Origin of the sequence: Hwanghaeella sp. 1Z406 (assembly GCF_048892425.1) — a bacterium.
In the GTDB taxonomy this organism is placed as follows: Bacteria; Pseudomonadota; Alphaproteobacteria; order UBA8366; family Aestuariispiraceae; genus Pacificispira.
The window spans coordinates 346,028-402,187 of the sequence record NZ_JBLZHU010000004.1; the positions used below are offsets into that span (position 1 = coordinate 346,028).

Consider the following 56,160-nt stretch of genomic DNA (forward strand, 5'->3'; position numbering starts at 1 on the left):
TATAGCGTTATAGCCCCTCAACTCTATGACCGATCCGCCCCCGATATAGAATTGGGTTACACTCAGGGGGATGTCCAAAAGGGCCGCGACATTCGGGTTGAGATCGGGTTCGATAAACCGCTGTTGGATTTACAGGCTGCTGTTTCCTTGTTGAAATCAGAAGGGCTGGCTGTCGGTACCGTAGGATATTGTTATGGCGGTGCCCTGGCCTGGCGCAGTGCGGCCAAGCTGGATGGCCTGTCTGCGGCCATTGGATACTATGGCGGCGCCGCCACGTTTAAAGATGAAGCCCCTGAATGCCCTGTCCTTCTGCATTATGGCGAGAAGGACGCCATGATCCCCAGCACCGACGGCGCGATGCTGGCGGACCTGTATCCCAAGATGGTGGAGGCCTTTGTTTATCCAGCAGATCATGGGTTCAATTGCGACCAACGGGCCAGCTATGACGGGCCCAGCGCGGCCCTGGCCCTGGAACGCAGCCTATCCTTTTTTCAGGATTACATCGGTTAGGGTAATTTCAACTGAACTGAAGGTGTCCAAATCCTCTCTTCCCTTTAAGGTTAAACATGCGCATTGACATATAGCTATTTAACTATTTAATAATAGCGTATGATAGATCGACTGGAACAAACAAAAGCACTGGCAAGCGATACGCGGTTGTCCATTCTTGAATGGCTGGCTAGCCCGGATCGATATTTTTCGCATCAAGAGACAGGCAGGCCGTCTGAAATCGGGGTCTGTGTCACACTGCTGACCGAACGATTGGAGATGGCTCAGCCCACAGTCAGCCGACATCTGGAGTTACTGCGCCGCGCGCGCTTCCTGACCGTTAACAGAATTGGCCGATGGTCATTCTTTCAACGGGATGAAGCCGCAATAAACGATTATAAGGACTGGCTGAATGAGCATCTTTGAGGAGGCTGACGCAGCATTATTACCTGGTTTTCAGCGTCAATTCGTTGATATTGACGGGGCGCAGGTCCTCGCGCTAACAGGCGGCACTGGACCGGCTCTACTGATGTTGCATGGGGATCCACAGACCCATTTGTGCTGGCATCACATCGCGCCGCGCCTGGCTGAACGATTCAGTGTCGTTCTGACCGATCTGCGGGGGCGGGGCGAAACCCATAAGCCCGGTCACGCAGAAGGGCATGACGCCTACACAAAGCGTCAAATGGCCCGTGAACAGATCGCGGTAATGCGGGCATTGGGGCATGGTACCTTCGCGCTTGTCGGACATGACAGGGGCGCACGCGTCGCCCGGCGATTGGCCCTGGACCATCCGCAGACTGTCACGCACCTTGCCATCATGGACATCATCCCGGCCTTGGATTTCTATGAGGGTCTTAATGCCCAAATTGCGCAGGATTATTTCTACTTTTCTTTCCTGACTCAGGATTACCCGATTCCAGACACGCTGATTGGCAAGAATGCTGAGGCATTCATACGCCTGATTCTGTTCGGGTTGGTTGAGGAGGCCGATTGCTATGATCCGCTGGCGTTAAAAGCCTATCTGACGGCGCATATACAGTCAGCCTCCGTCACCGCAATGTGTGAGTGTTTCAGGGCTGGCTATCATATCGATCAGAAGCACGACGCCGCAGACCGTACATCGGGGAAAAAAATACAGTGCCCTACCCTCGTCCTCTGGGGGCAACATGGGGTTGTTGGGCGGCATTTTGACGTTAAAAGTATTTGGCGAGGCTGGTGCGAACACCCCCAATTCACCCCGATGCCAAGCGGGCACTTCATCCCGGAAGAAGCGCCCGAAGTGGCCTTCAACGCCCTAAATAACTTTTTAAGGACACGCGACCTAGATCAAAAGAACCAGAGTCAGCGTTAAAATCATACCTGATGTTAAAGATAGGACCCAATCATGACCCGCGAAACAATCTACCTTCCCGACCGGGGCTTGGACCACCTTGTCCTGGCTGTGGCTGCCCTGGAAAGAGCGCAGGAAACCTATGCTCAATTGGGCTTCACCCTGACGCCCCGAGCGGAACATAGCTGGGGCACGGCCAATCAGTTGGTTCAGTTGCAAGGCAGCTTTCTGGAAGTTCTGGAAGTCGCCGCACCGGAAAAGCTGTTTCCCCATGGGGGTCGAACTTTCAGTTTCGGTGCGTTCCTGAATGACTATTCCAAACATCGGGAAGGCTGTGCGATGGTCGTGTTTGAAAGCCACGACGCCCGCGCGGACCGGGATCAGTTTGCACAGCGGGGCCTGCCCGATCTGGACCCCTTTGATTTTGAGCGCCAGGCAAAGCTGCCGGACGGTAGCTCGGTGCGGGTCGCCTTTTCGCTGGCCTTCGCGCCACCACCCGAAATGCCGGACGCCGCCTTCTTCACCTGCCAGCAACACGCGCCGGAATATTTCTGGAAGCCGGATTATCAGAAACATCCCAACGGCGCGAAAACCCTGGAAGAAGTTGCCATCATCGCCAAGGATCCAGACTCCCTGCGACCCATCCTGGAAAAACTGCAGGCACCAGAAGCCGTTCATTCAGACCCGGATGGCCTGACCTGTGAGACCATGCGGGGCCGCATTCGTGTCATGACCCTGGACAACTATCAATTATGGTATGGGGAAGGGGCGGCCAGTTCAGCCCCGGCTACCCCGCATTTTGCAGCCATGCGCATTGGTGTTGCCGATATTCAGGCAACACAGGCTTTGTTAGATCAACAGAATGTGCACTATCATTGGGCCAGGGCGGGCTTGATCGTACCCTCCCTTTCAGTGCACGGTTGCTGTCTGGCCTTTGCCCAGATTTAGATCGGACCCAAATGACGGCCTTAGGCTCTATGCTCACTACCCGCTCGATACGCCCAGGCTGGTTTGGCGTTGTTGTGCTGTGCCTGATCGCAGCGACCACCAGCGGCTGTCAGACGACGGGGACTGTACCGCCCAGCCCGGCCCCTGCGACCGTCTATAGCGGTTATTTCATTTGGGATTCTGAGCGTCCCCATGGCGATGCGGCTTTGCAATGCATTCAACTGGTCTTCACAGACAGGGAGACATTACAGGATGGCCGCCTGCGCTTGACTGGCGTATCGCGCTATATCACCGGGCCGGATAATGAGATCAATTTCGTCGACACGGAATTAATCTATGACCCCTTAAAACACAGTTTCGAGCTGTGGGAGCGCAATGCCACCAGCGATAATTTTGTCGCGGACGGTCGCTTCAAGGGTCAGTTTAAGCCTGATGCCCTGTTTTTGAATGGTGTATGGGCAAGTGACTCTGGCGGAGAATCCGGCAGGCTTACTCTGCGCAAAGGGGCGGATGCCCCCTGCACCATGGCCGCAGATGTTTGATTAAATCCTGGCTTCGGGTTATTGGCCGAACTGAGAAACCTGCGTTATGACAACGCTCGACACTATATCCGCCCCGAAGGCTTCTCTGATTTCCGTATCCAGCAAGGCCCGAACCGATTCAAATGTATAGGAGTCATGGGTTGCGAAGTAATCTGACAAAGCCCCAAAAACGATGGATTGAACCTTGGGCTTATTCGCGGTCAGATAGGCAGCATTGCTGGGATTGCTGTATTCCAGCTGATAGGAAACAGCCAGGTTTCTAATGCCACACTCGGTACCAGACATCTGAACCACAGCCTGCCCCATATCCAGATAACTGCCTCCTGCGGGTGCTTCACTGGCCTGAACAGAAGTTTTCACCGCCAAAAAACACAGCATTAGAATGGCTGTTATGCATGTCCAAACTTGATCATTCAGTCTCATTTCTAACCCCAATCGCCCAAGTCCCAAATCAACACCGATCTCGATGCGTGCATCACAATGACCACATTGATTCATATGGCATATTCAGTCATATCGATAAACGACGACTATTTGAATGTTTTGTGCATGGCGGCAGACAATTCGATTTCCCCCTGATCTCGCAGTCGGTCTGCGACACTTTGCGCAACGTCCTGTGGTTTGTTCTGCGACAGCTTGGCCTTACCGTCGATCTGGTCAACGGTCATGTGAAAGGCAACAATGCCCCGGCGCATACCGGCCATGAAGGCAGGATCGGTGAGATCAGGCGCCCATCCCCCATCCCCTTCGTATTTGTGGGACAGCGTATTCATCAACCACGTTATTTTTGCGTCATCATCCAACACTTTTGGGCGCCCAATGACACGGGCCAGCGTATAGTTCCAGGTTGGAACGGACTTTGACGGATCCGGGTACCAGGTTGGCGAAATATAAGCATGCGGCCCCATAAAAACCGCCTGGGCCACACGCTCCCCGTCAAACAGCCGCCAATGTGGGTTCGCCCGTGCCATATGGCCGTACAAAACCGCACCGTCGATTATCATTGGTAAAGGCGTCGTAAAGGGAATGTGTTCGGCGGAATCTCCGGCGCTGATCAAGAGCCCAAAACTATTTTTCGCAATATCCGATAATATCCTTTCAGACTCTGTTAAATTAAATACTTCCGGTAGAAACATCTTATCCTCCAGCGGGTGTAATTGGACCAGAATATGATCTTATTTTCCATCGCAGCACAGGGTCATTTTCCTTAATTTTCTGGGGCCAATAGCTGGGTTGGGCGGCAAGATTCACGGTTCCGTCACACATCTATCTGTGGTATAAGGCGGCTGCCTTTTTGGGGTCGGCATATGACAAACTATAATCGCGCGCTTTAAGGATCATATCCAGCATGACGAGTCCCTATCTGGAAAGGCCAAGGAGGGAGCTTGGCCAGGCATTAAAGGACTGTGGCATAAACCGCAGTGACTTCGGATTCCATCCGCAACATGCCAAATCTCACTCCCATCCGACGACCAGCCCTTGGACCCGAACAGGTATTACCGAAAAAACATGTTTACGATCCAGCAAATGGATCATTGCCGCTTTTGCCATCCTGATTGCATCTGCCGCCGTGCTGGTTGCGACCACAACACCAGGCCAACAGGTTGCGCAGGAACCAAACGCTGACGACGTCATCAATATTGCGCCAGCGGCAGGTGGGCCTCAGTAAGAATTCAACAGCGGCAGGCTTTTCTATGCATTGCCTTTTAAAGTCACAAAAAACGGAGCCTGAAGGCTCCGTTTCTTATTATACAAACCTGTTCGTCTACCCCATCACCCTTGCCGCGCGATCATCATCTTCTTGATTTCCGCAATTGCCTTGGCCGGGTTCAGACCTTTCGGGCAGGTCTTGGAACAATTCATAATGGTGTGACAGCGATACAGCCGGAAGGGATCTTCCAGATTATCCAGTCTTTCACCAGTCGCCTCATCCCGACTATCGACAAGCCAACGATAGGCCTGCAACAGAACAGCGGGGCCCAGATAACGCTCGCTGTTCCACCAATAGCTTGGGCAGGACGTGGCGCAGGAAAAGCACAGAATGCATTCGTACAGCCCGTCCAGCTTGCGCCGGTCTTCGGGTGTCTGCAGCCGCTCCTTGTCAGGCGGGGGCGGTGTTTTGGATTTCAGCCATGGCTCAACAGAAGCCAACTGGGCATAAGCATTATTCAGGTCTGGCACCAGATCCTTGACCACCTTCATATGGGGCAGTGGATAGATGTTCACCTCGTCCTTCACATCATCGATGAACTTGGTACAGGCCAGCGTGTTGGTGCCGTCAATATTCATCGCACAGGACCCGCAAATTCCCTCACGACAGGAGCGACGGAAAGTCAGGGTCTGGTCCACCTCATTCTTAATCTTGATCAGCGCATCCAGAACCATTGGGCCACATTCATCCAGATCCACCTCATAGGTGTCGACCTGGGGCGTCTTCCCATCATCCGGGTTCCAGCGATAGATATTGAACTTCCGGACATTCTTCCCACCGGATTTAACCGGCCAGGATGTTCCTTTGCCAATCTTTGAATTAGCAGGCAGTGCGAATTCAGCCATAACCTATAATCCTCGTTTCACGAATGCTCTTAATAGACGCGGGCCTTGGGCGGGATGGCCTGAACATCATTGGTCATCGGGCTCATTGTAACGGGGCGATAATCCAGTTTCACCGTTCCGTCCTCATTCAGCCAGGCCAGAGTGTGTTTCATCCATTCCTTGTCGTTCCGCTCGGAATAATCCTCCCGAGCTTGTGCGCCGCGGCTTTCCTTGCGGTTCTCAGCGCCGACAATCGTGACCATCGCCTGGCCGATCAGGTTTTCAAATTCCAGTGTTTCCACCAGATCCGAATTCCAGACCATGCCGCGATCAGAAACAGAGATATCGTCCTTATCGGCCCAAATCTTCTTCAATTCATCAATGCCTTCCTGCAGGACTTCGCCGGTGCGGAACACAGCACAGTTATTCTGCATAACATGCTGCATACGCCCGCGAAGTGCCGCAGTCGTGGTCGATCCTTTGGCATGACGCAGCCGATCAAAACGATCAATTGCCGCATCAGTCGCATCCTTAGTCAAAGGCCGCGTCTTTTCCGTCGGATCCACGGTTTCTGCGCATCGATTGGCGACAGAACGCCCAAACACGACCAGGTCCAGCAAGGAATTGGATCCCAAGCGGTTTGCCCCATGAACGGATACGCATGCCGCTTCCCCCGCCGCCATCAGACCCGGAACGGGAGAATTCGGATCCCCGTCCTTCAGAGTGACAACCTCACCATGATAATTGGTCTGAATGCCGCCCATATTATAATGGCAGGTCGGGATAACCGGAATCGGCTCCTTGGTCACATCGACACCGGCAAAAATTTTCGCGGTTTCTTCAATGCCAGGCAGGCGCTCATGGATGACCGCCGGGGACAGATGTTCCAGATGCAGGTGGATATGATCCTTTTTCGCACCAACGCCCCGGCCTTCCCGGATTTCCATGGTCATAGAGCGGGAGACAACATCCCGGCTGGCCAGATCCTTAGCAGACGGCGCATAGCGTTCCATAAAGCGCTCGCCCTCTGAATTGGTCAGATAGCCGCCTTCCCCGCGCACGCCTTCAGTGATTAGACACCCCGCCCCGTAAATGCCCGTCGGGTGGAACTGAACGAATTCGCAATCCTGCAGCGGCAGACCGGCGCGCAGCACCATGCCACCGCCATCGCCTGTGCAGGTATGGGCAGACGTCGCTGAGAAGAAGACGCGGCCGTAACCGCCGGTCGCCAGCACTGTCTGTTTTGCGTTAAAGCGATGCAGCGTCCCGTCATCCAGGTTCCAGGCGAGGACGCCCCGGCAAGAGCCATCGTCATCCATGATCAGGTCGATGGCGAAATATTCGATAAAGAATTCCGCGTCATGCTTCAGCGATTGTTGATACAGCGTATGCAACATCGCGTGTCCGGTCCGGTCGGCGGCGGCACAAGTGCGCTGTGCCGCCGGACCTTCTCCGAATTTCGTTGTCATGCCGCCAAAGGGTCGCTGATAGATCTTGCCGTCTTCGGTGCGGCTGAAAGGCACGCCATAATGTTCCAGTTCGACAATCGCGGGCGCGGCTTCGCGCACCATATATTCGATCGCGTCCTGGTCGCCTAACCAGTCAGACCCTTTGACAGTGTCATACATGTGCCAACGCCAGTCATCCGGGCCCATATTGCCCAGAGCTGCCGAAATCCCTCCCTGCGCTGCAACGGTATGAGAGCGGGTCGGGAACACCTTGGTGACACAGGCTGTCTTCAGACCTTTTTCTGCCAGTCCAAACGTGGCACGCAACCCGGCGCCGCCAGCCCCCACGACGACGACGTCATAGGAATGATCAATCACGGTATAGGCTTCAGTCATTCTCGGATCCCTCTTTCGGGTTAGTCCGTGTTTTCAACAAGCAGCGTTTTCCGCGCATCAGGCGGTAAAGGCCACCTTCAGCACCGCAAACACCGCAGCAACCGCCAGCGCGACAGAGGCCAGCTTGACCACCAGCATGACACCAACTTTTGCGGCTTCGCCATGGATGTAGTCCTCTACGACGACTTGCAAACCCAATTGCAGGTGATGGAATGTCGCACCGATCAGCAACACCATCATAATGGCGTTGAAGGGAGAGGCGAGCCAGTTAGCCATTTCGCCATGCTCTGCCCCGGCATGCCCCACCATTGAAAGGATAAACCACAGCGTCAGCGGCACCAGCGCCACCGCTGTCACACGCTGCATCCACCAATGATGCGTTCCACTGCGGGCCGATCCCAGTCCGCGCACCTGGCCAAGTGGTGTCTTCAAACTCATCTGTATATCCCCTGTTGTCTCTTACGCCACCAGCGTCAAATGGCGAAATACCCAATGATCCATGTTACCAATGTCAGGCACGCCGCCACGATGGGCACCGCATGTCCTGTCCTTTGGGCCACATCCAGATCAAATCCATGGCCTGTATCCCAGACCAGATGTCGAACACCATTTGCAAGATGATAAAACAAGGCAAAGGTCCAGCCGAACAAGAACAGTCGACCAAAGAAGCTGCCCATAACGGCTTGCGCACTCCCGAAGGCTTCAGGCCCTGTCGCCAGCGCCACCAGCCACCAGACCAAAAGCAACGTCCCAACCCCCAGCGCAATACCCGTCGCGCGATGAAGGATGGAATAGGCCATGGTCCACTGCCAACGATAAATCTGCAAATGCGGAGATAGCGGTCGATTTTCCGTCGTCATGCTTTGATACCTTTTTTGACTACTCGCCTCAGCGGCTGCGCACACAGTAAGGTCTCAGCCCGAACTGTCAAAATGTTTTGCATTGCAGCAGGATTACGGCACTTCAAATAGACCCGGCGCCATACAGAAAATCCAAACAAAACAGGCGGTTAAAAAACCGCATTAAACAATTGTGGATAAGTCTGTGAGTAAATTGTTATTAAATTGTTATTAAGTATAAATACACTCAACAACTTTTTTTACATTGTTATTACTTTTTTGTAGACTTCGTTGTAATGCGAACGCAAGATTTTATCAACGCGGTTGTTGTGACTTCAGTCTTTAATTTTTGTTCTTGTTACTGAACTTCTGGTTCAGTGAGAGCATAGATAAAGAGATGGAGGGGTGGCTCAAGGCCCTTTGGGATTTTGACCACAACAACGCCAGACGGTTCGAAACATCATTCTCGCGGATGGCGTTTCATGAAGGGCCGAATGGGGTGACTGTCGGCTGGACGGGCTTGCGATGTTTTGGGCAACCGGGACATTCTTGCATCCGGAAAGATCGGTGGTCTCTGTGACAGATACCCGCGCGGGCGACGCATCTCCCCCTTGGGAAACGCGACCGGCGTGGCGGCGAGTAGAATGACCCGAAGACCAGGTGCTTTGCCAGGGTGACCAGGACATCGGATCGGACCAAAAGCCGCACTGGATCGTCATTGATGTTCACGACACTGCGCTGACGCGTGGGAGGCCTCGCTCTCCGGAGGCTCCGTGAAGCCGCTACGGCTTTGGCTGTGGCAGCATCGTCACCGGGACGACGCCAGACGTCCTGACTGTCGATTCGGAGCCTCGCGCGCGTCCTTCAAGCCGCCGCATTCAGGTGAAAACCTCACCAGGATCGGCTAATCGAGGGTGAGACACACCACCCGGTGTGCTTCCCTCGACCAAGGGGCTTGAGAACAAATCGGGCGTTCGATCCACAGGGTCGAACGCCCGTTTTCTGTTCGCCGGATTCGCTGCTAACGATATTGTGAACACCAAATAATTGCGGCTTTCACAGTAGTTGTTATCGTTAACGAAGTTGATTAAAGTCTCTGTTCAAAAACATTACAAATGCGCGGTTTTTGCGCAAAAAACTGTGGGGGGTTTATGCCAGTCTGGCGCTTTAGCAGTATCATCGGCATTCTTTTTGCCCTTTCATTTGGTACTCAAGCTTCGGCCAACACACTGGAAACAGTTCAAGACAGGGGTCTGTTGCGCTGTGGCGTCGTCAACAGTGGGGTTGGGCTTTCAGAGATCGACCTGCAAGGGCACTGGCAAGGATTTTTCCCGGATTTCTGTCGATTCATGGCAGCTGCTATTCTGGGGAATGCCGATGCTGTCGAATATATTGAGGTTAACTACGTAACGCGGTTCGAGGCCCTTAATGCGGATGCGTTCGATGTCCTTATGGCCAATACGACCTGGACCGCCGGACGGGATATCGACCTGAAACTGGCCTTCACACATCCCCTGTTTTATGACGGCCAGGGCTTTCTTGCTCATCGATCCGTCGGCTTAGACTCTGTTGCGGATCTTATTGGCGATAAAACCTATTCCGTCTGTGTCAGCGATGGAACGACCACCATTGAAAATCTGCGTGATCTAGTTGCCACGAACAATTTGAACCTGAAAATCATCACATTCCAGTCCGTCGAAGGTGTTTATGACGCTTTTTTTGCACGGGTATGCGATCTGATGACACAAGACAGGGTGGCGCTGGTGTCACAGCGCTTGAACCGGGCTGCTGATCCCTCCAGTTTTGTCCTTTTCCATGACATCATTTCTAAAGAACCTCTGGGACCCGCCGTTCGGGAAAATGATCCACAATGGTATGACATCGTGCAATGGACGATTTATGCCACCATGATGGCGGAAGAAAATGGCATCACGCAGCAAAACGTCGATACTTTTCTGAATTCCGCGGAACCGGAAATTCAGCGCCTTCTGGGTGTTGTGCCTGATATCGGCGACTCACTGGGTCTGCCCCGGGATTGGGCCTATCAGGGATTGAAACAGGTTGGCTCTTACAGCGAGATTTATGATCGCACATTAGGCAAAAACTCTTCCATGGGGCTTGAAAGAGGTTTAAATGCCCTTTGGTCAGATGGTGGTCTTTTATACACGCCACCACTGCGCTAAAGTTGGACAAATTGGCTCCATACTGCGCATTATTGTACTTTGGCGCAGGGAACAAAGAAAGAGATTGAATGCTGTGCGGGGGGGCGTTGACACGCGGGGAACGCGCGAATTTGTTCAATGCTCAGTTTTCTGTGAACCCTTTACTGTTTTCTGACTTCCCTATTTCAATGGAAATGTATTCCAGCCTTCGCGCTTGTTTTGAAAGCCGATAGAAATGCGGTGGTCCCTGATTTCAGTTCGCCTGGTCATCGCCATATCCCTTTTTGGATTGGTGACATGCGGGGCTTTGCTGACGGCAGTGCTCAGTTTTGATGACATGCGGCGCGGCTATGACCACATCGCAACGACAACCGTCCCGGAACTGATTGCAGCGTCCCGTATTGGCCAGACAGCGCAGGCCATCGCATCCACGGCACCCGCGCTCAGTTCCGTTGAAACCCATCTGCGCAAAGAGGCGGTAAATCATCGCATCACCGACCAGATCAAACTTCTGGACGCCTATTTGAACGATTTACAGAATCTGGTTGGGGTATCAGAAACGGCCGCCAAGTTGATTGATCGTATCCGACAAAGCCGTGATGCGCTGGTGCAAAACCTGGAAACACTGGATAAAACAGTCAGTGAACGCATAACGGTTGAAGGCAGATTGATCGAAACCTATGCCACCGCGCGGTCCATCATGGACCGCCTGCAAGAGGCGCAGGATGACGCGATCTTAGCGATGGGTTCAATTGATCTGCATGCTGAATTGCCCGGGAACGGTACATTGCACCAGAAATGGTACCGACCAATGGAAGCAGCACTGATCAATGTCCTGGCCGTTCGCACCTTTGATTCTGATGTCCTTGTGGAACAGGCAAACGACAGGGCCGCCGGTTTTCTGGCAACCGCCCAAAACGCATCGGTGGTATTCGAACCTTATCTGACAAAGGATATGATTGAGAGACTGCGGGGCTTAGAAGGCGAGGCACGGTGGCTGATTGAAGGGGATAGGGGGATCTTTGGTCTGGTCCGCAAACGGCTGGAATTGTTAACCAATCTCAAAGGATTGCTGAATTCAAACATATTCCTTGCCAACCGGTTTGTCGGTTCTGTTGCAGACCTGACCTTAGTGTTGCGTGAAGATACGCTTAAAAGCTCTCTGGCATTCAAGGAAATCGCTTATTCAAAATGGCTGATTTTACTTGGCGTGATGGGGGGAAGCATTGCGGCTGTCCTTATCCTGTCGCTCTATGTGCGCAAACGTATTGTGCGGCGCCTGAACGCACTGCGAGATTCTCTGATCGCCCGGGTCAGCGGACAATCCGTGCCAATCCCTGTGGATGGTCAGGATGAAATCGCTGATATTGGACAGGCCGCCGCTTACTTCGCCGAAGCGGTCGCAGAGCGAGAGCAAAGCCTGTATCGATCAAAGGAAGAAGCAGAGCACCTCGCCCGGGAAGCGGAGGCCGCCAATCGCGCAAAATCCGTATTTCTGGCAAATATGAGCCACGAATTGCGCACCCCCCTGAATGCCATCATCGGGTTTTCAGAACTGATTGGCAGCGGCCAGATTAAACAGAACCGCAATCAGGAATATGCAATGGATATCAATGACAGCGGTCGCCACCTGCTGGAACTGATCAATCAATTGCTGGACTATTCCAAAATCGAAGCAGGCGAACGTGATCTAGCCATGCGGGCGATCAATGCGTCAGAAGAACTGACATCGCTGGAAAAACTGATTCACCAACCCTTGGAGCGCCGGAATCTGACAATTGCCAATATGCTGGATCCAGACCTGATGGTTTGGGCTGATCGCACTGCCTTCAGGCAGGTCCTGCTGAATCTATTGACCAATTCCTGTAAATTCGCCTACGAACATTCCACAATCACCGTTAGCGCCACCACGGAAAATGGCATGGTCGCCATTGAAATTGCTGATCGTGGAATTGGCATTGGTGAAACCCACCTAGCCAGGGTCATGCAACCTTTTCATCAAGAGACGGAAACCTATATTCGCCCGTCGGGCGGCACAGGTCTGGGTCTGGCAATCGTCGAATCTCTGGTTCAGATGCATGGTGGCGTCGTGACGTTGACCAGCGAGAAAGGGATTGGCACATCGGTTACGGTACAGTTCCAATTGGCGCAAACCGATATACCACCAGCCTAAAGCATCATGTGCTCGCAAACGCTCACACATAATGCTCTAACCATTTGTGTTTTCAGCAAATACGTCGTCGCACACAGATCCGTTCGCGCAGGTTTTTCTCTAACCAACTCTACCCATCTCCGCGCGGATTGCACACCACAGACCCACCAGGATTGGAACGCCGCCCAAAAGGGTCATTGCCGGGATTGCTTCGTTAAAATAGACCAATCCCAGAAAGCCGCCGATGATCGGCTCCCCCAACAGGCAAATCGCTACAAAAATGGGGGAAACCCGACCCAGGGAATGATTGTACGATGTGTGACCGATCACCTGGCTGACAAGGCCTAATGCCAAAATCGCCAACCATGCCTGTTGCCCCAGACCGGACACCGAAACGCCCATAACCAGGCCTGCGATGATCAGCGTGACAGCGGCACTGCCATAACACAGCGTCACGTACTGACTGGTTTCCAGATACTGACGGACATGTTTTCCAATCATCAGATAGCCCGCCATGGCCATGCCCCCCAGCGTGGCAAGGCACAGACCGACAGGATCCCCTTGTGGATTTCTAAGCCCGTCCCACCCGATCAGGGTCAATCCTACAAGGCATAACAGAATCCCGATCAGCACCCCGTTTGGCGGTCGCCCGCGACCAAGTGCTGTTTCAGCCACGACCACCCAAATCGGTGACAGGCTGACCAACAAAGCGCTTTCAGCAATAGTCAGGCGTTGGACAGATTCAATCCAGCTTGCGAAATGCACGGCCAGAAACAGGCCGGACACTAAAGAAAAACCGATCAACACCAAGCCTGATGGCCGCACGGCACGGACCGATCCACGCATTCCATACAAGGCAAAGGGCAGAAAAACCAATGTCGCAATTCCAACCCGCGCCGCGGCAATCAGCAAGGCCGGCGCATCCCCCGCCAATCGCACAAAGATAACACCGTGACTGACTGCCGCCAGTCCGATCAGCGCAACCAGCACCATCATGCCACGATGGGGCTGAAGCATCGGGCTGTTAACCGGGCCTGTCATTTGTCAGGGTCAACGTGTCGGGCGGGGAATATCTTCCGCATAATCATAGAAACCCCGCCCGGTTTTGACACCCAACCAGCCCGCCTCGACATATTTGACCAACAGGGGACAGGGGCGGTACTTCGCATCCGCCAGATCCGCATGCAACACGGACAGGATCGCAAAACACGTATCCAATCCGATGAAATCAGCAAGCTCCAATGGCCCAAGGGGATGGCGCGTCCCCAGCTTCATGGCGGTATCAATGGCGGTTACACTGCCTACCCCCTCATACAGCGTGTAAATCGCCTCATTGATCATCGGCAGTAAAATACGGTTGACGATAAAGCCTGGAAAATCCTCTGATACGGCAACAGTTTTGCCCAAGGCCTCTGCATAGGATTTAAACTTTTCAAAAGTTTCATCTTTTGTCGCCAGTCCCCGCACCAGTTCCACCAGCGGCACTGATGGAACTGGATTCATGAAATGACAGCCGCAGAAGCGATCCGGGCGGTCCGTAATTGCCGCCAACCGCGTGATGGAAATCGAAGACGTATTGGTCGCCAGATAGGCCTGATCACTCATTGCCGCCGTCGCGGATTTCAGGATATCGCGTTTGACCTCTTCATTCTCTGTGGCGGATTCAATCACCATTTCGCAATCAGACAGCATCCCATAGTCTGTGCCAGTCTGAATAAGCGCAAGGGCCGGGGCGATTTCCGCCGCATCAATCAGGCCACGCCGTGCCTGTTTGTCCATGGACTCCTTGATTTTCTCCAGTGCGATGGACAATGCATCCTGTGAAATGTCCAATAAGCGCACTTTTGCACCGGCTAAGGCAGAGACATGGGCGATCCCATGACCCATCTGACCTGCACCGATGACGCCGATGGTCTTAAACATCGCCGTCTCCTTTCCCGCATGGCTGGCCGCCCCTCGTTTCGGGGGCGGTCCTTATGTTGCAGTGCAACTTTGAGCCGGACAGCTGCATTATGCAAGTGTCATAGTGTAAACAACCGTCCCCATTGCGCCAATTGATCCTGAATACCGGCAAGCCTCAGGCTGTGCCAGGCAAGAACTTGATTGGATGATAGGACGGGTTTGCCCAATTCCGCTTCCAGCGACGCAATAGCATCGGCCAATCGAACGCTGGTGCAGGAGACAAAAACGCAATCGACATCGTCGCGCTTGCCTAAAGCCAAGACGGCCCGGCGCAGACTGTCTGTCGTGATGCAGGCTACGATATTGTCATCGGGTTCATTGAAGGACCCGAAGACAGGAACTGTGTAGCCCCGTGCCTCTATATATCCACGCACAAGCTCGTTTACGTCACGCGTATAGGGGGTCAATACAGCAATTCGGCAGACATCCAACGAGTCGAATGCCGCAAAGGCAGCCGTTATTGGAGTATTGGGTCGCGCTTCCGGACGACCCTTTTTGATTTGACCGAAGACCCGATCTTCACCCAACACGATGCTGGCCGACGTGCAGGCATAGGCCAGCACGTCCAAGTGCGCATCGGGCAAAATAAGTGCGGCCTGACTGGCGATGGTGTCTTCCATCGCAGCCAGGGTTGTCGGCGTTATGATGGCTGAACTAGCAATACGGGTGAAATGGACCGCCACGCCGGGCTGGGCAACCATCTCCCAGAATTCATGCTCTACGGTGTGATCGCTGGCCAGAACCACGGCGCCAATACGGGCGCGTGCAGCCAGACCGGCGCTCGCTTGAAAGGGAAAATCAATAAAGGACCTGTCTGGAGCATCCACCAGCGACTCATCCACCAGCGACTCGGGCACCCTACACCCCCTTCCCCACGGACTGGATCAACGATCCACTGCCGCTATTGTTTGACCCGCGACGGGCGACGGGTCATGCCTTCAGGCACTTCTTCCGACTTACTATCGATGAACACACGCTGCCAAACCATCGCCCCTTTGTCGGATTTCACCAGCATCCAAGTGCGCCCAAAGGCCGTATCGACCATTAATGTCCCAGGTTTGCCATCAATAGTCGTCGGCATGGTCAAATACCGACCAGGCGCGGTCAAAGACGCCCCGTCGTCCGATGATTGCGCCACAGCAATCCCTGAAAAGGTTAAGGACCCAACCAATAAACCTGTCACCAAGGCAGCAGTTTTCAAAAAGCGCATCATTGTGAACATCCCTCCAAACAAGATCATTTCGCACCAACAATCCGATGCGCTATCGGCACTGTACAGCGCAGAACGCTTGGGGGGAAGCATCTATGCGAAGGTCTTTATACAGGACGGCGGGCCAGGGCCAACCCGATGCCCGTCGCCAATAATAAAGTCCCCGTGATGCGGGCGCGCAGCACGGCCCGTTTCGCATCCATCAGATAGGGTCGAATACGCCCGGACATCAGGGCATAACTACCGTCCAACAAAATGGCCACGCCAATAAAGCTTGCCGTCATGATCACAACCTGTGGGGCTGGCGGCAATCCAGCGTCGATGAATTGCGGAAAGAAGGCGATGTAAAACACGATGGTTTTGGGATTGGTCAACCCGGTCAGGAAGCCATGTATGAACGTCCGCTTGAACGATTTCCGCCGGTTCGCCTTGGCATCCTGCAAAACCGCCGCTGAGGATCGCCATTCCTTGATACCCAGGTAAATCAGATAGGCAGCACCCACCCATCGCACAATATCGAACAGTTCCGACATCAGCGTCAGGGCGGCGGTAAGACCGATCGCGCCCGCTATCAGTAATATCGCGGTCCCGAAATTCGCCCCCAGGCTGGTGCTGATACCATAGCGGGTACCATGCTTCAGGCTATTGGCAATAACCAGGGTCACGACGGGCCCAGGCATCAGAACCAGAAGTGCCGAAGCAAGCAGAAACGCACTGAACAATTCGATATTTAGGACTTCCATGATCTATATTACCTCTGTTTCTTCCAGCGGCCGCCCTGCCGCAATGCGTTCATATCCAAAAACGGATAAATCGATGCTGCGATATGCTCCATGGGTTATCATTTCCGCAATTCCACGCCCGACCGCAGGGGATTGCTGCATGCCATGCCCGCTGAACCCATTAGCAAAATAGAAATTCGTAAGGTCTGGATGGGGCCCTAGAATGGAATTGGCATCCAGCAAGCACATCGCATAATGACAGCCCCAGGCAGAAACCTGCCGGATGGCCTCAAAGGCGGGCACCCGATGCGCCAATGTGGGCCACAGATATTCTTCAAACTGATCATAGGCGACATCAAAGTCGGTGTTCTCTGGATCCTCTTCCCCGGGATTTGGGGAGCGACCGCACAGGAACCCCTTCCCTTCTGCCCGAAAATACGTGCCCGAACTATCAATCACCAACAGGTCTTGCGGCACTGGATCGCGGCTTTCACAGTAGAAAACACAGCGCTTGCGGGGAGAGACCGGAAGGTCCGCAATCCCTGCCATGTCCGCCACCCATCGGGCTCGGCCTCCGGCTGCATTTACAAAGGCACCGGCGGGCACAACTTCCCCCATGTTTGTAACCGCCGCAGTCAGGCGTCCGCCTTCACGCTTAAACCCTGTGACTTCCGCCTCGCGATATACGACCCCCATTGAAATGGCCTTTTTCCGAAAGGCGCGGGTCAAGGCATAGCCGTCGAACCATCCCTCTCGCGACAAACCGACATGGGCAACGACCAGATCCTGAGCGTTCAACCAGGGAAACTTCTTTGCAATGGCATCGGGCCCGACAAATCGATCCACTTCAGCGCCACTGTCACGCTGAATGGTCAGAATTTTGTCAAAAGCCCCCTGCTGAGACTCATCGCCTAGAAACAAATACCGGCCTTCATGAAACTGGATGTCAGGGGCGTCGCCCTCAATCCCCAAATGATAGCCAACCTGGGTTAGGAAATCATAGCCATAGCGGGAGATGGCGATGTTCTCCGGTGTTGAAAATTGCTGACGGATCGATGCGACAGACCGGGCAGATGTGGAAAATTCATAGCTGGGATCCCGCTCGAACACCGTCACGGTGCCTTGAAAATCAGGGTCCAGTGCAAGAAAATACGCTATTGCACTGCCAATCACGCCCCCACCAACGATTACAACGTCCGGCATCACGCACCGCCGCGCAATTTTGTTATCGTCGTGCCAAAGGAGATCGCTTCAGGCGATGTCATCAATTCGATCAATGCCGGCCCCTTATATGCGCGCGCCGCTGCAAAGGCGGCTGGGAAATCAGCCGTCCGCTCAACCCTTGTGCCCCAGGCACCATAGGCTTCCGCCAATTTCGCAAAATTCGGATTGCTGAGATCGGTCCCAGACACACGCCGGGGATAATCCCGCTCCTGATGCATGCGAATGGTTCCATAGGTGCTATTGTTGGAAACGATGATCGTGATATCCAGATTGTGCTTCATTGCTGTCGCCAGTTCCTGGCCATGCATCATGAAACAGCCGTCCCCGGCAAAACAGATCACCTCCTGATCCGGTGCATCCAGCTTTGCCGCCACGGCCGCAGGCAGTCCATAGCCCATGGAACCGGATGTGGGTGCCAACTGCGTCCGGAAGGACCGGAACTGATAATAGCGATGCACCCAGCCTGCATAATTGCCCGCCCCATTGCAGATAATCGCGCGATCATCTGTGGACGCATCGACATGTTTGACGACCTCTTCCATCTTCACGTCCCCTGGCGTTTCGATGGGTGTCAGGCTGCTTAAATACGCTTCATGCAATTTGCCAACACGGTCTTGATCCCGTTTCATGGGTGCAACATCAACCTGTGACAGGGCTTCGGCAAAACCCTGTGCGGTCGATACGATGGCTAGTTCCGGGCGATAGACCCGCCCGATTTCCGACGCGCTGGGATGGATATGAACAAGGGTCTGCTTTGGATTCGGACTTTCAACCAGACTATAGCCGCTGGTCGTCATTTCCCCTAAACGCGCCCCAACAACAATCAGAAGATCCGCATCTTCAATCGCTGACTTCAGGCTGGGAATGGGGCCTATACCGCTGTGCCCAACATAACTGGGATGGCGATTGTCGATGTAATCCTGTGTGCGGAAAGAGCTGCAAACCGGCAGTGCCGCACGATCACAAAAAGCCTCTACCTGTTGGCGGACCTGATTGGACCAACCGGGGCCTCCCACCATCATGATCGGTCGCTCCGCCATTTTCAGCAGATGTGCCAATTGCGACATATCATCCTGACCTGGTCGCGCCTTGGCAGGATTTGCCCGCACAGCATCTTTCACAACCACCGATTCCCGCAGCATATCTTCCGGCAGGGCCAGAACGACAGGGCCCGGACGCCCAGATTGGGCGATATGATAGGCCTGACTGACATATTCGGGAATACGATCCACCCGATCAATCTGGGCCGCCCATTTTGCCAGGGGCGCAAACATCTGGCGATAATCCACTTCCTGGAAGGCTTCCCGATCCACCATGTCGCTGCCAACCTGACCGATAAACAGAATCATGGGCGTGGAATCCTGATAGGCGATATGCACCCCGGCAGAGGCGTTTGTCGCGCCGGGGCCACGGGTGACGAAACAGACGCCGGGCTCCCCCGTCAGTTTCCCATGGGCATCTGCCATCATGGCCGCACCGCCTTCCTGGCGGCACACAACCGGTTCAATCTCCGGCACATCATACAAGCCATCCAGGACCGCCAGATAGCTTTCCCCCGGCACCAGAAACACCCGCCGGCACCCCTGTGCACGCAATTGATCCGCCAGAATGCGCCCGCCATGACGCATCGTGCATTGTCCGGTAACACTCATCTGATGTGATCCTTGTACTGAAACGAAATGTGACAAACCCTATGCGCCTCGGGGGTGGGTCGGCAAGCTCTGTGCGATGTTTTTATCCAAGGCTTCGGTTTGATCTGGAAAAACCCTTTGTCAAACGGCACAGTCCCGATAATCACTTAAGATGAAAACAAATCAAAGGAAGCGCGTAAAATGAAAGACGGCGGTATTATCGGCTTTATCGGCACCGGCATTATGGGTGCGCCCATGGCGAAGAACCTGGCCCGTGCTGGCTTTAAGGTCAGGGCGTGGAATCGGTCTTCATCAAAAACTCAGGCCTTGCTGGAATTTGGCGTGGAGACCGCCCCAACCGCCGCAGAGGTTGCACAGGATTGCGATGCCGTAATCATCATGCTGAGCGACGGCCCAACATGCGATCATGTCCTGTATGAAACGGGGGATCATGGCGCGCCGGTGCTGCCTGCGATGAAGATTGGCGCCAATCTGGTGGTTATGTCATCCATTCCTGTCGAAACCGCGCGGGATCAGGCAGAAAAAGCCACAGCGTGCGGGATTGGATATCTGGATGCCCCGGTATCAGGGGGGGAAAAGGGGGCAACAGACGGCACTTTGGCCATCATGGCGGGCGGCGAACAAACTGCTTTTGATGCCCTTGTCCCAGCCTTCAAGGCAATGGGTCGCCCCACCCGCATCGGACCCGCGGGCACCGGACAATTGGCCAAACTGGCAAACCAGATCATCGTTGGGAATACATTGGCCACTGTTGCAGAGGCATTGATCTTCGCGAAAATGGGGGGGGCCGATCCTGCCGCTGTCCGTGCAGCTTTATTGGGCGGATTTGCGGATTCAACGATCCTGCAACAACATGGGGAGCGGATGTGTGTTGGCAACTGGAAGCCCGGCGGCCTTTCCCGCTATCAATTGAAGGACCTGCGCACCGCAATGGCCTTTGCAGAGACAATCAACGCGACCTTACCCGTCTCTGAACTGACGACTGGTCTGTATGAGGACACGGTCAGCCACGGCGATGGCGACAAGGATCAAAGTGCTGTCTATCTGGAGCTCGCGCGGCTGAACGGCCTGATATAGGATGCCGGGACAAGCGGCCTAGCCTTAACAGTCAGATCGCCCTTGCTAAAAACCACAATCCTGTGGACGATGGTATTTTAAGACAAAGGAATTGATCTGGGTTATGCCGCAGGATGAGTCTCAACCTGCCTCAACAGGCATTCGTCGATCTGTTCACAGCCGGTTTCTGGGCGCCTATATTCCTGCCGTAATTGTGACACTGGCTTTCTTCATCGCCGTATTCGAAATTTTCACCTATCGCACCGCCGTCAGCGACCTGAGCCAGAAAGCCCAGCGTATCGGCACCAACCTGTCTGTTGTCCTGGCCCACCCGCTGGCGCGATCGGACCTGTCCAGTGTCACAGCACTTCTGAACAATGTCATTCAGGATGAAGATGTAGCAGAAGTCGCAGTCAGCCGCCCGGACAAGACGACTCTGCACCGGGAAATGAGGCCTGATGCACACCCAAACCCGTCCCTTTCCGTCAACCGTCCCATTAAATTGGGCAGTGACTTAGGTACCACTACATTAGGCACGGTTCATATCATTATGTCAGACTCCCGTGTCACATCTGCAAGGCGGAGTCGTCTGTATTTCATTGCGTTCCTATCAGTCCTGCTGCTGGTTGCGATGGCGATTGTCGGGTCCGTGGTCTATCGGCGCACCATCGGCACCTCCTTGAACCAGCTGATCCAGGTCATCAATCAAACGGAACATGGCAGCGACGCAAAAGAGTTAACTGTGCAGCGTAACGACGAAATTGGTGAAGTTTTTCGTGCCTTCAACAGGATGCGCGACCGACAACGGCAACATGATCAAGACCTGGATAATGTTCGCGCCGGGCTGGAAAAGCGGGTGCGGGAACGCACGATGGAACTGAAATCCGCCCATGACGCCGCCTTATCAGCGAACCGCACCAAGAGCCAGTTTCTGGCTAATATGAGCCATGAATTCAGAACGCCCCTGAACTCCATCATCGGGTTTTCGGAAATTCTTGCCAGCGGCATCGTATCCGATCCAAAAATGCTGACGGAATATGCCAATGATATCCGCGAAAGCGGGCAGCACCTTCTAACCCTGACCAACGATCTGTTGGATCTGTCAAAGGCTGAGGCGGGTAAACTGGAGTTGCATGAATCTCTGATGGATGTCACCAGCACGATAGAAGCCTGCACGAACATGGTGCGAAACAGCGCCCAGGAGAAAGGCCTTACAGTATCGATCAGTGTTCCGGCCTCCTCGCCCACGATTTCCGGGGATGAGCGGAAGATACGTCAGATGATCCTGAATTTGCTGTCAAATGCAGTGAAATACACGCCCCAGGGTGGAACCATCACCCTGTCCAGTCGCCCATCACCGGATGGCGGGTTGATTTTGGCTGTGCAAGATACCGGGATTGGAATTGCGCAAAAGGATCAGGAGCGGGTGCTGCAACCTTTTGTCCAGGTCAACAGCGCCTATACCCGCAAACAAGCTGGAACCGGATTGGGGCTGCCGCTGGTGCGCATTCTGGCCGAATTACATGGCGGCTATCTGACCCTGTCCAGCACGCCTGGATCAGGCACCCTGGTCAGCATTCACCTGCCCGCAAGCCGCGTTCAATACGACAGCCGCATCACCCTGACCGGTTCCCCGGGCAAGGTCTCTCAACTGGAAACAAAATAGGAGCAGAAGCCCGGCCTACTTTTGGTCCGCCTGTATAGAGGCTTGCGCGGCTGCCAGGCGTGCAATCGGCACCCGGAACGGACTGCAAGACACGTAATCCAGCCCCAGTTCCTCGCAGAAGGCGATGGAGGCCGGATCTCCGCCATGTTCGCCGCAAATGCCAAGCTTGATTTCCGGGCGGGATTTACGCCCACGCTCCACAGCGATACCGATCAATTCACCAACGCCATCCCGGTCAATGGTCTGGAACGGGTCATGCTCTATGATGCCATAGCGCTGATAATCGTTCAGAAAGGTGGCGCTGTCATCGCGGCTGATGCCAAAGGTCGTCTGCGTCAGGTCATTCGTCCCGAAAGAGAAGAATTCCGCCGATTGTGCAATTTCTTCCGCCCGCAATGCGGCACGGGGCAATTCGATCATCGTCCCGATCGTGTACTTCGGGGCGATGCCGGTTTCTTTCTCAACCTCTGCTGCGACCCCTTCGATGCGGCTGCGCAGCAGGTCCAGTTCCTTTTTGATGGAAACCAGCGGGATCATCACTTCACACAGCACCGCCTCTCCTGATTTATTCTGAACCGCAACGGCAGCTTCGAAGATCGCGCGGGCCTGCATTTCACAGATTTCCGGGTAGCTGTTCAGCAACCGACACCCGCGGTGACCCAGCATCGGATTTGATTCATGCAATTGGGAGGCGCGTGCCTGTACCAGTTTCGCATCCACCGCCAGGCTTGCGGCAAGCTCCTGGAACTCTGCTTCTTCCCGGGGCAGAAATTCATGCAATGGCGGGTCCAGCAGGCGAATGGTGACCGGCAGACCCTTCATGATGTCAAAAATCGCCTCGAAATCGCCGCGCTGCATCGGCAGAATGCGGGCCAGCGCTTTGCGGCGACCGGCCTCGTCATTCGCCAAAATCATTTCGCGCACGGCCAAAATGCGGTCGCCTTCAAAGAACATATGTTCGGTCCGGCACAGGCCGATACCCTCTGCCCCAAAGCCGCGCGCGGTCGCAACATCTTCCGGCGTTTCGGCGTTGGCGCGGATGGCCATACGACGATGGCTGTCAGCCCATTCCATGATGCGCGCAAAATCACCAGACAGTTCCGGCTGAACGGTCGGCACGCGCCCTTTCATGATTTCCCCGGTCGACCCATCAATGGTGATCCAGTCCCCCGCCGCGACAATCACGTCGCGTACACTGAACCGTCCGGACTTATAGTCGATGCGGATATCACCAGCCCCCGCAACACAGGCACGCCCCATGCCGCGCGCAACCACGGCCGCGTGGCTGGTCATCCCGCCGCGCGTGGTCAGTATGCCTTCAGCGGCATGCATGCCATGAATATCTTCAGGCGAGGTTTCGATGCGAACCAGCATCACCTTTTCGCCCAACTGCGCCAGCTTTTCGGCTTCATCTGCTGAGAATACAACAATGCCCGACGCCGCACCGGGAGAAGCCGGCAGGCCTTTCGCGATGACATCGCGTTTTGCCTTAGGATCCAGGCGGGGATGCAGGATCTGATCCAGAGATTGCGGTTCGACCCGCATCACGGCCTCGCGGCTGTCGATCAATCCTTCGTCTGCCATTTCACAGGCAATGCGGATTGCCGCCGCGCTGGTGCGTTTCCCAGACCGGGTTTGCAACATATACAGCTTGCCCATCTGGACCGTGAATTCGATATCCTGCATGTCGCGATAATGGGTCTCCAGCAGAGTGCGAACCTCACACAGTTGCTGGAACACTTCGGGCATCACTTCTTCCATCGCGGGCAAATCGGACCCATGGGCCTTCTTGCCGGCAATAGTCAGATGCTGGGGTGTGCGAATGCCAGCAACGACATCTTCACCCTGTGCATTGACCAGATATTCACCATAGAACAGGTTTTCGCCGGTCGACGGGTTGCGGGTAAAGGCGACACCGGTAGCGCAGGTATTGCCCATATTGCCAAAAACCATGGCCTGGACATTGACCGCGGTGCCCCATTCTTCTGGAATATCATGCAGGCGTCGATAGGTGATCGCGCGGGGCGTCTGCCAGGAATTAAACACCGCCCCGATGGCGCCCCAAAGCTGTTCCTTCGGGTCCTGGGGGAAAGGTTTACCCAACTGATCCGCGACCAGTTTCTTATAACGCTCTATCAAGGTTGTCAGATGCTCGGCAGTCAGGTCCGTATCTGAAACCGCGCCGGTCTCGTCCTTGATATCTTCCAGCGCTTCTTCAAAATGATAATGTTCCACATCCAGCACGACATTGCCGTACATCTGGATAAAGCGACGATAGCTGTCCATGGCAAAGCGACGATCTCCGGATTGCTGGGCCAGGCCCTCCACCGTCTCGTCATTCAGGCCCAGATTCAAAACCGTATCCATCATGCCGGGCATTGAGGCCCGCGCCCCCGACCGGACAGAGACCAATAGCGGGTTTTTCACATCGCCGAACCTGGCCCCAACGATCTCTTCAACCGCAAGCAGGGCCTTTTCAGCCTCCGCTTCCAGATCAGCCGGATAGGTTTTGCCATTGGCATAGTAATGGGTGCAGACATCGGTCGAAATCGTAAAACCCGGTGGCACCGGCAAACCGATATTCGACATTTCTGCCAGATTGGCGCCTTTGCCCCCCAGAAGATTGCGCATATCCCGCGCGCCTTCCGCCTTACCATTCCCAAAACCATAGACCCATTTGGTCATTGTATCGTCCAACCCTTTTCGTTTGATGTATCCGTCGAAAGGAAACTCACGCAATCAACCTTCAATCTGTCCAAAGTCTGCCAGGGTACCCATCACGCTGCGAATACGCGCCAACAGCAGCAGGCGGTTTTTCCGCAGGTCGGCCTCATCGGCATTGACGATCACGGCCTCAAAAAACGCATCAACCGGCTGGCGCAACCCAGCCAGGGCCGTCATGGCACCACCGAAATCTTCCCCGTCGATGCAGGCCTTCACCTGATCCTCAGCAGCGTCCAGAGCCGCCGCCAGTGCCGTTTCTTCCGGCGTGGCAAACAGTGCTGAATCCGGCTTGCCGGAATAGGTCGTGCCGTCCTTCTTTTCCTCGGCGCGCAGGATGTTCGCGGCCCGACGATAGGCGGTCAGCAGATTGGCCCCGTCTTCGCTTTCCAGGAAGGCCTTCAGCGCATGAACCCGCGCGACAAGACGCACCAGATCATCCTCATCCCCCAGCGCAAACAGCGCCTGGATCAGGCTGTGAGAAACCCCCTCATCCTTCAAATGCACCCGCAAACGGTCGGCGAAGAAGGAAAGGAGCGGCTTAACATTCTCGATATCATCATAGGCGCTCGAGCTGAGGCCCATATTATAAAACTCATTGATAAACCCGGCATGTGGCGCCAGTACATTAAGCAAAGGAATTCTAAGTTTATTTTCTAAAATCAACCGGATAACACCCAAGGCAGCGCGCCGAAGAGCATATGGATCCTTAGAGCCTGTTGGCGTTTCATCGATCAACCAAAACGCCGCAAGAGTGTCCAGTTTTTCTGCTAAAGCAACGCACACAGCAACTGGAGCTGAGGGGCATCGATCATTAGGACCAACAGGAGAATAATGCAGCGCAATTGCTCCTGCAATGGACGGTTTTTCTTCCTCGTTTAATGCATAGTGGAAGCCCATAACACCCTGCAACTCAGGAAATTCGCCTACCATTTGCGTTGTCAAATCCGCTTTGGCCAGAAGCGCGGCATGCTTTGCGTCACTTTGATCACAATTTGGAATAAACTGAGAAAGTTCTCCTGCAAGTCGTTCCATTCGATAAACACGGTCAAGGACCGTACCCAGCTTGGCGTGGAACACCATTCTTTCCAAAGCAGGAAGGCGGGACTGTAGTTTAATTGCGCAGTCCTGATCCCAGAAGAATTTCGCATCCGCCAGTCGTGCGCGCAGCACACGTTCATTCCCAGCAACGATCTTTGCGCCGCCATCGACTGCCTTCATATTTGCAACCACGGCAAAGCGCGGCGCGAGACTTCCATCAAGGCCCACCAAAGAAAAATACTTTTGGTGGGATCGCATGGACGTTGACAAAACCTCATCTGGGACGCGCATGAATTCACTATCAATCTTACCAATCAGGACGTCTGGATATTCGACCAGATTGGTGACTTCCTCCAGCAGCGCCGGATCATCCTTGACCGTCAGCCCTTCGCGATCCGCAGCCGACCGCAGGCCGTCGGCAATCGCCTGTTTGCGCTCTTCAGGGTCCAGCACGACATGGGCGTCGCGCAACTTTGCGATATAGTCGCTGAAATTCAGAACCGTGAAGGGCTCTGGCGACAGGAAGCGATGGCCGGATGATGTGTTGGAAAAGGCAACAGTCGCCCCGCCCAGATCAAAATCCCCTGCCAGGGCCGCGCCATCGAATACGGCAAGAATACGATGCAGCGGGCGTACCCAGCGGAAGCTTTGCGCAGCAAACCGCATGCTTTTCGGCCAGGGTAAGGCACGGATCGCTGCCTCAATCAGGCTCGGCAGCACATCAGAGCTGGCCCCACCTTTTTTCTCCACAACCGCGATCCAGACCGGGCCTTTCGGGGTGTCCTGCTGTTCGCATTGATCCAGGCTGTCCAACCCGGCAGAGCGCAGAAAGCCCTGAACGGCTTGGTCGGGCGCGCCGACTTTCGGGCCCTTCTTTTCCTCCCGCAGATCAGGCTGGCGGGTTGGCAAGCCTTCGACGACCAGGGTTAAGCGGCGCGGGGTCCAGTAAATCCGGGTCTCGTCAAATGTCAGGTTGGCCTTTGTCAGACCATCCGTGATCAGGCGCTGTAAATCACCCGCGGCCTGACGCTGCATGCGGGCCGGAATTTCCTCACTGAAAAGCTCAATCAGAAGCTCAGCCATAATGGCGCCCCTTCACGGTGACACCATCGTCATTCCCGCGCAGGCCGGACTCCAGGGCCACACGCCCAACATTCTGCCGGTTGCCCTGGCCCCCGGACAACCGCTCCGCAGTTTCCGGGACAGTCTTGCTGCTGTCATTGGCCGCCCGGAACAAGGGCAGCGCACGATAGCCCAACCCCGATCCGCCACCGGTTAGTGGAAGCGAATGTTGAACAATCACTCTCTCCCTATTGGGGCGGGAGGATGGGTCTTTTACTCCCTCCCCCTTGAGGGGGGAGGACGGGTCTTTTGCTCCCTCCCCCTTGAGGGGGGAGGGTTGGGGTGGGGGTGACAAGGCCGCAAGGCCTTCATCAGAAACCTGCTGTAATGCGGAGGAGAGAGCACCCCCCTCCCAACCTCCCCCCCTCAAGGGGGGAGGGGTAAAATATGGGGCTCCCCCCCTCAAGGGGGGAGGGGTAAAAGATGGGGCTTCCTCCCTCAAAGGATGGGTGACAGCTGTCTTGTTTTTCATGTCATTGCTCATGCGGGTAACTCCCCTTGGCTTTTCAGCCAGGCTTCGGCACAGGCCTTTGCCAGGGCGCGGACGCGGCCGATATAGGCCTGGCGTTCGGTGACCGAAATCACGCCGCGCGCATCCAGCAGGTTGAACAGGTGGCTCGCCTTCAGGCATTGATCATAGGCAGGCAGCGCGACACCGCCCGCGATCAGACGGCCACATTCATCTTCTGCATCCTGAAAATGGCGCAGGATCATGTCGGTATCGGCCAATTCAAAATTATGCTTCGAATATTCGACTTCCGCCTGATGATAGACATCGCGATAGGTCATCGTATCGTTGAAGCGCAGGTCATAGATGTTTTCCACACCCTGGACATACATCGCCAACCGTTCCAGCCCATAGGTCAATTCGGTGGAAACCGGGTTACAGTCAAACCCGCCGACCTGTTGGAAATAGGTAAACTGGCTGACTTCCATCCCGTCGCACCAGACTTCCCAACCCAGGCCCCAGGCCCCCAAAGTTGGGCTTTCCCAGTCGTCTTCGACAAAGCGAATGTCATGTTCCAGCGGATCAATGCCAATCGCCTTCAGGGAGCCGAGATACAAATCCTGACTGTTCGCCGGGGACGGTTTCATGATCACCTGATACTGATAGTAATGCTGCAGCCGGTTTGGATTCTCACCATAGCGCCCATCGGTCGGGCGGCGCGACGGCTGCACATAGGCGGCCTTCCAGGGCTTGGACCCCAAGGAGCGCAAGGTGGTCGCCCAATGGAATGTGCCTGCACCAACCTCCATATCATAGGGTTGCAAAATCACGCAGCCCTGCTTGGACCAATACTGGTGCAGTGTCAGAATGATATCTTGAAAACTGGCGCCGGTGCGCTGTGATTGGCTCATAGATCCGCCGGGACTCGTGAATGAGGTTCGATTAAGTCTGGTCCTGTCGATGCCGCCGGTTCGCGGTGCGGCGCACAATAACGACGCGACTGTCCTGAATCAACGCCGGTTTTCGGGGAAATTACACGCCTGCGACAAAATGAAGACATTCTGTCGCCCAAGATAAAATTCAGTAGACCCGCGGAGCCTCGTAACAGGTTTGTAATCGCCCGATATTCTCCGCCAACAGGGCCAGTTGGAACTTATACAGATGGGATTGGCCGGAAACGTCCTTGAACTGAACAATCGCATGCTTTCCAAAGAAAAAATCTGCAATCAACTGGTTATAGATATTGTCGGTCCAATCGATATAGTCCGGATTAACCGCCCGAGTCCGTTCGTTAAAAACCTCAGGCGATTTGCCAAACCGGTCTTCATACATTTGCGCGGTACGGGCAAAAAACAGCGCGGATCGCATATTGGGCAGCACGGCGAAGTAATGGCGGCGCGTCTCGCCCCCATCGATGGTGACATCAAATGCCATCGGCTTCGTCGGTTTATTGATTTCCGCACCATGACCGAAAATCACACGCGGATTGGTGTTATCGCTGTCGCACAGGAAAAACAGGAATGCTTTGCCATCTTCTGCAGCCAGACGCACGCCGATCAGATGGCTGTTATCAACGGGATCCTTACCATCCACCGGCACCAGAATCTGCTGACCCTGCGCCACAGCCAAACCGGCATTGCAGAAAAGCAGGCCAAAAACCCCAGCCAGCATAGCAATCAGACCAAAAAAACATCGACCCTGTATCCGCATGGACGGAAGTGTATCAAGGCCCTGCCCGCTGGGAAAGATGGCAAAAGCCCCTATATAGCGTAATTCATCGAGGTCAAAGCAATGGCCTCAGGTCCATAGGGCCAGGGTTTACCGATGGGCATAGGCAGTCTATGTCTGCGCTTGAGACTTCTTAATCTAATGCCGGAAGGAAAATTGTTTATGACCACCCGTAAAATTCGCGCGCTTCGCTCTCTCGCCCTGGCCGTTGGCCTGTCGCTCAGCGCCTCAGCCGGTGCCAGCGCGGCCCCGGATCCTGAAAACACGCTGTTGATCGATATGGATGATGGCCAGATCGTCATTGAAATGCGCCCCGATCTGGCACCGAACCATGTTGCCCGAATCAAGGAACTGACACGCGAAGGCTTTTACGACGGTGTTGTCTTCCATCGTGTGATCGAAGGGTTCATGGCCCAGACCGGCGACCCGACGGGGACCGGCATGGGCGGGTCCACCTATCCTGATCTGGATGCCGAATTCACCCAGACCCCGTTTGTTCGCGGCACGGTTGGCATGGCGCGCACCAGCGACCCGAACACCGCCAACAGCCAGTGGTTCATCTGCTTTGACGATTGCTCTTTCCTGAACGGCCAGTACACGGTCTGGGGCAAAGTGGTCGAAGGCATGGACGTGGTTGACAAGATCAAACGCGGCGCAGGGCAAAGCGGTAAAGTAAATGATCCTGATGCGATGCTGAAAGTCCGTATCGCCGCAGACGCGAAGTGATCGTAATCAGATCATAACGCCCAAAGGATTGCATTCGGACCGGCTTTCTGTGTATAACAGAACCAGTTGAGGGCAGAATGTCCTTACAAAGCCGGTCCGAAGACCGTTTTAGTGTTCCATAATTGGGAGAACCCAATGGCTGATATCGCAGGCGTCCTGGCGCTTAACCAGGCTCAATTTCAGCAAAATCTTGCCATTGCGCTGACGAAGCAAAACTTCGACACGCAAAAAGATGTGATCAATATGGTCACCGAAGCCGCCGGTACCGGCGCGCAACCCTTAAACAGCAGCGGCACAGGGCAAGTCGTCAACGTCGACGTTTGACGATTCCCAATATCCCGGCGTTCTGCAACCGGTCGGGGTCCTGTATTAGACCGGGGTGCCGAGTCTGCATGCCCTAATTTCAGTGGAATAGCCGCACCTTCATCCGTCGCTGCATGGTCCAGGAACCCACCTTCGATACCCTTCCCCTCCTTACAGGGGGCCTCTTCTTTTGCCCCTCCCCCCTTGAGGGGGGGGAGGTTGAGAGGGGGTGATCTCTCCTCCGCAATCCATGCTGATTTAGGCGAAGGCCTTGCGGCCTTGTCACCCCCACCCCAACCCTCCCCCCTCAAGGGGGAGGGAGAAGAAAGACCCGTCCTCCCCCCTCAAGGGAGAGGGAGCAGATTAAGGGGCTCAAACACAAAAAGCCCGCCGCATTCATTCTGCGGCGGGCTTTTTACGCAATTCTAAATGTAACCTTTAGCCGCGTTCGTTCAGATTGCGGACCCAGGCGGATTTTTCGCCGCTTTTCTGAGCGGGCTTTCCACCCGGACGCGCTGACTTACCGCGAAACGGCTTGTTATTGCGCTTTGGACCCGCATTCGATGTTGGGCCGGATGTGAACGGCTTTGGGCCATTCCCGCCACGACCACGGGACGGCTTGCTGCGACCCTTATTGCTGGGCGGGTTGCGGCTGAGCGCTGCCTGCGCTGCTTCCTGAGAATGATAGGTATGACTGTCATCCACTGGAATGCTGGTTTTCGTCAGCTTTTCGATCGCCTGCAGTGATTCCGCTTCATCTGCTGCACAGAAAGACAGGGCAATGCCGCTGGCCCCGGCGCGTGCCGTACGACCGATGCGGTGAACGTAGCTTTCTGCATCCACGGGCAGATCAAAGTTGATCACATGGGTGACGCCTTCAACATCGATACCACGGGCCGCAAGATCAGTCGCGACCATGACAGAAACGCGCCCCTTGGTGAAATCCGCCAAAGCCTGCTTGCGCGCGCCCTGGGTCTTGTCGCCATGGATCACGGCTGCACCGATCCCATCGGCTTTCAGCCCCTGACTGACCTTGTCTGCGCCCCGTTTGGTGCGGGTGAAGACAATCACACGGCCAACATTATCGCCTTGCAGAATCTGACGCAGCAGCGGTGCCTTGCGGGACCGGTCCACGAACAGAACCTTCTGGGCAATGCGGTCCACTGTGGTGGACTGTGGGGTGACTTCAACGCGAACCGGATCGCGCATCAGCTCATTGGCCAACACGCGGATATCGGCTGGCATGGTGGCAGAGAACAATACGGTCTGGCGATTTGTCGGCATCGTTTTAGCAAAACGGCGCACTTCCGGGGCAAAGCCCATATCCAGCATCCGGTCGGCTTCGTCCAGAACCAGGATCTGCACATCTTTCAGGCTGATCGCATTGTCTTCCATCAGATCGCGCAGACGCCCGGGTGTCGCCACCAGAATATCGACGCCACGGGAAACGATGCGGGCCTGAGGCCCCTTGCCAACGCCGCCAAAGACACAGGCCTGAGACAGGCGCATGCGGCTTGCAAAAGCGGTGATGCTGTCATTGATCTGACCGGCCAATTCACGGGTTGGGGACAGAATCAGCACGCGGGTGGTTCGGGGGGCGGGCTTGCCCTGCTGTTTTGCCAAATGCTGAAGGATCGGCAGCGCAAAAGCCGCTGTCTTGCCGGTCCCGGTCTGAGCAATGCCCAAAACGTCACGGCCTTCCAGCATTGGAGGGATCGCCTGTGCCTGAATGGGCGTCGGAATTTTGAAGCCCTGGCTGCTCAATGCACCCAGGATTGGGTCGATCAGGTTCAGGTTTTCAAAAGTCACCGCATCATTTGCGGCAACCGGGGTGTTTGGTTTTGCTGAAACGGTATCTTCATCAGAAATCGCAACAGCTGCATTAATCGTCGTCATGTATAAAGCATTCCTATCGTCCGACCGCGCAACGCAGACACAGAGCAAATGCTCGGTCGCGTACGAGACGGGACGTTCTTTTTTGCGCCCTAGGTGCGCGCAACGCCTATGGGAGAAGGTTGAGACCTGCTCACGGGTTCCGGGTGTCGAGATTGGACACCGCTGCGCGATCGTTGAGAGGTCAGCGGCGATTAGCAAACATCTGCCACGCCATTTGTGCACTGCACATAAGACGTTGTCGCCGGTAAGTCAATTAAAACCCGCAAATAGTTGGAAAAATGGCCACCGAGAGGAAATGAGCGCAAAAATAGCGCGATTTCATGCGGCAAAACTGGTGCAACACGGTTGAATGGTCATGATTGCCTGATATTGTACGCGCATCCAAATGCCGCGCACCTTTGTGCTAATGAGAAATCGCGGCGCTTTGGGGGGACCTGTATGACCGGCGCTTGCGCTCAGAGAACGGCACAGAGATCACACCGGCGATCACACCGGCTAAAAGGCGATGCTTTTCGCCTCGCCGTGATGTTTTGCGCCCAACCGACCACAAGGCCTCTTTCATCTAACCCGCTTTTAAGGGATACCGCTTCACAATGAATATTCATGAATATCAAGGCAAAGAACTGCTGCGCCGATTCGGCGTTGCCGTGCCGGATGGCAAGGTCGCCTACACGATCGATGAGGCCGTCCAGGCTGCAAACGATCTGGGTGGCCCAATCTGGGTCGTGAAATCACAAATTCACGCAGGAGGACGCGGCGCAGGCCGGTTCGCCGACGACCCAGACGGCAAGGGTGGTGTCCGCGTTTCCAAATCCATTGATGAGGTCCGCGAGAATGCCAAAAGCATGTTGGGTCACACTTTGGTCACCAAACAGACCGGCCCATCAGGCAAACAGGTTAAGCGTCTGTATATTGAAGACGGCTGTGACATTGCACGGGAACTGTATCTGTCGTTGCTGATCGACCGTGCGACCAGCCAGGTCACGATCATGGCATCCGCAGAAGGCGGGATGGAGATTGAAGAGGTTGTTGAACACAATCCGGACGCCCTGCTGAAGGTCTCCATCGATCCAGCCTCGGGCATCTCTGGCTTCCATTGCCGCAAGATCGCCTTTTTCCTGGGTCTGGAAGGCAAGCAGATCAAGAGTGCGACCAAATTCCTGATGGCGATGTATCGCGCCTTTATGGAACTGGATGCCAGCATTGTTGAAATCAACCCGCTGGTCGTGACCGGATCGGGCGACGTCATGGCATTGGACGCCAAGATGAATTTCGACGACAACGCGCTGTTCCGTCATTCCGACATTGCCGATATGCGCGATGAAGATGAAGAAGACCCGTCCGAACTGGAAGCCGCCAAGCACGAATTGAACTATATCAAGCTGGATGGCACGATTGGCTGTATGGTCAATGGCGCGGGCCTGGCAATGGCGACCATGGACATCATCAAGATCAAAGGCGGGGACCCGGCCAACTTCCTGGATGTTGGCGGGGGCGCAACGCGCGAGCGTGTGACCAAGGCCTTTAAAATCATTCTCAGCGATCCGAATGTCGAAGGCATTCTGGTCAATATTTTTGGCGGCATTATGCGCTGTGACGTTATCGCCGAAGGCGTGATCGCAGCCAGCCGCGAGGTGAACTTGCATGTGCCCCTGGTGGTGCGGCTGGAAGGAACCAACGTGGAATTGGGTAAAAAGCTTATGGCTGAATCAGGCCTGCCGATTATCTCCGCCGACAATTTGGAACAGGCTGCGATTAAAATCGTCGCTGCCGTGAAGGAGGCGAACTGATGGCCGTTCTTATCGACAAAAACACAAAGGTAATCTGCCAGGGCTTTACCGGTGCACAGGGAACCTTTCACTCTGAACAGGCCATTGCTTATGGCACGAAGATGGTTGGCGGCGTAACGCCGGGTAAGGGTGGCACATCCCATCTGGATCTGCCCGTCTTCAACACAGTGGAAGAAGCTGTTCATACGACCGGCGCGAATGCGACCGTAATCTATGTGCCGCCTCCCTTTGCAGCGGATGCGATCCTGGAAGCCATTGATGCCAAAATCGCCCTGGCGGTTTGCATCACCGAAGGCATTCCTGTGCTGGACATGGTCCGCGTGAAACGCGCGCTGGTCAATTCCAGCACCCGCCTTGTCGGGCCGAACTGCCCTGGCGTGATCACCCCTGACGAATGCAAGATCGGCATCATGCCCGGTCACATTCACAAGCGCGGCAAGATCGGTGTTGTGTCCCGGTCGGGCACCCTGACCTATGAAGCCGTGGCGCAAACCACAGCCACTGGCCTGGGTCAGACAACCTGTATCGGGATCGGCGGCGACCCCGTGAATGGAACAAACTTCATCGACTGTCTGGAAATGTTCCTGGCGGATGATGAGACCCAGGGCATTATCATGATCGGGGAAATCGGCGGCACCGCGGAAGAGGAAGCAGCCGAATTCATCAAACGCTCGAAGGTGAAGAAGCCGATGGTTGGCTTCATTGCGGGTGTGACAGCCCCTCCCGGAAAGCGCATGGGCCATGCGGGCGCCATCATTTCCGGCGGGCAGGGCACGGCGGAATCGAAACAGGAAGCCATGCGCAGCGCTGGAATTACTGTTGCCGAAAGCCCGTCTGCGCTGGGGTCCAGCATGTTGAAAGTAATGGGTGGCTGATTTCGATGGCGGGGGCGGGCAATGGCTTCGCCCCCGTTGCACCGAAATTGCATATTTCTTTTAGAGTGGGAGCAGTCAGGGCATGACGTATATCGGCGAATCTTCCCAACTTTTCGGCGCGAATGAGACCTATATCGCCGAACTCTATTCAAAATGGGCCATCGATCCCAATTCGGTTGATCCCGGTTGGGCAGATTTCTTTGAAACCCTGGAACCAGGGGATGTGGATCTGCAAGATGACCATAAGGGGCCAAGTTGGACCAAGCGCAAGACCGCCGTCATGGGCCAGGCAACCTCCGGCCAAGGGGCAAGCCTTTCTGACTATCTCAGCGATCCTGATCTGAAACAGGATGCCCTGCATCAATTGCTGGCCGCTATCAAGGGTGGCGGCGTCGCCGCAAGCGGCAGCGACCAGATTCGTCAGGCGACCCTGGATTCAATTCGTGCCCTGATGCTGATCCGCGCCTATCGCATGCGGGGCCATATGGCCGCTAATCTGGACCCGTTGGGTCTGGAAAAACGGGGCGACCATCCGGAACTGGACCCGGCCAGTTATGACTTTGAAGAGCGGGACTATGATCGCCCCATCTTCATCAATTATTATCTGGGTCTTGAATCTGCGACCCTGCGTGAAATCATCAAGATCTGCCGCCAAACCTATTGCGGCAATATTGGCGTTGAATTTCTGCACATCCAGGACGCCGAAGAGAAATCCTGGATTCAGGAAAAGATTGAAAGCAGCCGGAACCGCAAGGATTTCACCGATCTGGGACGCCGCACGATCCTGGAACGCATGACCCATGCGGATATGTTTGAAACCTATCTGGACACAAAATATCGCGGCACCAAGCGATTTGGCCTGGATGGCGCGGAAAGCCTGGTTCCGATGATGGAGCAGATTTTCAAGCGCGGCGCGCAATTGGGCATGGAAGAAGTCGTGTTGGGCATGGCCCACCGCGGTCGGCTGAATGTTTTGGCCAATATCATGAATAAGCCCTATATGCAGATTTTCGCGGAATTCGAAGGGCTGGCATCGAACCCCTCCTCCGTACAGGGATCCGGTGATGTGAAATATCACCTGGGCACCTCTGCGGATCGCGAGTTTGAAGGCAAAACGGTCCACCTGTCGCTGACCGCCAACCCCAGCCATCTGGAATGTGTGAACACGGTTGTTCTGGGCAAGGTCCGCGCGAAACAGCACCAGCGTTCGGATAACAATCGCGACAAGGTGATGGGCCTGCTGCTGCACGGCGATGCCGCCTTTATCGGCCAGGGCGTTGTGGCCGAAACCCTGTTGCTGAGCCAATTGGACGGCTATGAAACAGGTGGGACCATCCATATCATCATCAACAATCAGATTGGTTTCACCACCGCACCGTCAAAATCCCGCTCTTCACCCTATTGCAGTGACATGGCCAAGACTGTCGACGCACCGGTTTTCCATGTGAATGGGGACGATCCGGAAGCATGCGTTCATGTTGCCCGTCTGGCGATGGAATACCGCCAGAAATTCAAGAAGGACGTCGTGATCGATCTTTGGTGCTATCGTCGCCATGGTCACAATGAGGGGGATGAGCCGATGTTCACCCAGCCCCTGATGTATAAAAAGATCAAAAACCACCCCCGCACCCGCGAGATCTATTCCAATCGTTTGCAGGAAATGGGTGTGATTGACGCTGAGGGTTGTGAGAAAATCCGGGACGACATCAAGAAAATCCTGGATGAAAGCTTTGAAGCCGCGCGGGCCTTTAAGCCCAACAAGGCTGACTGGCTGGAAGGCAAATGGTCCGGTCTGGCAATGGCGGAAGAAGGGGCCAGACGGGGTCACACCTCCGTGGATATGGACCTGCTGCGCGAGGTTGGTCATGCAATTTCCGAACCCCCGAAAAATTTCGCCCTGAATCCGAAGATCGAGCGGCAGTTAGAAGCCAAACGCAAGATGATCGAAACCGGCGAAGGGATTGACTGGGGCACAGCGGAAGCCTTGGCATTTGGTACTTTGTTGTGCGAATCCACGACAATCCGGCTCAGTGGGGAAGACTGCGAACGGGGCACTTTCTCTCAGCGCCATGCCGTCCTGTTGGATCAGAATAACGAAAATCGCCATGTTCCCCTGAACAATATCCGCATGGGCCAAGCCCCATTCGAGGTTATCGACAGCCCGCTGAGTGAATTCGGACTGTTGGGCTTTGAATACGGCTATGCTTCTGCAGAGCCGCATTCCCTTGTTCTGTGGGAAGCGCAGTTTGGTGATTTCGCCAATGGGGCACAGGTGATCATTGATCAGTTCATCGCCTCTGGTGAATCGAAATGGTTGCGCATGTGCGGCCTGGTGATGCTGCTGCCCCATGGCTATGAAGGTCAAGGACCTGAGCATTCTTCCGCCCGTCTGGAGCGGTATCTGCAATTGTCTGCGGAAGACAACTGGCAGGTCTGCAACATCACCCAACCGGCAAACTATTTCCATGCCTTGCGCCGTCAGGTTCGACGGAATTTCCGCAAACCCCTGATTCAGATGACGCCAAAGTCGCTGCTGCGCCATAAGGCGTGTGTGTCGAAACTGGAAGAGTTCGGACCCGGTACCAGCTTCCACCGCGTATTGTGGGATAATGCACAAATGCAGGGAAATCTGGCGGCGGATGAAGATATCCGGCGTGTCGTTCTGTGCTCCGGGAAGGTCTATTTTGACCTGGAGGCCGAACGGGACGCAAAAGGCATAAAAGATGTCTATATCATGCGCGTTGAGCAGATCTATCCGTTCCCCTTCCACGCGGTGACAACGGAGTTGAGCCGCTTCCCGAATGCCGAAGTGATCTGGTGTCAGGAAGAGCCTGAGAATAACGGCGCATGGTTCTTCGTTGATCGACGCATTGAGCGCGTGCTGGAGGAAATCAACCACAAGCCCAATCAGCGCCCCCGCTATATCGGTCGGGACGCGGCGGCCTCTCCCGCCACAGGCAGCGCAAAACGCCATGCGGCGGAGCAATCCAATCTGGTCGACGAAGCGCTGTCCCTGCCAGAACGGGCGCGCAAGGTTGCGGTATCAAAATCAACATCAAAGAAAGCCGAAGCCAAGAAAACGTCGGCGAAAAAGGCATCTGCTAAAAAGGCCACCGCGAAGAAGGCGACCGCTAAAAAGGCATCTGCGAAGAAGAAATAGCATTATCTGGAATACAAGAGCACTGGTTACAATCGGATGAGCGCCCTTAGATTACAGACAACGGGGCATTGAAAGACGGCGAAAGCCGGAAAGGCAAGAGGACACATGGCGACGGATATTACGGTGCCAACGCTGGGCGAATCAGTCAGTGAAGCCAGCGTCATTCAATGGTTCAAAAAAGTTGGTGATTCTGTCGCCAAAGACGAGCCCTTGGTCGAACTCGAAACCGATAAGGTAACGATTGAAGTTCCCTCCCCGGTCGCAGGCGCAATGGCGGAGATTATCGCTGACTCAGGCGCTGATGTCGAAGTTGGTGCCTTGTTGTGCCGCATCGACGAAGGCGCCACAGGCAGCGACTCGAAGAAGGAAGAGGCCCCCAAGGCTGAGGCCGCGCCAGAGCCCGCCAAAGAGGAAAAGAAGCCAGAGCCTGAAGCGAAGAAGCCCGCAGCGGCCGCCAGCAATGAAACGCTGTCGCCTGCAGTCGCGAAGATGGTAGCCGAAAACGATCTGGATGCGTCCAAAATCCCAGCCTCCGGACCAAAGGGAAATCTGACCAAGGAAGATGTGCAGAATTTCATGAAATCCGGTGGCTCAGCAGCCCCCGCCCCGGCAAAGGCTGCGGCACCAGCGGCGGCAGTGGGCGGCGCAAAGCCTGCCACGCCAACCTATGAGCCGCTGCCGGAACGCACACCAGATCCACGCGGCGAAGAACATGTCAAAATGTCCAAGCTGCGCAGGGTCATCGCAACCCGCCTGAAAGAGGCGCAAAATACCGCTGCGATGCTGACCACCTTCAACGAGATCGACATGGGTCCGATGATGGAGGTCCGTAACGATTACAAGGATCGGTTTGAGAAGAAGCATTCCGTCAAGCTGGGTTTCATGTCCTTCTTTGTGAAGGCGGCCGTTGTGACCTTGAAAGAACTGCCGGCTGTGAATGGCGAAATTTACGGCGATCAGATCATCTATAAGAACTACTATGACATCGGGATCGCCGTTGGCACCCCGTCTGGACTGGTGGTCCCCGTGCTGCGCGATGCTGACAAGAAGAGCTTTGCAGAAATTGAGGGCTCGATTGCCGATTTCGGTCGTCGCGCCCGCGATGGGAAGCTCAGCATGGCAGAAATGCAGGGCGGCAGCTTCACCATCACCAATGGCGGTGTCTTTGGGTCCTTGCTATCCACGCCGATCATCAACCCGCCCCAATCAGGCATTCTGGGCATGCACAAGATCCAGAAGCGCCCCGTCGTAAACAGCGATGGCGAAATTGTGGTTGGCAATATGATGTATGTCGCCCATTCCTATGATCACCGCATCATCGATGGACGCGAGGCGGTCACCTTCCTGGTTCGCATCAAAGAACTGTTGGAAGACCCCGCCCGCCTGTTGATCGACGTTTAGAGCATACTGTGTGAGTGCATGATGCTCTAAGGCACAGCTATTTAAACCAGCCTTCGCTTTACAGAAACGAGACCCGGTGGATAATCGGGTCTCGTTTTCTTTTTCATATGTTGAAAGCCCTCTCTGTTGCTGTTGCCCCATCCAGATACTGCACCGCCGGATCTCCCGCGCCCCTTGCTGCGTGGGATTCGCGATTGCCTGAACGTACCGGCCCTTGGCATAGGGCTGACAATGATCGGCTTTGGGGCCATGGCACAGGATGCGGGACTGGCGATCCTGCCCGCATTGGGGATAACAACCCTGGTATGGGGCATTGCCGGTCAGGTCGCCCTGGTTGATATCCATGCCAGTGGGGGCAGCCTGCTGGCCCTGTTCGTGGCGGTTGCCCTGGCCAATCTGCGGATGTTCCCGATGGTGGTGACGGGCCTGTCTTCCGTTACCGGCGGGCGGAAGCTTTCCGTCGTCTCACGCCTGTTGCTGATGCAAACCCTGGCAATATCCTGCTGGACCCAGATGATGACACGCGCCGATCATGTGCCTGCACGCCAGCGGCTGCGATACTATATCGGATTTGCCGTAACCTTGATTGGCGCGGCTTTGCTGGGCACGACGATTGGTCATCAACTGGGACGGGTCGTGCCGCAAAGCGTGCTGATTGTCGCTATCTTTATGACGCCGCTTTATCTGTTGCTGTTGATCTGTGGTGCGCGGCAATGGGCCAATCGATTGTCAGTCCTGTTCGGAATTGCCGTGGGACTGGCGTTGTATCCCGTAATGGGGGATTGGGCCGTGATTGCAGCCGGACTGTTGGGCGGCACGTTGGGCTTTTTCAGCGCCCCCCACCTGTTTCGCAATAAGGCGGGGGACTGATCGTGGGCGATGCTGCAATTTGGATCGCTGTTCTGATTGGTGGGTTTGGCACCTTCATGTGGCGGGCCCTGGGGGTCGCTGTGGAAACCCGCGTTCAAGAGGACAGCCCCCTGTTCAATTGGATCGGCTGTGTGGCCTATGCCATGGTCGCGGGATTGATGGCCCGTGTTTTATTGATGCCCGGTGGCGACCTGTCATTACAGCCCCTCACCTGGCGTGCAATGGCGTTTCTGATTGCCCTGGCGGTTTGGTATCGCAGTGGCAAATCCGTGCCCATTGGCCTGGTGGCAGGCGTTATCAGCTATGCCCTGATCCTGTATTTTCAAGGTTTATAGGCCTCTACCAGCCGATGATTGGAAAAGCCAGGGCATTCGCGCTAGTGTATCGGTCGGTGCAAACTTCAGGCAGACGGTTTGGTCCGCACCAACCGTTTACTTGAAAAGCTGTATGATCGCTGGTCCGATTGCACAATTGTCCAGCACTTAAAAGCTGTCAGGTAAGGCGATGGTAGTGTCATGAAAGACGAAGAAACTCTGCATTATCCGGATTCATTCATCAACGCGTTGCAGGCGATCTGGGGAGATGGCTTCCTGTCGCCCGGTGGCCCCGAAGAGATCGCTGCGATGCTGGATGGCACCGATCTGACGGGGCTGTCGATCCTGGATATCGGCTGTGGCGTTGGCGGTATCGACTGCCTGATGGTTGAAGAATATGGGGCCAGCCAAGTTACCGCGATTGATGTTGAACCCCAGTTGATCGATCACGCATCGCGACGGTTTAGCCAAAATGACCTGTCACAAAAGATTACGGCGCAATTGGTTGAACCGGGGCCTTTTCCGTTTGCAGACGACCAGTTTGACATTGTGTTCAGCAAGGATGCCATGCTGCATATCCCTGAAAAGCACAGCCTGTATAAAGAGGTCCTGCGGGTGCTGAAGCCGGGCGGCAGGCTGATCGCCAGCGATTGGCTGCGCGGTGGTGGTGAAAAGGACGCAGTACCCCCCATTCTGGTTGAATGGGGGAACCAGAATGGCCTGAAGGCAGATTTTGCAACCCCGGCGCAGACAGAAGACGCCCTGCGCAGGGCAGGTTTCCAATCACCCCGTGTGAAGGACCGCAATGCCTGGTATCGGGAAGAAATCAAAAAAGAAGAACTGCAGGTGACAGGCCCTGGTCTGCAACAATTGATTGCAGCAATCGGGATGGAGAATGCTGAAAAGCGGGTTCGTAGTTATGAAATCAGGCAGAAAGCGGTCGACGAAGGCGCGTTACGCCCCTGTCATTTATACGGCACGAAACCGGCTTAGATTGCCCTAATCGCCAAAGCGCATTGGCGGAGCGGAAAGCAGTCCACGCGGGCCCATGACACCATCCAGGTCCCCCATAACAGCCTCAACCCGTGTCATAATCCGACGCTCGGCAGCATCCGCAACCAGCGTACCGAATGCTAGAGAGAATTCGCCAGACTCAAAAGCCTCTGCAATCGCTTCAAAAGGCGATTTCGGCTTCGGCAGGACATGCAGATCAAGTTGCGCATCCGCATCCAGACTCAATAGGTCACGGATCGCAGCCAGTGCTTCTGAAAAGCCGCCCAACCGATCCACCAAGCCAACCTCAGCAGCTTGGCTGCCCAACCAGATACGCCCGCGGGCGACAGCATTTATCTTTGCCGCATCAAAGCCACGATCACGGGCGACCTTACTGGTAAAATCCTCGTAGACGAAATCGATTGATGTCGCGAAACGTTCCTGTTCGGACTCATCGAAGCCGCGGTTGAAAGACCACATGCCGGCATTTTGCCCGGCGGTGACATGCTCCCAATTCACGCCCAATTGATTCCACAACTCGCTGGCGTCAAATTTCCCCCCATAGACGCCGATCGACCCTGTAATCGTGCTGGGATAGGCGACAATCTGATCCGCACTGACTGATACGAAATATCCACCGCTGGCGGCGACATCGCCCATCGATACCACAACCGGAATACCCGCAGCCTGAACCTGTCCGACCGCATGCCATACCGCATCAGACGGACCATAGGCGCCGCCCGGACTGTCGACGCGGAACAACACGGCCGCATAATCCTTGCGTTTCGCGATATCGTTCAGGGTATCAATTAACCCCTGGCTGTTAAATCCGGGGTCACCAAAAGGCCCGCCCACTTGATCCTCCACGCCGATTGGACCGACCCCATACAGAACCGCAACTTTGGTCGGACCGGGGCCGTCCTCTGGCGGTTCAGCCTGTGTGGCAGCCAATAGGAAAGGCGCATCGATCCAATTTGCATCCGCACCTGTAAGGGATTTCACATGGGCTTCAAAGGCATCGGGATAATCCAAGCGATCGATTAATCCGGCTGCCACGGCCTCACGCCCCAAATAGGGTCCGCCATCGACCAGTTCCCGGACCTTTTGCTGTGTCATGTCGCGGTCTGCTGCGATTGAGGCGACGGCATGGTCCAATAAACCATCCACCAAGCGGGTCAATGACAGACGGATCGGACCCGACATATCAGACCGCGTCATAGGATCCGCACCGCCCTTGAATTCATAGCGTTGTTCAAATTCAGCGGTGACCCCCACTTCTTCCAATGCTTCAGCAAAATAGGGGGTTTCCAGCGCAACGCCAGTCAATCCGACGGTCCCGGATGGTGCCATCCACACCTCATCAAAAGCCGCAGCCAGGGTCGTCAGGCGCGTTCCGTCCCCAAATCCACCCAGATCATCGGCATAAACATAGGCGGGCTTGCCCGAGGCACGGAAGCGCCGAACCGCGGCGGCAAGTTCTTCCGTGCGCGCAAAGCCCAGGGATGTTCCCCCGATCCGCACGACCAAGGCCTTAACGGCGGGAGACGCCGCAGCCCGGTCCAATGCCGTTACTGTATCCAGCAGGGTCGCGGGCGGGACGGGCTTAAACGAAGGCAGCGTGACATATCGTTCCTCCAGAACCTCATTCCAGTTCAGGGACAAAACGGCGCTGTCAGGCATTGAGGGTTTATCCGTGCGCATAGAGGCCGTGAACGAAACCACCGCCAGGGTGATCACGACAACCAGACCGCCAATGCCAGCCAGTAACCAAAGAAGTATTTTTCCGATCCATCGCATGGCCAGACTATGCCGGAACCGAACCAAAGGGTCCACTGCCTTAAACAGCGCCATAGTCAGATAAACTGACTACAGTCAGGGAATGGGACCGATATGTCACAAGTCGTATAAGAACAAACAAGTACCGTGATTTGAGTTAATTGCGCATTGATACGAACAATGTATAACTAAATCACGATGAATATGGGAAAAAGCAGTAACAATCGTGATATCCGAATTCTCTTCGGGGAGCCGCAGCAATCTTTGCGCGGCGCCATTCGTGCTGCGCTGCATCGTGAGGGATATGAGTCGGTCACGGATTATGACCGCGCGATCCCTCTTCGCGAAGCGATTAACAATACTGAGCCCGATCTGATCGTCATGGATTCCGAAATGGATGTCGGACATGCCGATGCCATGATAACGGAGCTTCGCAACAACAAACTGGGTAAGAATCCATTCGTTCCAGTCATCGTGACGATTTGGGAGCCAACACCGGACCTGGTGCGCCGTGTGGCGTCTTCAGGAACGGATGACCTTCTGGTAAAACCGCTGAGCCCGGCCCAGGTCTTTGATCGCATCAAGGCGCTGGTCAATCATCGCAAACCCTTCGTCGTAACCAGTGACTATATCGGACCGGATCGGCGCAAGGACGTCAATCGCGAATCTGAAATCCCCACGATTGAGGTTCCTAACACATTACGGGCCAAGGCGAAGGGCGAACCTGTTGATACCGACATGATCATTTCTGCGATTAAAGATGCCCAGAATGGTATCAATGACCAGAGATTGAAGCGAAATGCGTTCCAGATTGGCTTTCTGGTCAAGTTGCTGCTGCCGGAACTTAAGAAGTTTGAAGTTACCGATGATCGGATCAAGACCGTAGAGCGCCTGATTTCCGTCGCCCGGGATACCGGCAATCGCATGAAGGGGACGCAATATGAGCATGTCACAAGCCTGTGCACGTCCATGATCCGGGTCGCCTCTTCCATCAGTGACAGCATTTCCCATCCAGACAGCAAGGATGTGGATTTGTTGAAACCCATGGCGGAGGCGATTATCTCCGCCTTCAATCCAGATCAGTCCTCGTCTGAGATGTATAATGAAATCAACAAGGCGGTTGAGAGCTTCAAGCAGAAGCAGCAGAAGAAGGGCTCTCCGCTTTAGATATCCATGCCGAGTGGATCACTTCGTGCTGATATCGCGGGTGGCTTGTTTCAGAAACTCAACCAGATCCTGACGGTCCTGGGAATTCGTCAATCGTTGTTCTGGCATTTTGGTGCCGGGGAACATCTGATTTGGGCCGATTTCAAACAAATGCGCAATCGTCTCTTCGTCCCAGACTACTGGGGTGTTCTTCAAGGCCTCCGAATAGGTGTATCCAGGCAATGTGCCCGCAGGTCGCCCGAATATTCCGGCAAGACTGGGCCCGGATCGATCCGGGCCGCCTGGTTTCAAAGCATGGCAGATCGCGCATTTTCGGAACTGATAACTGCCCCGCTCAACAGGATCGTCTGAGAAGGCCATTGAGCTTGGTACCCGCTCCACAGGCTGAAAGCGGGTTGACTGACCGATCACAGAGTCGCCGGTTACCGTCAGCCAGCCCCGCACCACGGAATCTATACCGCCCGCATAAATTCGGCTGCCATCGGGCGTGAAGGCCAGGGACCAAACCGCCCGATAATGCTCGACCTGCAGTGATATGCGGGGAACTTGCGATCCGATATTCCACAGATAGAGGCTGCCCCCCACCCCACCGGACGCAATCATCTTTCCATCCAGGGAAATTGCCACGGCCAGAACGGCACCATCATGCTGATTGCCCAATTCCTGCTTCAAGGTACCAGACTCAACATCCCAAACGCGCACGGTCTGGTCCGATGACCCACTGACCAGAACCGTGCCATCCCCCGATAGGGCCAATCCATTGATAGGAAACCCGACTTTTGCAAAGCGATAGGATTCCGCACCCTCTGCCAGGGGCCAAACGCGGATATCACCGTCATAGCCAGCAGAAATCAGAGACTCTCCCTTGGGAGTAAAGACGACATCATTCACGCTGTTGGTATGGCCGGTGAAAATCCGCAGCAACTGCCCAGATGTCGCATCCCAGAGTCGAACAGTCCGATCCCAGGAAGCCGTGGCAACCTGGCGGCCATCCGGTGAAGCAGCGACCGCGACGACCTTTTTCTCATGCCCCTGTAAGATATGCAAAATAGTGCCGGTATCCCCATCCCAAATCCGGGCTGTTCCATCATCACTGACACTGATCACGCGCGGCCGCGCCGCTCCCGGCAGAGGTGGCAAAAAGGTGACGGCATTCACCCCGGCCTCATGACCATAAAAGCGCGCCAGTTGTGAACGATCCGCAAGTGACCACAGGATGGCGATGTCATCAAAGCCAGCCGTCGCTGCATAGCGACCATCGGGGGAGATTTCCACATCCCGAACGGGGGCCCCATGACCAACAAAATCAGCGCGGGCGGACACAGCCATCATCAAAAGTAAGGCGGTGGTAAGAAGTATGCCTCTTATTACCACCGCCCCATAAAACACCCAATTCCATATCGAAATCGGTCCAAGCAATCTGGTCATTCCTTCTCCGGCCAGGGACTATTCCGCCGGTGCCGTGCGCCCGGAATGCTGCTCTTTTTCCTGAACTTCATCGACCCACAGGCTGTGATGCTCCTTGGCCCAATTCAGATCGACCTGTCCTGATCCCATTGCGTCGAAGGCCCCTTCCATGCCCAATGACCCGATATAGATATGGGCCAGAATGATCGCGATCATGACCAGAGATACCGCTGCATGCCATAATTGGGCATATTGCTGTTCCTGCATCGGTGTCAGATCCGTTGGTAAGGCAAAGCCGATCTTGTTCAACAGCGCAAATGTATCGGCGAACATCGACGTCGTGAACGGATCCAGCAATGTCCAACCAGACAGGCTCAGCGATAATCCACCCAGGATCGTGACCCAGAATACGATCTTTTGGCCGGCATTGAATTTCTTCGCTGGCGGATGAACTCCTTTGGAGAACAGGCCGCCCGCCTGCAATATCCATTTGATATCGTGTCTATTGGGGATGTTGTGCAGGACCCACATCAGGAAGATCATGACCAGCCCCGCCATGAAGGCAAAAGCGATCCAGTTATGAGCAAATTTCCCTGCTGCCGTGATGACTGAAAACGCCTCTTTTCCGATCACGGGCAACAGGAAATACTTGCCATAAAGAATGTTCAGCCCGGTCACAGCCAAAATGACAAAGGATCCAGCCGTCAGCCAGTGCCCGATCCGCTCGATGAAGCTGAAACGCTCTATCGTGCGACCGGCCCAGCCATGTTCAATCTTAATCCGTCCACGCAGCAAGAAAAAGAGCGCCAACAGGAAGACCATCCCCGCCATAATCCATATGCCATAAGTGGACAGGGGCCCATTATGAAGCGCGCGCCACGTGCTGCCTTCCGCCTGGATCAGGTTACCCGCCCCCTGCCGAATTGCACGCCACAGATCCGCATCACTGGCATTGCCCAGGGCTTGCCCAGGCACTTGACCGGATTGTTGAGCTGCGGCGACAACAGCCATCAACTGCGTCAGTAAAACAGCAGCCAGTGCTGCGCCAGCACGCAAAGGGTATGTTAGCCGTTTCATCCCTAATCTCCTAAAGTTCCCGAAGACCCCTTTGTGTCAGCGCCGTGGACTATTCTCCCGCGCGACCGCCGGAACTCTTACGGAGTCTCTTGTATCGCTGCGCGACTGCGCAATTCATCCAATGTTTCCTGGCTCAACGGCGTATCTTTTTTGCCTTTGTATACGCCCGGATCAAAATCAATGATGCGATCTTGTTCCGACTCGCGACAGCCCGTCAGCCCGATCAGGATGGCCGCGCATGCAACCAGCATGACACGCCCCATTCGGGATTTGTGCGGGTGGCTTGTTGTTCTGTTCATCATCATTAGCACCGATCTTCCAAAGCAAGGGGCCATGCCCCTTTAGGGAAAAGGTCAAGTCCGGCGAAAAGATCGCCAGGTTTTGCGCCTGTACTGATCTGAAATCATCCCCTCCGCATGGACGGGCGGTCCATGCGGAGGGGGGTGATTTTAGGTTCCCTTTTGGTCGTAGGCAGTACCCCAACCCCAGGCCCCGGAGCCGAAGCCACGGGACACGACACGCTCGCGATAGATATCGGAGACGGTATCACCATCCCCCGCGAGGAGCGCCTTGGTAGAGCACATTTCCGCACAGAGCGGCAATTTACCCTCTGCCAACCGGTTGCGCCCGTATTTCTGGAATTCGGCCGTGGAGTTGTTTTCCTCCGGTCCACCGGCACAGAAGGTACATTTGTCCATCTTGCCCCGGCTGCCAAAATTTCCAGCCTGCGGATATTGCGGTGCGCCGAATGGGCAGGCGTAGAAGCAATAGCCGCAACCGATGCACAGATCCTTGGAATGCAACACCACACCCTCATCGGTCTGGTAGAAGCAATCCACAGGACAGACCGCCATACAGGGTGCGTCCGAACAATGCATACAGGCAACGGAGATCGACCGTTCACCCGGCTTGCCGTCATTAATTGTGACGACACGCCGGCGGTTGATGCCCCATGGCACTTCATGTTCGTTCTTACACGCGGTGACACAGGCGTTGCATTCAATGCACCGTTCCGCATCACAGAGGAATTTCATTCTAGCCATTGTTCATCTCCTCTTATGCGCGTTCGACACGACACAGGGTGACTTTCGTCTCCTGCATCTGTGTCACCGAGTCATAGCCATAGGTCTGGGCCGTGTTGGTCGATTCCCCAAGGATGTATGGATCAGCACCTTCTGGATACTTGCTGCGCTGATCCTCTCCCTGATAGACCCCACCGAAGTGGAACGGCATGAAGACAACACCAGCGCCAACGCGCTCCGTCACCATTGCCATCACTTTGACCTTGCCGCCTTCCGGACCATACACCCAGACCATGTCACCATCCGCGATGCCGCCATTATTGGCGTCCCGCGTATTGATTTCGATGAACATGTTCTGCTGCAGCTCCGCCAGCCAGGGGTTCGACCGGGTCTCGTCCCCGCCGCCCTCATATTCGACCAAACGGCCGGATGTGAGAATGGTTGGGAAATCCTTCGAGAAGTCGTTCTTCTGGATGGAGGCATAGAGTGTCGGCAGTCGATAAGACTTCCGATCCTCATAGGTCGGGTAATCCGCCACCAGGTCCCGCCGCGGCGTATACAGTGGTTCACGATGCGTTGGCACGGGATCCGGGAAGTTCCAGACCACGCAGCGGGCTTTTGCATTCCCAAAGGGCGCACAGCCATGCTTGATCGCAACCCGCTGGATACCGCCCGACAGGTCGACTTTCCAGTTGGCCTTTGGACCGCCAACAGCATCAATGGCGGCCTTTTCATCGGCCGTCAAATCGCCATCCCAGCCCAGATCCATCAAACTTTGCATGGTGAATTCCGGATAGCCGTCGGTGATTTCCGACCCGACCGAATAAGATCCTTCGGCCAGCAGGTTTTCACCATCCCGTTCAACCCCAAACCGCGCCCGGAAGGTCAATCCCCCTTCGGCCACTGGCTTGGAAGGATCATACAGGATTGGCGTCCCCGGATGGTTCATTTCCGGTGTGCCCCAGGACGGCCAGGGCAATCCATAATAATCCCCGTCGCATGGGCCACCAACCGCCTGTAAGGTCGTACGGTCAAAGGTGTGCTGGTTTGCCATGTGCTTCTTCAGCCGCTCCGGTGATTGACCGGTATAGCCGATTGTCCACATGCCCCTGTTGAATTCCCGCGTGACGTCTTCGACAAGCGGTTCTTCCCCCTCGACAGCGATATTCTTGAACATTTCATCCGCGAAACCGAGTTTCTTCGCGAATTTGTACATGATCGTGTGATCCGGCAGGGATTCAAACAGCGGTTCGACAATCTTGTCGCGCCATTGGATCGACCGGTTCGACGCCGTAACAGAGCCATAGGTTTCAAACTGTGTCGCCGCAGGCAACAGGTAGACCCCATCCTTGCGATCATGCAGCACTGCGGAAACCGTCGGATAGGGATCGACCACGACCAGAAGGTCCAGTTTCTCCATCGCCGTCTTCATTTCCGGCAACCGGGTTTGAGAGTTCGGTGCGTGACCCCAGAATACCATGGCCCGAAGATTGTTCGGCTGATCCATATTGTCCTTGTTTTCAAGAACGCCATCAATCCAGCGCGATACAGGAATCCCAGAAGATTCCATCAGGTCCTTGGAGGCAAACCGCCCCAGCAGGTATTCGTAATCAACGCCCCAGACCCGGGACCAATGTTTCCAGGCACCCGCCGCCAGGCCATAATAACCAGGCAGAGTATGGCTGAGAACACCCAGATCGGTTGCGCCCTGAACGTTGTCGTGACCCCGGAAGATATTCGTTCCGCCGCCCGCTTTGCCCATATTCCCAAGCGCAAGCTGAAGAATACAGTAGGCGCGGGTGTTGTTGTTCCCGTTGGTATGCTGGGTTCCCCCCATGCACCAAATCACCGTCCCTGGCCGGTTATTCGCCAGAGTCCGCGCGACCCGCGCAAGCTGGGACCCAGGAACACCGGTTACCCGTTCGGTTTCTTCCGGGGTCCAGGCGGCTACTTCCTTGCGGATCTGATCCATACCCCAGACGCGCTGGCGGATGAATTCAGTATCTTCCCATTTATTCTCGAAGATGTGCCACAGCAGTCCCCAAATCAGGCCGACATCCGTGCCCGGCCGGAACCGCACAAATTCATCGGCATGAGCCGCCGTGCGGGTAAAGCGTGGATCACAGACGATCAGCGGCGCATTGTTCATCTCCTTCGCCTTCAACAGGTGAAGCAGAGAAACAGGATGCGCTTCGGCCGGGTTGCCCCCGATCACGAAGATCGCACGGGAATTATGGATGTCATTATACGAATTGGTCATGGCGCCATAGCCCCATGTATTCGCGACACCCGCCACTGTGGTTGAGTGACAGATACGCGCCTGGTGATCCCCATTGTTGGAGCCCCAGAAAGCGTAGAACTTACGGAAGAGGTAAGCCTGCTCGTTGCTGTGTTTCGCAGAGCCCAGCCAATAAACCGAATCCGGCCCCGACGTTTCGCGGATTTCCAGCATTTTATCGCCGATTTCCTCGATCGCCTGATCCCAGGAAACCTTGGTCCATTTGCCGTCGACAAGCTTGGTTGGATATTTCAGGCGGCGTTCGCCATGGGCGTGTTCGCGAACCGAAGCCCCTTTCGCACAATGCGCACCCAAATTAAACGGGCTGTCAAAGCCGGGTTCCTGCCCGATCCAAACGCCGTTATCCACTTCAGCCATCACGGTGCACCCAACAGAACAATGCGTACAGACGGATTTCACCATCTTCACATTGCCGCTGGCCTCGCCAGTTGACGCCGCTTCCGCGCGTCGGGTCATCAGACCCGCAGGGGCTGCAGTTGCAACTGCAATCCCCCCGGCTGTCAGGCCGGAACGCTTCAAGAAGGTACGACGATCAACAGCGTCACCGGATACGGTCCCGAAGGCCGCTGCCGAACGGGGGCCATTTGCAACCCCGTTGGTCTTTTTCCGGAGCATGTCTCTCCCTTTCCTTATCCTGGGCCCAATCCGTCGCCTTACTCTTATAGTCAGGAACGTCGAACCCGCGCTTTCAGTGCATTCTCAACACCAACCCGATCGCTTAAAAGCGGGCGAGTTCGTAATAGGTCTTCACATGGGCCGTTTCACGATAATCGCCTGTGGTCGCCGCTGGTTCTTCTGCCTGCGCAGAGGAAACACCGACTGCCGCGACCATCGCACCGGCCCCAGCGGCAACGCCCTTGGTGGCGGCACCGAAGAACTGACGACGGCTGACAGCCGCATCCCGGTTCTGTTGCTCTTGGTCACTCACTACACTCACTCCCTTATCTTAAGGGTTTCACAAACCCCTTTATGGCGTTTCAGGTTGGTCAGGCGCGGGCAATCATCCCGAACCCTTGTTCCTCAATCTCCATAAAGAGTTTCCCGACGCGTCCCACATGGCGGTAAACGTCGGCGGTTTTTGCCGATTCCAAATCAGCAAAAAACTTTCCCGCCCACGGTTTCAGATGGGCGGCAAAGAACTGATCCTGATCGTAAATATCGAATCCGCCCAGCGCGGTTCCTTCGATCAGGTGACTCATGATATCGCAGATCGCTGCGATATGATCTTCCGGCTCTTTCACATCGGCCGGGCGCTCAAAACCCAATCGCGCCATGTCACGGCGCAACTGAGCAAGCGGCTTTTCATTCAGGAAACCTGTCAGATAATAGGATGCAAATGGCAGCAATTCGCCCCGCCCCACCCCAATAAACAGGTTCTGATATTCTTCCGAGAACTGTTCCGCCTCAGACGCCAGAATGGCGTCATGCAATGCGGTCGCAGCGGCCCCCAAGGCGCTGTCGGACCCAACGAACGGGGCAATGCTGTGCCCTTCTGCGGTTGTCATGGGTTTCGCGAGCACACGCGTCAAAAAGGCATATAGCGACTGGCGCGCCAATTCCTCCGCAGACGCGACCTGATCCGGTGCGGGTGGATTATAAGTCTGTTGAGCGCCTGTCATACGTCATTCTTTCCAAACCGAAGAGTGTTTAAAGAGGCTGTATCCATATTAGCCGTGCCCCACTTTCTGTGGGGTCTCCTCTGCCATCTGCACCGCTTCATCCAGGGAGTCCTGATCGTTCGCGCTGTCTTCCTTCTGGATGGCTTCGCTGTCTTCCCCTTCACGTGCTGCATGATCATCTTCTGTCTCAGGATCTTGCGCTTCCTCATCCGACGCAATCTGATCCTGATCCATTCCATCCAAGTCTTCTTCGTCCAACGTATCTGGTACGGGATCACGTTTGTAGCCGCGTCCGACCTGATAAGCGGTCTGCATATTGACAACCACTGTCCCGGCATCGGTAAAATCATCGCCATAATCGATTAGACCATCCAGATTCGCCAGAACCGGATTGCTGCGCCATAGTTTCTGAAGCGCAAGGTTGCGCAATTGGGCTGGCACCGTGCTGGCCATAAAGGCCTTGAAATCAGATCCAGGCCCCAGACTGTCCAGCGACGGAAGACCAAGCTCATTTGCCTTTTCGACCAACTCCTCCTCACTTAACTCAGGCTCAAATTCGACCGGGGCCGCGTCCTGGACAACAGGTGCCAACTCCTGAATATCATCCTCTTCGCGTAACGCTGTGTCTTCCAGAAAATCCCCCTCCTCGGGATATGACGCAACAGCCGCCGCTGAGCCCCCAATGCCACGCTGTGGGCGGGCTTTGGCCTTCATGCGGGACCATCGGTTCAGGAAGCGGTCATTGGGCACGGCGATTAATCTCCTTTCGAGCGGCCTTGTAATCTCAGCGTTAGTTCGGTTTCGCCTTGTCGTAAAATCGTTGTTCAATCGGATGCAGTTCTTTGCCAAAGCGGGCTTCTTCCATCACATTCGATGTGCGTTTCCGCTTTTTGAACGGCGTATCGGTGTGGTGGCGATCAATGAATTCCTGGGTCCAGGCGATCAAACCATCGGGCATTGGCACGGCCTCGACCGTATCCTCCGCACTGTCGGTAAAATCTTGCGCGGCATAGGGGGATGCGGTGGCGGCAACGGCATAAATCTCAGGTCCATCGGGATCATCATCGACATCCGCATCCCGCAAAACGACGTAAATCGCCGGCGTTTCATTGGCCAGATTGACCAGATACGCCTCTGTCTCTTTGCGATGAAGGGTCAGGGGCAGCGTTGCGATATGGTATGTCTGAACCGACCCATCGTCGATCAACAGTTTCCATTCCGATAAGGGATGTGCGCCCGGCAAAACAGCGACGGGCTTCCAGACATGCGTAATCCACCGACTAACGGCAGGTCGCTTTTCCACGACAATGCCCATCGGCATTTCGATTTCCCGCGCGGCGAAGGAATCATCCGGCGAGTCGTAAAAACTGCTAGAAGGGGCCTCTGGCATCCCGCTTGAAAGCCTTTCTTCCCTGAGCCCTCTTCTTTGTTAACGCCCTGATCTTTTTAAACGACCACAGCCGGAGGGTTTTATTGGTAAGACCATTCTTGCGCCCAAGCGTGAAAGATTCAATACTGTGAGTATTCTTGATATTACTGAATTATGTAAAAAAAACATATTAAGACATTAGAAAGCAGGATAGCAGGATGGGTGCGAACGAGTCAGCAATTTTCTTAGCCATCAATCTGGTGTTGAGCGGCGACTATCAGCTGTATGGTATTGTGGCGTTGTCGCTAAAAGTTAGCTTGCTGGCGACACTGATTGCGACCTGTCTGGGTTTACCATTGGCTGCCCTGTTGGCAGTTGCGCGTTTTCCCGGCAGGGATGTCATCACGACGATCCTGAATGCCCTTTTGGGATTGCCGCCGGTCGTCGTTGGTCTATTCGTATATTTGGCGTTGTCCAGAGCAGGTCCGCTTGGCGAATTGGGCTTGTTATTCACACCGACCGCCATGGTAATCGCCCAAACAATTCTGATCACCCCGATTGTCGCCGCCGTTGCGCTGCGCAGTCTAGAAGATTTCAATTCAGAATATGCAGAACAGTTGCGCGCCCTGGGATTGACTGGATCTGAGCGCGCACTAACCCTGTTATGGGAAGCGCGATTCAGTCTGGCGACTGCCGTTCTAGCCGGGTTTGGAAGGGCCGTGGCAGAAGTCGGCGCGGTCATGATCGTGGGCGGCAATATTGCAAATGTCACCCGCGTCATGACAACCGCAATCGCCCTGGAAACCAGTAAGGGCGATCTTGCTCTGGCTTTGGCGCTCGGTGTCATTCTGATTCTCCTGGCCTTGGCAGTTAACATGGTCGCCGCTGCGGCGCGGGAATTCGGACGAAAGACGGCTGGTGAAAAGCCAGCACGGGGGGAAGTATGATGCCCCGGGATGACGCCACAGCCAGCCTGATGCCCTCCGCACTGTCACCAGGGGCGGATGCCGTTGGGGACGCAACGCTGCAATTGCAGAATGTCATAGTTCGCCGTGCCGGTCGGGATATCCTGAACCTGCCTGAATGGTCCGTCCCGATATCGGGTGGCGTCACCGCCCTGATCGGCCCCAATGGAGCCGGAAAGACGACGCTGCTGCGCCTGTTACACGGATTAATCAAACCAGATGCAGGCACAATACGCTGGCCGACGGACACAATCCCGCCCAGGGCCATTCTATTGCAATCCCCTGTCCTGTTGCGCAGGACAGCGGCGGCCAATATTGATTTTGTACTCAAACGTCGTGGAATTTCAAAGCAACAGCGCGCCAAGCAGATCACCCAGATCCTAGCCAAGGCGCGTTTGGAGGACTGCGCAAACCGCCCGGCACGCCATCTCTCTGGCGGACAGAAAAGACGATTGGCGTTGGCACAGGCCCTGGCACAGGCACCCCGCGTGCTGTTGCTGGACGAACCAACGGCCGGGCTGGACCCCACAGCCGCGATTGGTGTTGAACATATGATCGCGGAAGCCTCAGCCGATGGCATCGCCGTCATTGTTTCCAGCCACGAATTGGGTCAGGTGCGCCGACTGGCGGATCGGGCCCTGTTTCTTCACGCGGGCAAGCCAATAGAGGCCGGCCCGTTCCCATCCCTGTTCGATAATCCAAAGAGCCGGGAACTCACAGCCTTCTTAAAAGGAGACCTAACATGGTAACCAGGATTAAGGCCTTCAGCCTGGGGCTTGTCGCCCTATTGGCACTTTCGCTGTCACACAGTCTACCGGGGCAAGCGGATGATCGGTTCATCACGGTGGCATCTACAACGTCGACTCAGAATTCCGGCCTGTTTGAATTCATGCTGCCGGTATTCACGAAGGAGACAGGTATTGAAGTGCGGGTCGTCGCCGTTGGGACCGGACAAGCAATCAAATTAGCCCGCAACGGTGATGCCGATGTGCTGTTCGTACACCATAAGCCATCCGAAGAAGCCTTTGTCGCCGATGGTTTCGGGATCAAACGCTTCGACGTGATGTATAATGACTTTGTTATTGTCGGTCCTTCTGAAGATCCTGCCGATATCAAGGGCAGTGATGGCGTAACAGCCGCCTTAATGAAGATTGCAGACAGCAAGACGCCTTTCGCGTCCCGCGGCGATGACAGCGGCACCGACAAGCGGGAAAAGTCCCTTTGGAAACTGGCCAGCATTAAACCGGCAGGGGAATGGTATCGGGAAACCGGATCTGGCATGGGTGCCACCCTGAACACGGCCCACGGCATGGGGGCTTATGCCCTGACCGACCGCGCCACCTGGCTGGCCTATAAGAACAAAGACGGTTTCGAGATATTGTTTGAAGGGGATAAAAACCTTTTCAACCAATACGGCATCATCGCCGTCAGCCCGGAGAAATTCCCGCATGTCAAAATCGACGATGCGCAGGCATTCGTTGATTGGGTCATCTCCAAAGAAGGCCAGGCTGTGATCGCTGATTACAAGCTGAACGGCACCCAGTTATTCTTCCCCAATGCACCAGTGCAGGGGTCGTAAAATATCACGCACTAAACCTCCCCCTAACCGCAGGGGAATCGCATATGGCAGATTTGCCATAGGCGGCGAACAGGATTCTAAGGAGGTTTTCCATTTGCGGAGGACCTCATGGAGCAGTTTGAAGACACGTTTGGGGATTTGCCGGACCCGCGCGCG

52 protein-coding genes (1 of these 52 running past the window's edge) are annotated in these 56,160 nt (G+C 55.2%); 23 read left to right on the top strand and 29 right to left on the bottom strand.

What is annotated here, in order from left to right:
* The 5 genes from ACOSDR_RS10895 to ACOSDR_RS10915 form a co-directional block, all read left to right on the top strand.
* On the top strand, positions 1–510 hold the 3' portion of the coding sequence (locus tag ACOSDR_RS10895) for a dienelactone hydrolase family protein (protein ID WP_420722566.1). It extends 162 nt beyond the left edge of the window; the window shows 510 of its 672 coding nt (coding positions 163–672); its start codon lies beyond the left edge, outside the window; its stop codon occupies positions 508–510.
* A gap of 99 nt (positions 511–609) precedes the next feature.
* Positions 610–915, top strand: a complete 306-nt coding sequence (locus ACOSDR_RS10900; RefSeq protein ID WP_420722565.1) for an ArsR/SmtB family transcription factor — start codon at positions 610–612, stop codon at positions 913–915.
* Positions 902–1,843, top strand: a complete 942-nt coding sequence (locus tag ACOSDR_RS10905) for an alpha/beta fold hydrolase (RefSeq protein ID WP_420722564.1) — start codon at positions 902–904, stop codon at positions 1,841–1,843. The genes ACOSDR_RS10900 and ACOSDR_RS10905 overlap by 14 nt, the downstream gene beginning before the upstream one ends.
* A gap of 33 nt (positions 1,844–1,876) precedes the next feature.
* Entirely contained in the window at positions 1,877–2,770 is an 894-nt protein-coding gene (locus ACOSDR_RS10910; RefSeq protein ID WP_420731243.1) for a VOC family protein, read from the top strand.
* Between the two features lie 29 nt (positions 2,771–2,799).
* Positions 2,800–3,312 carry a hypothetical protein gene (locus ACOSDR_RS10915; protein ID WP_420722562.1) on the top strand — a complete coding sequence of 171 codons (513 nt, stop codon included), beginning with the start codon at positions 2,800–2,802 and terminating at the stop codon, positions 3,310–3,312.
* Positions 3,313–3,330: 18 nt separating this feature from the next.
* On the opposite strand, the gene ACOSDR_RS10920 is transcribed toward ACOSDR_RS10915, so the two are convergent.
* Both ACOSDR_RS10920 and ACOSDR_RS10925 read right to left on the bottom strand, forming a co-directional pair.
* Positions 3,331–3,735: a hypothetical protein gene (locus ACOSDR_RS10920; protein WP_420731244.1), complete on the bottom strand. Its 405-nt coding sequence runs from the start codon at positions 3,733–3,735 to the stop codon at positions 3,331–3,333.
* Between the two features lie 107 nt (positions 3,736–3,842).
* Positions 3,843–4,448 (bottom strand): FMN-binding negative transcriptional regulator, encoded by a 606-nt coding sequence (locus ACOSDR_RS10925; protein ID WP_420731246.1) that lies wholly within the window; start codon positions 4,446–4,448, stop codon positions 3,843–3,845.
* A gap of 212 nt (positions 4,449–4,660) precedes the next feature.
* Here ACOSDR_RS10925 and ACOSDR_RS10930 point away from each other — a divergent pair, with 212 nt between their 5' ends.
* The gene (locus tag ACOSDR_RS10930; RefSeq protein ID WP_420722559.1) at positions 4,661–4,981 is read left to right on the top strand and encodes a hypothetical protein; all 321 of its coding nucleotides are present in this window, start codon (positions 4,661–4,663) and stop codon (positions 4,979–4,981) included.
* A gap of 104 nt (positions 4,982–5,085) precedes the next feature.
* Here the strand turns inward: ACOSDR_RS10930 and ACOSDR_RS10935 are convergent, their stop codons facing one another.
* From ACOSDR_RS10935 to sdhC, 4 genes are read right to left on the bottom strand one after another with little or no spacing between them, the layout of a single operon-like run.
* Complete coding sequence (locus tag ACOSDR_RS10935) at positions 5,086–5,868, bottom strand: succinate dehydrogenase iron-sulfur subunit (protein ID WP_420731248.1); 783 nt, start codon at positions 5,866–5,868, stop codon at positions 5,086–5,088.
* Positions 5,869–5,897: 29 nt separating this feature from the next.
* Positions 5,898–7,691, bottom strand: coding sequence for a succinate dehydrogenase flavoprotein subunit (sdhA, locus tag ACOSDR_RS10940; protein ID WP_420722557.1), 1,794 nt, complete (start codon positions 7,689–7,691; stop codon positions 5,898–5,900).
* Positions 7,692–7,748: 57 nt separating this feature from the next.
* Positions 7,749–8,129, bottom strand: a complete 381-nt coding sequence (sdhD, locus tag ACOSDR_RS10945; protein ID WP_420731250.1) for a succinate dehydrogenase, hydrophobic membrane anchor protein — start codon at positions 8,127–8,129, stop codon at positions 7,749–7,751.
* Between the two features lie 35 nt (positions 8,130–8,164).
* Positions 8,165–8,551, bottom strand: a complete 387-nt coding sequence (gene sdhC / locus ACOSDR_RS10950; protein WP_420722555.1) for a succinate dehydrogenase, cytochrome b556 subunit — start codon at positions 8,549–8,551, stop codon at positions 8,165–8,167.
* Between the two features lie 1,130 nt (positions 8,552–9,681).
* On the opposite strand from sdhC, the gene ACOSDR_RS10955 reads away from it, so the two are divergent.
* Both ACOSDR_RS10955 and ACOSDR_RS10960 read left to right on the top strand, forming a co-directional pair.
* Positions 9,682–10,713, top strand: a complete 1,032-nt coding sequence (locus ACOSDR_RS10955) for an amino acid ABC transporter substrate-binding protein (protein ID WP_420722554.1) — start codon at positions 9,682–9,684, stop codon at positions 10,711–10,713.
* A gap of 214 nt (positions 10,714–10,927) precedes the next feature.
* The gene (locus ACOSDR_RS10960) at positions 10,928–12,865 is read left to right on the top strand and encodes an ATP-binding protein (protein ID WP_420731252.1); all 1,938 of its coding nucleotides are present in this window, start codon (positions 10,928–10,930) and stop codon (positions 12,863–12,865) included.
* 99 nt (positions 12,866–12,964) lie between these two features.
* Here ACOSDR_RS10960 and ACOSDR_RS10965 read toward each other — a convergent pair whose 3' ends face one another.
* The 7 genes from ACOSDR_RS10965 to ACOSDR_RS10995 all read right to left on the bottom strand — a co-directional run bounded on the left by ACOSDR_RS10965 (position 12,965) and on the right by ACOSDR_RS10995 (position 19,614).
* A complete protein-coding gene (locus tag ACOSDR_RS10965; protein ID WP_420722552.1) occupies positions 12,965–13,885 on the bottom strand; it encodes a DMT family transporter in 921 nt (306 codons plus the stop codon).
* Between the two features lie 9 nt (positions 13,886–13,894).
* A complete protein-coding gene (locus ACOSDR_RS10970; RefSeq protein ID WP_420731253.1) occupies positions 13,895–14,767 on the bottom strand; it encodes a 3-hydroxybutyryl-CoA dehydrogenase in 873 nt (290 codons plus the stop codon).
* A gap of 98 nt (positions 14,768–14,865) precedes the next feature.
* Positions 14,866–15,663 carry a maleate cis-trans isomerase family protein gene (locus tag ACOSDR_RS10975; RefSeq protein WP_420731255.1) on the bottom strand — a complete coding sequence of 266 codons (798 nt, stop codon included), beginning with the start codon at positions 15,661–15,663 and terminating at the stop codon, positions 14,866–14,868.
* A gap of 44 nt (positions 15,664–15,707) precedes the next feature.
* Positions 15,708–16,019 (bottom strand): hypothetical protein, encoded by a 312-nt coding sequence (locus ACOSDR_RS10980; protein WP_420722549.1) that lies wholly within the window; start codon positions 16,017–16,019, stop codon positions 15,708–15,710.
* 104 nt (positions 16,020–16,123) lie between these two features.
* The gene (locus tag ACOSDR_RS10985; protein ID WP_420722548.1) at positions 16,124–16,759 is read right to left on the bottom strand and encodes a LysE family translocator; all 636 of its coding nucleotides are present in this window, start codon (positions 16,757–16,759) and stop codon (positions 16,124–16,126) included.
* Positions 16,760–16,762: 3 nt separating this feature from the next.
* Positions 16,763–17,941: an NAD(P)/FAD-dependent oxidoreductase gene (locus ACOSDR_RS10990; RefSeq protein WP_420722547.1), complete on the bottom strand. Its 1,179-nt coding sequence runs from the start codon at positions 17,939–17,941 to the stop codon at positions 16,763–16,765.
* Positions 17,941–19,614 carry a thiamine pyrophosphate-binding protein gene (locus ACOSDR_RS10995; RefSeq protein ID WP_420722546.1) on the bottom strand — a complete coding sequence of 558 codons (1,674 nt, stop codon included), beginning with the start codon at positions 19,612–19,614 and terminating at the stop codon, positions 17,941–17,943. The genes ACOSDR_RS10990 and ACOSDR_RS10995 overlap by 1 nt, the downstream gene beginning before the upstream one ends.
* Positions 19,615–19,794: 180 nt before the next feature.
* Between ACOSDR_RS10995 and ACOSDR_RS11000 the strand changes: the two genes are divergently transcribed.
* A complete protein-coding gene (locus tag ACOSDR_RS11000) occupies positions 19,795–20,691 on the top strand; it encodes an NAD(P)-dependent oxidoreductase (RefSeq protein WP_420722545.1) in 897 nt (298 codons plus the stop codon).
* A gap of 103 nt (positions 20,692–20,794) precedes the next feature.
* On the top strand, positions 20,795–22,336 hold the full coding sequence (locus ACOSDR_RS11005) for a sensor histidine kinase (protein ID WP_420722544.1): 1,542 nt from the start codon (positions 20,795–20,797) through the stop codon (positions 22,334–22,336).
* Between the two features lie 15 nt (positions 22,337–22,351).
* Here the strand turns inward: ACOSDR_RS11005 and ppdK are convergent, their stop codons facing one another.
* From ppdK to ACOSDR_RS11030, 5 genes are all read right to left on the bottom strand, one after another.
* A complete protein-coding gene (gene ppdK / locus ACOSDR_RS11010) occupies positions 22,352–25,021 on the bottom strand; it encodes a pyruvate, phosphate dikinase (RefSeq protein ID WP_420731257.1) in 2,670 nt (889 codons plus the stop codon).
* A 54-nt stretch (positions 25,022–25,075) separates the two neighbouring features.
* Positions 25,076–27,181: a glycine--tRNA ligase subunit beta gene (gene glyS, locus ACOSDR_RS11015; RefSeq protein ID WP_420731259.1), complete on the bottom strand. Its 2,106-nt coding sequence runs from the start codon at positions 27,179–27,181 to the stop codon at positions 25,076–25,078.
* Positions 27,174–27,401, bottom strand: a complete 228-nt coding sequence (locus ACOSDR_RS11020) for a hypothetical protein (protein ID WP_420722541.1) — start codon at positions 27,399–27,401, stop codon at positions 27,174–27,176. Before ACOSDR_RS11020 ends, glyS begins: the two co-directional genes overlap by 8 nt.
* 299 nt (positions 27,402–27,700) lie before the next feature.
* Positions 27,701–28,579 carry a glycine--tRNA ligase subunit alpha gene (locus tag ACOSDR_RS11025; RefSeq protein ID WP_420722539.1) on the bottom strand — a complete coding sequence of 293 codons (879 nt, stop codon included), beginning with the start codon at positions 28,577–28,579 and terminating at the stop codon, positions 27,701–27,703.
* 169 nt (positions 28,580–28,748) lie between these two features.
* Entirely contained in the window at positions 28,749–29,339 is a 591-nt protein-coding gene (locus tag ACOSDR_RS11030) for a hypothetical protein (RefSeq protein WP_420731261.1), read from the bottom strand.
* A gap of 219 nt (positions 29,340–29,558) precedes the next feature.
* Between ACOSDR_RS11030 and ACOSDR_RS11035 the strand changes: the two genes are divergently transcribed.
* Positions 29,559–30,122, top strand: a complete 564-nt coding sequence (locus tag ACOSDR_RS11035; RefSeq protein WP_420722537.1) for a peptidylprolyl isomerase — start codon at positions 29,559–29,561, stop codon at positions 30,120–30,122.
* Between the two features lie 135 nt (positions 30,123–30,257).
* Entirely contained in the window at positions 30,258–30,446 is a 189-nt protein-coding gene (locus ACOSDR_RS11040; RefSeq protein ID WP_420731263.1) for a hypothetical protein, read from the top strand.
* 417 nt (positions 30,447–30,863) lie between these two features.
* Here the strand turns inward: ACOSDR_RS11040 and ACOSDR_RS11045 are convergent, their stop codons facing one another.
* Positions 30,864–32,321, bottom strand: coding sequence for a DEAD/DEAH box helicase (locus ACOSDR_RS11045; RefSeq protein WP_420722535.1), 1,458 nt, complete (start codon positions 32,319–32,321; stop codon positions 30,864–30,866).
* Between the two features lie 593 nt (positions 32,322–32,914).
* Between ACOSDR_RS11045 and sucC the strand changes: the two genes are divergently transcribed.
* The 7 genes from sucC to ACOSDR_RS11080 all read left to right on the top strand — a co-directional run bounded on the left by sucC (position 32,915) and on the right by ACOSDR_RS11080 (position 41,724).
* Positions 32,915–34,111 (top strand): ADP-forming succinate--CoA ligase subunit beta, encoded by a 1,197-nt coding sequence (sucC, locus tag ACOSDR_RS11050; protein ID WP_420722534.1) that lies wholly within the window; start codon positions 32,915–32,917, stop codon positions 34,109–34,111.
* A complete protein-coding gene (sucD, locus tag ACOSDR_RS11055) occupies positions 34,111–34,986 on the top strand; it encodes a succinate--CoA ligase subunit alpha (RefSeq protein WP_420722533.1) in 876 nt (291 codons plus the stop codon). The genes sucC and sucD overlap by 1 nt, the downstream gene beginning before the upstream one ends.
* An 82-nt stretch (positions 34,987–35,068) precedes the next feature.
* Positions 35,069–38,146 (top strand): 2-oxoglutarate dehydrogenase E1 component, encoded by a 3,078-nt coding sequence (locus tag ACOSDR_RS11060; protein ID WP_420722532.1) that lies wholly within the window; start codon positions 35,069–35,071, stop codon positions 38,144–38,146.
* A gap of 105 nt (positions 38,147–38,251) precedes the next feature.
* Positions 38,252–39,547, top strand: coding sequence for a 2-oxoglutarate dehydrogenase complex dihydrolipoyllysine-residue succinyltransferase (odhB, locus tag ACOSDR_RS11065; protein WP_420731265.1), 1,296 nt, complete (start codon positions 38,252–38,254; stop codon positions 39,545–39,547).
* A gap of 174 nt (positions 39,548–39,721) precedes the next feature.
* Positions 39,722–40,417, top strand: coding sequence for an AzlC family ABC transporter permease (locus ACOSDR_RS11070; protein ID WP_420731266.1), 696 nt, complete (start codon positions 39,722–39,724; stop codon positions 40,415–40,417).
* A gap of 2 nt (positions 40,418–40,419) precedes the next feature.
* Positions 40,420–40,752, top strand: a complete 333-nt coding sequence (locus tag ACOSDR_RS11075) for an AzlD domain-containing protein (RefSeq protein WP_420731268.1) — start codon at positions 40,420–40,422, stop codon at positions 40,750–40,752.
* 180 nt (positions 40,753–40,932) lie between these two features.
* Positions 40,933–41,724, top strand: coding sequence for a methyltransferase domain-containing protein (locus tag ACOSDR_RS11080; RefSeq protein WP_420722528.1), 792 nt, complete (start codon positions 40,933–40,935; stop codon positions 41,722–41,724).
* A gap of 6 nt (positions 41,725–41,730) precedes the next feature.
* On the opposite strand, the gene sppA is transcribed toward ACOSDR_RS11080, so the two are convergent.
* Positions 41,731–43,575, bottom strand: a complete 1,845-nt coding sequence (gene sppA, locus ACOSDR_RS11085; protein ID WP_420731269.1) for a signal peptide peptidase SppA — start codon at positions 43,573–43,575, stop codon at positions 41,731–41,733.
* Positions 43,576–43,704: 129 nt separating this feature from the next.
* Here sppA and ACOSDR_RS11090 point away from each other — a divergent pair, with 129 nt between their 5' ends.
* Positions 43,705–44,667 (top strand): response regulator transcription factor, encoded by a 963-nt coding sequence (locus ACOSDR_RS11090; protein ID WP_420722526.1) that lies wholly within the window; start codon positions 43,705–43,707, stop codon positions 44,665–44,667.
* Between the two features lie 18 nt (positions 44,668–44,685).
* Here ACOSDR_RS11090 and ACOSDR_RS11095 read toward each other — a convergent pair whose 3' ends face one another.
* From ACOSDR_RS11095 to ACOSDR_RS11135, 9 genes are all read right to left on the bottom strand, one after another.
* Positions 44,686–46,095 carry a c-type cytochrome gene (locus ACOSDR_RS11095; RefSeq protein WP_420731270.1) on the bottom strand — a complete coding sequence of 470 codons (1,410 nt, stop codon included), beginning with the start codon at positions 46,093–46,095 and terminating at the stop codon, positions 44,686–44,688.
* Positions 46,096–46,113: 18 nt separating this feature from the next.
* Positions 46,114–47,151: a formate dehydrogenase subunit gamma gene (locus ACOSDR_RS11100; RefSeq protein WP_420722524.1), complete on the bottom strand. Its 1,038-nt coding sequence runs from the start codon at positions 47,149–47,151 to the stop codon at positions 46,114–46,116.
* A gap of 77 nt (positions 47,152–47,228) precedes the next feature.
* Positions 47,229–47,402, bottom strand: coding sequence for a hypothetical protein (locus ACOSDR_RS11105; RefSeq protein WP_420731271.1), 174 nt, complete (start codon positions 47,400–47,402; stop codon positions 47,229–47,231).
* A gap of 198 nt (positions 47,403–47,600) precedes the next feature.
* Positions 47,601–48,194 (bottom strand): formate dehydrogenase FDH3 subunit beta, encoded by a 594-nt coding sequence (gene fdh3B, locus ACOSDR_RS11110; RefSeq protein WP_420722522.1) that lies wholly within the window; start codon positions 48,192–48,194, stop codon positions 47,601–47,603.
* A 13-nt stretch (positions 48,195–48,207) separates the two neighbouring features.
* Complete coding sequence (locus ACOSDR_RS11115) at positions 48,208–51,087, bottom strand: formate dehydrogenase subunit alpha (protein ID WP_420722521.1); 2,880 nt, start codon at positions 51,085–51,087, stop codon at positions 48,208–48,210.
* A gap of 103 nt (positions 51,088–51,190) precedes the next feature.
* Positions 51,191–51,400: a hypothetical protein gene (locus ACOSDR_RS11120; RefSeq protein ID WP_420722520.1), complete on the bottom strand. Its 210-nt coding sequence runs from the start codon at positions 51,398–51,400 to the stop codon at positions 51,191–51,193.
* Between the two features lie 58 nt (positions 51,401–51,458).
* A complete protein-coding gene (locus ACOSDR_RS11125) occupies positions 51,459–52,091 on the bottom strand; it encodes a TorD/DmsD family molecular chaperone (RefSeq protein ID WP_420731273.1) in 633 nt (210 codons plus the stop codon).
* 48 nt (positions 52,092–52,139) lie between these two features.
* Entirely contained in the window at positions 52,140–52,841 is a 702-nt protein-coding gene (locus tag ACOSDR_RS11130; RefSeq protein ID WP_420731274.1) for a DUF3306 domain-containing protein, read from the bottom strand.
* 40 nt (positions 52,842–52,881) lie between these two features.
* Complete coding sequence (locus ACOSDR_RS11135; RefSeq protein ID WP_420731276.1) at positions 52,882–53,481, bottom strand: DUF3305 domain-containing protein; 600 nt, start codon at positions 53,479–53,481, stop codon at positions 52,882–52,884.
* A gap of 197 nt (positions 53,482–53,678) precedes the next feature.
* Between ACOSDR_RS11135 and ACOSDR_RS11140 the strand changes: the two genes are divergently transcribed.
* From ACOSDR_RS11140 to ACOSDR_RS11150, 3 genes are read left to right on the top strand one after another with little or no spacing between them, the layout of a single operon-like run.
* Complete coding sequence (locus tag ACOSDR_RS11140) at positions 53,679–54,407, top strand: ABC transporter permease (RefSeq protein ID WP_420731277.1); 729 nt, start codon at positions 53,679–53,681, stop codon at positions 54,405–54,407.
* Positions 54,404–55,174 carry an ATP-binding cassette domain-containing protein gene (locus ACOSDR_RS11145; RefSeq protein ID WP_420722515.1) on the top strand — a complete coding sequence of 257 codons (771 nt, stop codon included), beginning with the start codon at positions 54,404–54,406 and terminating at the stop codon, positions 55,172–55,174. The genes ACOSDR_RS11140 and ACOSDR_RS11145 overlap by 4 nt, the downstream gene beginning before the upstream one ends.
* Complete coding sequence (locus ACOSDR_RS11150; protein ID WP_420731278.1) at positions 55,168–56,004, top strand: substrate-binding domain-containing protein; 837 nt, start codon at positions 55,168–55,170, stop codon at positions 56,002–56,004. The genes ACOSDR_RS11145 and ACOSDR_RS11150 overlap by 7 nt, the downstream gene beginning before the upstream one ends.
* Positions 56,005–56,160 lie beyond the last annotated feature (156 nt).

Bases quoted from the DNA above. Each gene is read 5' to 3' on its own strand.
- ACOSDR_RS10900 (WP_420722565.1), top strand. From the start codon at position 610: ATGATAGATCGACTGGAACAAACAAAAGCACTGGCAAGCGATACGCGG.
- ACOSDR_RS10905 (WP_420722564.1), top strand. From the start codon at position 902: ATGAGCATCTTTGAGGAGGCTGACGCAGCATTATTACCTGGTTTTCAG.
- ACOSDR_RS10910 (WP_420731243.1), top strand. From the start codon at position 1,877: ATGACCCGCGAAACAATCTACCTTCCCGACCGGGGCTTGGACCACCTT.
- ACOSDR_RS10915 (WP_420722562.1), top strand. From the start codon at position 2,800: ATGCTCACTACCCGCTCGATACGCCCAGGCTGGTTTGGCGTTGTTGTG.
- ACOSDR_RS10920 (WP_420731244.1), bottom strand. From the start codon at position 3,735: ATGAGACTGAATGATCAAGTTTGGACATGCATAACAGCCATTCTAATG.
- ACOSDR_RS10925 (WP_420731246.1), bottom strand. From the start codon at position 4,448: ATGTTTCTACCGGAAGTATTTAATTTAACAGAGTCTGAAAGGATATTA.
- ACOSDR_RS10930 (WP_420722559.1), top strand. From the start codon at position 4,661: ATGACGAGTCCCTATCTGGAAAGGCCAAGGAGGGAGCTTGGCCAGGCA.
- ACOSDR_RS10935 (WP_420731248.1), bottom strand. From the start codon at position 5,868: ATGGCTGAATTCGCACTGCCTGCTAATTCAAAGATTGGCAAAGGAACA.
- sdhA (WP_420722557.1), bottom strand. From the start codon at position 7,691: ATGACTGAAGCCTATACCGTGATTGATCATTCCTATGACGTCGTCGTC.
- sdhD (WP_420731250.1), bottom strand. From the start codon at position 8,129: ATGAGTTTGAAGACACCACTTGGCCAGGTGCGCGGACTGGGATCGGCC.
- sdhC (WP_420722555.1), bottom strand. From the start codon at position 8,551: ATGACGACGGAAAATCGACCGCTATCTCCGCATTTGCAGATTTATCGT.
- ACOSDR_RS10955 (WP_420722554.1), top strand. From the start codon at position 9,682: ATGCCAGTCTGGCGCTTTAGCAGTATCATCGGCATTCTTTTTGCCCTT.
- ACOSDR_RS10960 (WP_420731252.1), top strand. From the start codon at position 10,928: ATGCGGTGGTCCCTGATTTCAGTTCGCCTGGTCATCGCCATATCCCTT.
- ACOSDR_RS10965 (WP_420722552.1), bottom strand. From the start codon at position 13,885: ATGACAGGCCCGGTTAACAGCCCGATGCTTCAGCCCCATCGTGGCATG.
- ACOSDR_RS10970 (WP_420731253.1), bottom strand. From the start codon at position 14,767: ATGTTTAAGACCATCGGCGTCATCGGTGCAGGTCAGATGGGTCATGGG.
- ACOSDR_RS10980 (WP_420722549.1), bottom strand. From the start codon at position 16,019: ATGATGCGCTTTTTGAAAACTGCTGCCTTGGTGACAGGTTTATTGGTT.
- ACOSDR_RS10985 (WP_420722548.1), bottom strand. From the start codon at position 16,759: ATGGAAGTCCTAAATATCGAATTGTTCAGTGCGTTTCTGCTTGCTTCG.
- ACOSDR_RS10990 (WP_420722547.1), bottom strand. From the start codon at position 17,941: ATGCCGGACGTTGTAATCGTTGGTGGGGGCGTGATTGGCAGTGCAATA.
- ACOSDR_RS10995 (WP_420722546.1), bottom strand. From the start codon at position 19,614: ATGAGTGTTACCGGACAATGCACGATGCGTCATGGCGGGCGCATTCTG.
- ACOSDR_RS11000 (WP_420722545.1), top strand. From the start codon at position 19,795: ATGAAAGACGGCGGTATTATCGGCTTTATCGGCACCGGCATTATGGGT.
- ACOSDR_RS11005 (WP_420722544.1), top strand. From the start codon at position 20,795: ATGCCGCAGGATGAGTCTCAACCTGCCTCAACAGGCATTCGTCGATCT.
- ppdK (WP_420731257.1), bottom strand. From the start codon at position 25,021: ATGACCAAATGGGTCTATGGTTTTGGGAATGGTAAGGCGGAAGGCGCG.
- glyS (WP_420731259.1), bottom strand. From the start codon at position 27,181: ATGGCTGAGCTTCTGATTGAGCTTTTCAGTGAGGAAATTCCGGCCCGC.
- ACOSDR_RS11025 (WP_420722539.1), bottom strand. From the start codon at position 28,579: ATGAGCCAATCACAGCGCACCGGCGCCAGTTTTCAAGATATCATTCTG.
- ACOSDR_RS11030 (WP_420731261.1), bottom strand. From the start codon at position 29,339: ATGCTGGCTGGGGTTTTTGGCCTGCTTTTCTGCAATGCCGGTTTGGCT.
- ACOSDR_RS11035 (WP_420722537.1), top strand. From the start codon at position 29,559: ATGACCACCCGTAAAATTCGCGCGCTTCGCTCTCTCGCCCTGGCCGTT.
- ACOSDR_RS11040 (WP_420731263.1), top strand. From the start codon at position 30,258: ATGGCTGATATCGCAGGCGTCCTGGCGCTTAACCAGGCTCAATTTCAG.
- ACOSDR_RS11045 (WP_420722535.1), bottom strand. From the start codon at position 32,321: ATGACGACGATTAATGCAGCTGTTGCGATTTCTGATGAAGATACCGTT.
- sucC (WP_420722534.1), top strand. From the start codon at position 32,915: ATGAATATTCATGAATATCAAGGCAAAGAACTGCTGCGCCGATTCGGC.
- sucD (WP_420722533.1), top strand. From the start codon at position 34,111: ATGGCCGTTCTTATCGACAAAAACACAAAGGTAATCTGCCAGGGCTTT.
- ACOSDR_RS11060 (WP_420722532.1), top strand. From the start codon at position 35,069: ATGACGTATATCGGCGAATCTTCCCAACTTTTCGGCGCGAATGAGACC.
- odhB (WP_420731265.1), top strand. From the start codon at position 38,252: ATGGCGACGGATATTACGGTGCCAACGCTGGGCGAATCAGTCAGTGAA.
- ACOSDR_RS11080 (WP_420722528.1), top strand. From the start codon at position 40,933: ATGAAAGACGAAGAAACTCTGCATTATCCGGATTCATTCATCAACGCG.
- sppA (WP_420731269.1), bottom strand. From the start codon at position 43,575: ATGGCGCTGTTTAAGGCAGTGGACCCTTTGGTTCGGTTCCGGCATAGT.
- ACOSDR_RS11090 (WP_420722526.1), top strand. From the start codon at position 43,705: ATGGGAAAAAGCAGTAACAATCGTGATATCCGAATTCTCTTCGGGGAG.
- ACOSDR_RS11095 (WP_420731270.1), bottom strand. From the start codon at position 46,095: ATGACCAGATTGCTTGGACCGATTTCGATATGGAATTGGGTGTTTTAT.
- ACOSDR_RS11100 (WP_420722524.1), bottom strand. From the start codon at position 47,151: ATGAAACGGCTAACATACCCTTTGCGTGCTGGCGCAGCACTGGCTGCT.
- ACOSDR_RS11105 (WP_420731271.1), bottom strand. From the start codon at position 47,402: ATGCTGGTTGCATGCGCGGCCATCCTGATCGGGCTGACGGGCTGTCGC.
- fdh3B (WP_420722522.1), bottom strand. From the start codon at position 48,194: ATGGCTAGAATGAAATTCCTCTGTGATGCGGAACGGTGCATTGAATGC.
- ACOSDR_RS11115 (WP_420722521.1), bottom strand. From the start codon at position 51,087: ATGCTCCGGAAAAAGACCAACGGGGTTGCAAATGGCCCCCGTTCGGCA.
- ACOSDR_RS11125 (WP_420731273.1), bottom strand. From the start codon at position 52,091: ATGACAGGCGCTCAACAGACTTATAATCCACCCGCACCGGATCAGGTC.
- ACOSDR_RS11135 (WP_420731276.1), bottom strand. From the start codon at position 53,481: ATGCCAGAGGCCCCTTCTAGCAGTTTTTACGACTCGCCGGATGATTCC.
- ACOSDR_RS11140 (WP_420731277.1), top strand. From the start codon at position 53,679: ATGGGTGCGAACGAGTCAGCAATTTTCTTAGCCATCAATCTGGTGTTG.
- ACOSDR_RS11145 (WP_420722515.1), top strand. From the start codon at position 54,404: ATGATGCCCCGGGATGACGCCACAGCCAGCCTGATGCCCTCCGCACTG.
- ACOSDR_RS11150 (WP_420731278.1), top strand. From the start codon at position 55,168: ATGGTAACCAGGATTAAGGCCTTCAGCCTGGGGCTTGTCGCCCTATTG.